The sequence below is a fragment of the Bizionia saleffrena genome, assembly GCF_008086175.1.
Classification (GTDB): Bacteria; Bacteroidota; Bacteroidia; order Flavobacteriales; family Flavobacteriaceae; genus Bizionia; species Bizionia saleffrena.
This window is the reverse complement of sequence record NZ_VSKM01000001.1, coordinates 1-57,671: the sequence shown is the minus strand read 5'-3', so window position 1 is coordinate 57,671 and position 57,671 is coordinate 1. Positions and strand designations below refer to the sequence as shown.

General features: G+C 34.4%; 56 protein-coding genes and 1 tRNA gene (1 of these 57 running past the window's edge). 23 read left to right on the top strand and 34 right to left on the bottom strand.

The features are described from left to right. From ES676_RS00285 to ES676_RS00275, 3 genes are all read left to right on the top strand, one after another. Positions 1-858, top strand: the final stretch of a protein-coding gene (locus ES676_RS00285) for a RecQ family ATP-dependent DNA helicase (RefSeq protein ID WP_148368035.1). 1,335 nt of this gene lie to the left of the window's left edge; 858 of the gene's 2,193 nt are visible here — the last part of the coding sequence; its start codon lies beyond the left edge, outside the window; its stop codon occupies positions 856-858. A gap of 130 nt (positions 859-988) precedes the next feature. Next, positions 989-1,921 carry a peptidylprolyl isomerase gene (locus ES676_RS00280; protein WP_148368034.1) on the top strand — a complete coding sequence of 311 codons (933 nt, stop codon included), beginning with the start codon at positions 989-991 and terminating at the stop codon, positions 1,919-1,921. A 112-nt stretch (positions 1,922-2,033) separates the two neighbouring features. Next, the gene (locus ES676_RS00275) at positions 2,034-2,723 is read left to right on the top strand and encodes a tetratricopeptide repeat protein (protein ID WP_148368033.1); all 690 of its coding nucleotides are present in this window, start codon (positions 2,034-2,036) and stop codon (positions 2,721-2,723) included. 38 nt (positions 2,724-2,761) lie between these two features. On the opposite strand, the gene arsB is transcribed toward ES676_RS00275, so the two are convergent. The 14 genes from arsB to ES676_RS00205 form a co-directional block, all read right to left on the bottom strand. After that, positions 2,762-3,811, bottom strand: coding sequence for an ACR3 family arsenite efflux transporter (gene arsB / locus ES676_RS00270; protein WP_148368032.1), 1,050 nt, complete (start codon positions 3,809-3,811; stop codon positions 2,762-2,764). Between the two features lie 3 nt (positions 3,812-3,814). Next, complete coding sequence (locus tag ES676_RS00265) at positions 3,815-4,435, bottom strand: arsenate-mycothiol transferase ArsC (RefSeq protein WP_148368031.1); 621 nt, start codon at positions 4,433-4,435, stop codon at positions 3,815-3,817. Positions 4,436-4,460: 25 nt separating this feature from the next. Continuing rightward, positions 4,461-4,928 (bottom strand): DUF6428 family protein, encoded by a 468-nt coding sequence (locus tag ES676_RS00260; RefSeq protein ID WP_148368030.1) that lies wholly within the window; start codon positions 4,926-4,928, stop codon positions 4,461-4,463. A gap of 42 nt (positions 4,929-4,970) precedes the next feature. Then, the gene (locus tag ES676_RS00255; RefSeq protein WP_148368029.1) at positions 4,971-5,303 is read right to left on the bottom strand and encodes an ArsR/SmtB family transcription factor; all 333 of its coding nucleotides are present in this window, start codon (positions 5,301-5,303) and stop codon (positions 4,971-4,973) included. Between the two features lie 505 nt (positions 5,304-5,808). Next, complete coding sequence (locus ES676_RS00250) at positions 5,809-6,849, bottom strand: transporter substrate-binding domain-containing protein (protein WP_215731624.1); 1,041 nt, start codon at positions 6,847-6,849, stop codon at positions 5,809-5,811. A gap of 320 nt (positions 6,850-7,169) precedes the next feature. After that, complete coding sequence (locus ES676_RS00245; protein WP_148368028.1) at positions 7,170-8,204, bottom strand: flavin monoamine oxidase family protein; 1,035 nt, start codon at positions 8,202-8,204, stop codon at positions 7,170-7,172. A gap of 227 nt (positions 8,205-8,431) precedes the next feature. After that, complete coding sequence (locus tag ES676_RS00240; protein WP_148368027.1) at positions 8,432-9,547, bottom strand: DUF2914 domain-containing protein; 1,116 nt, start codon at positions 9,545-9,547, stop codon at positions 8,432-8,434. 239 nt (positions 9,548-9,786) lie between these two features. Further along, the gene (locus ES676_RS00235; RefSeq protein WP_148368026.1) at positions 9,787-10,215 is read right to left on the bottom strand and encodes a hypothetical protein; all 429 of its coding nucleotides are present in this window, start codon (positions 10,213-10,215) and stop codon (positions 9,787-9,789) included. 304 nt (positions 10,216-10,519) lie between these two features. Next, a complete protein-coding gene (locus ES676_RS15155; protein WP_148368025.1) occupies positions 10,520-11,332 on the bottom strand; it encodes a M23 family metallopeptidase in 813 nt (270 codons plus the stop codon). Between the two features lie 140 nt (positions 11,333-11,472). Beyond that, the gene (locus ES676_RS00225; protein WP_148368024.1) at positions 11,473-11,853 is read right to left on the bottom strand and encodes a hypothetical protein; all 381 of its coding nucleotides are present in this window, start codon (positions 11,851-11,853) and stop codon (positions 11,473-11,475) included. Between the two features lie 109 nt (positions 11,854-11,962). Then, positions 11,963-12,586 carry an outer membrane beta-barrel protein gene (locus ES676_RS00220; RefSeq protein WP_148368023.1) on the bottom strand — a complete coding sequence of 208 codons (624 nt, stop codon included), beginning with the start codon at positions 12,584-12,586 and terminating at the stop codon, positions 11,963-11,965. 56 nt (positions 12,587-12,642) lie between these two features. Next, entirely contained in the window at positions 12,643-13,719 is a 1,077-nt protein-coding gene (locus ES676_RS00215) for a hypothetical protein (RefSeq protein WP_170234399.1), read from the bottom strand. 106 nt (positions 13,720-13,825) lie between these two features. Next, a complete protein-coding gene (locus ES676_RS00210) occupies positions 13,826-14,620 on the bottom strand; it encodes a hypothetical protein (RefSeq protein WP_148368021.1) in 795 nt (264 codons plus the stop codon). 410 nt (positions 14,621-15,030) lie between these two features. Beyond that, positions 15,031-15,357 (bottom strand): DMT family transporter, encoded by a 327-nt coding sequence (locus tag ES676_RS00205; protein WP_148368020.1) that lies wholly within the window; start codon positions 15,355-15,357, stop codon positions 15,031-15,033. Positions 15,358-15,525: 168 nt separating this feature from the next. On the opposite strand from ES676_RS00205, the gene ES676_RS00200 reads away from it, so the two are divergent. Beyond that, complete coding sequence (locus tag ES676_RS00200; RefSeq protein ID WP_148368019.1) at positions 15,526-15,861, top strand: tRNA-binding protein; 336 nt, start codon at positions 15,526-15,528, stop codon at positions 15,859-15,861. 78 nt (positions 15,862-15,939) lie between these two features. Here ES676_RS00200 and ES676_RS00195 read toward each other — a convergent pair whose 3' ends face one another. Beyond that, positions 15,940-16,347 (bottom strand): PUR family DNA/RNA-binding protein, encoded by a 408-nt coding sequence (locus ES676_RS00195; RefSeq protein WP_148368018.1) that lies wholly within the window; start codon positions 16,345-16,347, stop codon positions 15,940-15,942. 76 nt (positions 16,348-16,423) lie between these two features. Continuing rightward, complete coding sequence (locus ES676_RS00190; RefSeq protein WP_148368017.1) at positions 16,424-18,181, bottom strand: ABC transporter ATP-binding protein; 1,758 nt, start codon at positions 18,179-18,181, stop codon at positions 16,424-16,426. A 145-nt stretch (positions 18,182-18,326) separates the two neighbouring features. Between ES676_RS00190 and ES676_RS00185 the strand changes: the two genes are divergently transcribed. The 4 genes from ES676_RS00185 to yajC all read left to right on the top strand — a co-directional run bounded on the left by ES676_RS00185 (position 18,327) and on the right by yajC (position 21,312). After that, complete coding sequence (locus tag ES676_RS00185) at positions 18,327-19,433, top strand: Glu/Leu/Phe/Val family dehydrogenase (RefSeq protein ID WP_148368016.1); 1,107 nt, start codon at positions 18,327-18,329, stop codon at positions 19,431-19,433. Between the two features lie 98 nt (positions 19,434-19,531). Continuing rightward, positions 19,532-20,476: a transcription antitermination factor NusB gene (gene nusB, locus ES676_RS00180; RefSeq protein ID WP_246130261.1), complete on the top strand. Its 945-nt coding sequence runs from the start codon at positions 19,532-19,534 to the stop codon at positions 20,474-20,476. A 54-nt stretch (positions 20,477-20,530) separates the two neighbouring features. Further along, positions 20,531-21,028 carry a DUF1573 domain-containing protein gene (locus tag ES676_RS00175; RefSeq protein ID WP_148368014.1) on the top strand — a complete coding sequence of 166 codons (498 nt, stop codon included), beginning with the start codon at positions 20,531-20,533 and terminating at the stop codon, positions 21,026-21,028. Next, positions 21,028-21,312, top strand: a complete 285-nt coding sequence (gene yajC, locus ES676_RS00170; RefSeq protein ID WP_148368013.1) for a preprotein translocase subunit YajC — start codon at positions 21,028-21,030, stop codon at positions 21,310-21,312. Before ES676_RS00175 ends, yajC begins: the two co-directional genes overlap by 1 nt. A gap of 139 nt (positions 21,313-21,451) precedes the next feature. On the opposite strand, the gene ES676_RS00165 is transcribed toward yajC, so the two are convergent. Both ES676_RS00165 and pepT read right to left on the bottom strand, forming a co-directional pair. After that, a complete protein-coding gene (locus tag ES676_RS00165) occupies positions 21,452-21,661 on the bottom strand; it encodes a YdeI/OmpD-associated family protein (RefSeq protein ID WP_148368012.1) in 210 nt (69 codons plus the stop codon). Between the two features lie 435 nt (positions 21,662-22,096). Continuing rightward, positions 22,097-23,338 carry a peptidase T gene (gene pepT / locus ES676_RS00160; protein ID WP_148368290.1) on the bottom strand — a complete coding sequence of 414 codons (1,242 nt, stop codon included), beginning with the start codon at positions 23,336-23,338 and terminating at the stop codon, positions 22,097-22,099. 128 nt (positions 23,339-23,466) lie between these two features. Here pepT and ES676_RS00155 point away from each other — a divergent pair, with 128 nt between their 5' ends. From ES676_RS00155 to ES676_RS00125, 7 genes are all read left to right on the top strand, one after another. Next, positions 23,467-24,504 (top strand): quinone-dependent dihydroorotate dehydrogenase, encoded by a 1,038-nt coding sequence (locus ES676_RS00155; protein ID WP_148368011.1) that lies wholly within the window; start codon positions 23,467-23,469, stop codon positions 24,502-24,504. A 38-nt stretch (positions 24,505-24,542) separates the two neighbouring features. After that, the gene (locus ES676_RS00150; protein WP_148368010.1) at positions 24,543-25,160 is read left to right on the top strand and encodes a LysE family translocator; all 618 of its coding nucleotides are present in this window, start codon (positions 24,543-24,545) and stop codon (positions 25,158-25,160) included. A gap of 124 nt (positions 25,161-25,284) precedes the next feature. Next, the gene (locus tag ES676_RS00145) at positions 25,285-26,148 is read left to right on the top strand and encodes a hydroxymethylglutaryl-CoA lyase (RefSeq protein WP_148368009.1); all 864 of its coding nucleotides are present in this window, start codon (positions 25,285-25,287) and stop codon (positions 26,146-26,148) included. 159 nt (positions 26,149-26,307) lie between these two features. Continuing rightward, on the top strand, positions 26,308-27,522 hold the full coding sequence (locus ES676_RS00140; RefSeq protein ID WP_148368008.1) for a DUF4856 domain-containing protein: 1,215 nt from the start codon (positions 26,308-26,310) through the stop codon (positions 27,520-27,522). Positions 27,523-27,672: 150 nt separating this feature from the next. Beyond that, positions 27,673-28,788 carry an imelysin family protein gene (locus tag ES676_RS00135; protein WP_148368007.1) on the top strand — a complete coding sequence of 372 codons (1,116 nt, stop codon included), beginning with the start codon at positions 27,673-27,675 and terminating at the stop codon, positions 28,786-28,788. Positions 28,789-28,864: 76 nt separating this feature from the next. Next, positions 28,865-30,232, top strand: a complete 1,368-nt coding sequence (locus ES676_RS00130; RefSeq protein ID WP_148368006.1) for an HTTM domain-containing protein — start codon at positions 28,865-28,867, stop codon at positions 30,230-30,232. Next, a complete protein-coding gene (locus ES676_RS00125; protein ID WP_148368005.1) occupies positions 30,213-32,639 on the top strand; it encodes a TonB-dependent receptor domain-containing protein in 2,427 nt (808 codons plus the stop codon). Before ES676_RS00130 ends, ES676_RS00125 begins: the two co-directional genes overlap by 20 nt. Before the next feature lie 181 nt (positions 32,640-32,820). Here the strand turns inward: ES676_RS00125 and ES676_RS00120 are convergent, their stop codons facing one another. The 7 genes from ES676_RS00120 to ES676_RS00090 all read right to left on the bottom strand — a co-directional run bounded on the left by ES676_RS00120 (position 32,821) and on the right by ES676_RS00090 (position 37,672). Continuing rightward, positions 32,821-33,489: a haloacid dehalogenase type II gene (locus ES676_RS00120; protein WP_148368004.1), complete on the bottom strand. Its 669-nt coding sequence runs from the start codon at positions 33,487-33,489 to the stop codon at positions 32,821-32,823. 2 nt (positions 33,490-33,491) lie between these two features. After that, on the bottom strand, positions 33,492-34,574 hold the full coding sequence (locus ES676_RS00115) for an L-dopachrome tautomerase-related protein (RefSeq protein ID WP_148368003.1): 1,083 nt from the start codon (positions 34,572-34,574) through the stop codon (positions 33,492-33,494). 1 nt (position 34,575) lies between these two features. Continuing rightward, on the bottom strand, positions 34,576-35,220 hold the full coding sequence (locus tag ES676_RS00110) for a DsbA family oxidoreductase (RefSeq protein WP_148368002.1): 645 nt from the start codon (positions 35,218-35,220) through the stop codon (positions 34,576-34,578). A gap of 32 nt (positions 35,221-35,252) precedes the next feature. Next, complete coding sequence (locus tag ES676_RS00105) at positions 35,253-35,921, bottom strand: hypothetical protein (RefSeq protein ID WP_148368001.1); 669 nt, start codon at positions 35,919-35,921, stop codon at positions 35,253-35,255. Positions 35,922-36,078: 157 nt separating this feature from the next. Continuing rightward, positions 36,079-36,393, bottom strand: a complete 315-nt coding sequence (locus ES676_RS00100) for an EthD family reductase (RefSeq protein ID WP_148368000.1) — start codon at positions 36,391-36,393, stop codon at positions 36,079-36,081. A 97-nt stretch (positions 36,394-36,490) separates the two neighbouring features. After that, the gene (locus ES676_RS00095) at positions 36,491-37,042 is read right to left on the bottom strand and encodes a carboxymuconolactone decarboxylase family protein (protein ID WP_148367999.1); all 552 of its coding nucleotides are present in this window, start codon (positions 37,040-37,042) and stop codon (positions 36,491-36,493) included. 66 nt (positions 37,043-37,108) lie between these two features. Beyond that, the gene (locus tag ES676_RS00090; RefSeq protein ID WP_148367998.1) at positions 37,109-37,672 is read right to left on the bottom strand and encodes a TetR/AcrR family transcriptional regulator; all 564 of its coding nucleotides are present in this window, start codon (positions 37,670-37,672) and stop codon (positions 37,109-37,111) included. A gap of 234 nt (positions 37,673-37,906) precedes the next feature. Here ES676_RS00090 and guaB point away from each other — a divergent pair, with 234 nt between their 5' ends. Both guaB and ES676_RS00080 read left to right on the top strand, forming a co-directional pair. After that, on the top strand, positions 37,907-39,379 hold the full coding sequence (gene guaB / locus ES676_RS00085; protein WP_148367997.1) for an IMP dehydrogenase: 1,473 nt from the start codon (positions 37,907-37,909) through the stop codon (positions 39,377-39,379). Positions 39,380-39,643: 264 nt separating this feature from the next. After that, positions 39,644-41,164 carry a GH3 family domain-containing protein gene (locus ES676_RS00080; RefSeq protein ID WP_148367996.1) on the top strand — a complete coding sequence of 507 codons (1,521 nt, stop codon included), beginning with the start codon at positions 39,644-39,646 and terminating at the stop codon, positions 41,162-41,164. Here ES676_RS00080 and ES676_RS00075 read toward each other — a convergent pair. The 3 genes from ES676_RS00075 to ES676_RS00065 all read right to left on the bottom strand — a co-directional run bounded on the left by ES676_RS00075 (position 41,161) and on the right by ES676_RS00065 (position 42,593). Then, positions 41,161-41,778 (bottom strand): hypothetical protein, encoded by a 618-nt coding sequence (locus ES676_RS00075; protein ID WP_246124533.1) that lies wholly within the window; start codon positions 41,776-41,778, stop codon positions 41,161-41,163. The two genes, ES676_RS00080 and ES676_RS00075, sit on opposite strands and share 4 nt — an antisense overlap. A gap of 127 nt (positions 41,779-41,905) precedes the next feature. Continuing rightward, positions 41,906-42,145, bottom strand: coding sequence for a hypothetical protein (locus tag ES676_RS00070; protein WP_148367995.1), 240 nt, complete (start codon positions 42,143-42,145; stop codon positions 41,906-41,908). Then, positions 42,132-42,593, bottom strand: a complete 462-nt coding sequence (locus ES676_RS00065) for an SRPBCC family protein (RefSeq protein WP_148367994.1) — start codon at positions 42,591-42,593, stop codon at positions 42,132-42,134. Before ES676_RS00065 ends, ES676_RS00070 begins: the two co-directional genes overlap by 14 nt. Before the next feature lie 221 nt (positions 42,594-42,814). Here ES676_RS00065 and ES676_RS00060 point away from each other — a divergent pair, with 221 nt between their 5' ends. From ES676_RS00060 to ES676_RS00035, 6 genes are all read left to right on the top strand, one after another. Beyond that, positions 42,815-44,752 carry a peptidylprolyl isomerase gene (locus ES676_RS00060; protein WP_148367993.1) on the top strand — a complete coding sequence of 646 codons (1,938 nt, stop codon included), beginning with the start codon at positions 42,815-42,817 and terminating at the stop codon, positions 44,750-44,752. Between the two features lie 16 nt (positions 44,753-44,768). Next, positions 44,769-45,593: a peptidyl-prolyl cis-trans isomerase gene (locus tag ES676_RS00055; RefSeq protein ID WP_246124535.1), complete on the top strand. Its 825-nt coding sequence runs from the start codon at positions 44,769-44,771 to the stop codon at positions 45,591-45,593. Further along, positions 45,556-47,004 carry a peptidylprolyl isomerase gene (locus ES676_RS00050; RefSeq protein WP_148367991.1) on the top strand — a complete coding sequence of 483 codons (1,449 nt, stop codon included), beginning with the start codon at positions 45,556-45,558 and terminating at the stop codon, positions 47,002-47,004. The genes ES676_RS00055 and ES676_RS00050 overlap by 38 nt, the downstream gene beginning before the upstream one ends. Positions 47,005-47,017: 13 nt before the next feature. After that, positions 47,018-47,971 (top strand): AAA family ATPase, encoded by a 954-nt coding sequence (locus tag ES676_RS00045; protein ID WP_148367990.1) that lies wholly within the window; start codon positions 47,018-47,020, stop codon positions 47,969-47,971. Positions 47,972-48,320: 349 nt separating this feature from the next. Then, positions 48,321-50,585: an aconitate hydratase gene (locus tag ES676_RS00040; protein WP_148367989.1), complete on the top strand. Its 2,265-nt coding sequence runs from the start codon at positions 48,321-48,323 to the stop codon at positions 50,583-50,585. A gap of 128 nt (positions 50,586-50,713) precedes the next feature. After that, entirely contained in the window at positions 50,714-51,277 is a 564-nt protein-coding gene (locus ES676_RS00035; RefSeq protein WP_148367988.1) for a TlpA family protein disulfide reductase, read from the top strand. On the opposite strand, the gene ES676_RS00030 is transcribed toward ES676_RS00035, so the two are convergent. The 6 genes from ES676_RS00030 to ES676_RS00005 form a co-directional block, all read right to left on the bottom strand. Next, positions 51,272-52,414, bottom strand: a complete 1,143-nt coding sequence (locus ES676_RS00030) for a lycopene cyclase family protein (RefSeq protein ID WP_148367987.1) — start codon at positions 52,412-52,414, stop codon at positions 51,272-51,274. The genes ES676_RS00035 and ES676_RS00030 overlap by 6 nt on opposite strands. 14 nt (positions 52,415-52,428) lie before the next feature. After that, positions 52,429-52,878 carry a sterol desaturase family protein gene (locus ES676_RS00025; RefSeq protein WP_148367986.1) on the bottom strand — a complete coding sequence of 150 codons (450 nt, stop codon included), beginning with the start codon at positions 52,876-52,878 and terminating at the stop codon, positions 52,429-52,431. Then, complete coding sequence (locus tag ES676_RS00020; protein ID WP_148367985.1) at positions 52,878-53,717, bottom strand: phytoene/squalene synthase family protein; 840 nt, start codon at positions 53,715-53,717, stop codon at positions 52,878-52,880. The genes ES676_RS00025 and ES676_RS00020 overlap by 1 nt, the downstream gene beginning before the upstream one ends. Then, positions 53,717-55,183: a phytoene desaturase family protein gene (locus tag ES676_RS00015; RefSeq protein ID WP_148367984.1), complete on the bottom strand. Its 1,467-nt coding sequence runs from the start codon at positions 55,181-55,183 to the stop codon at positions 53,717-53,719. Before ES676_RS00015 ends, ES676_RS00020 begins: the two co-directional genes overlap by 1 nt. Before the next feature lie 13 nt (positions 55,184-55,196). Further along, entirely contained in the window at positions 55,197-56,111 is a 915-nt protein-coding gene (locus ES676_RS00010; protein ID WP_148367983.1) for a MerR family transcriptional regulator, read from the bottom strand. A 438-nt stretch (positions 56,112-56,549) separates the two neighbouring features. Beyond that, positions 56,550-56,622, bottom strand: a tRNA-Lys gene (locus ES676_RS00005). Positions 56,623-57,671 lie beyond the last annotated feature (1,049 nt).

Here is a 57,671-nt window from a genome sequence, read left to right as displayed (position 1 = left end):
TTAATAAAATCTCATAAAACCGAAACCAAGCCTTTTTTTGGAACCGGTAAACATAAAGAAAACACGTATTGGATGGCTTTAATACGCCAAATATTAGTGACGGGATATCTTAAAAAAGATATTGAAACCTACGGTGTTATAAAGATTAATAACGCCGGATTAGATTTTATAAAAAAACCGACCTCATTTTTGATGACGGAAGATCATTTATTTAACGCCGCACATGACGATAGTATTATTACGGCTTCCAAAGGGGGTGGAGCTGTTGTAGACCATCAATTAATGACGTTACTTAAGAGTCTTCGTAAAACCAATGCAAAAAAACGAGGGGTGCCACCATTTGTCATTTTTCAAGACCCGTCGTTAGAAGATATGGCGCTAAAATACCCGATTACTGTTGCCGAGTTAACTTATGTACACGGTGTAGGAGAAGGGAAGGCAAAAAAATACGGTAAAGACTTTGTGGCTCTAATTTCACAATATGTCGAAGACAATGATATTGTGAGACCAGACGATTTGGTAGTGAAATCTACCGGAACCAAATCGGGTCTTAAATTATACATTATTCAAAACGTAGACAGGAAATTACCGTTAACCGATATCTCGTCGGCAAAAGGTATGGAAATGTCTGATTTTATAAAAGAAATGGAAGCGATTGTGTTTTCTGGAACAAAACTGAATATCGATTACTGGATAGACGATATATTAGATGAAGACCAACAAGAAGAGCTTCACGATTATTTTATGGAATCTGAATCTGATAAAATAGATAACGCGATCGATGAGTTTGATGGCGATTACGACGATGAAGAATTGCGACTCTATCGCATCAAATTTATGAGTGAAGTCGCAAATTAAAAGACCATCAGCCTAAAATAATCATGTTTTGGGCTGATTTTTATTAAAAGGCCTTTTTAAAAAGATGTAAAATGATAAAACTTAATTCGTAAAACCTTACTATCTTTGCCATTCATAAAAAAACAAGACAATGCAAGACGGTTTATATGCAAAATTTAACACTAACAAAGGTGTTATATTAGTTAATTTAGAATTTGAAAAAGCACCTGGAACGGTAGGTAACTTTGTGGCTTTAGCAGAAGGGAATATGGAAAACACTGCAAAACCGCAGGGTACGCCTTATTACGACGGCTTAAAATTTCACAGAGTAATTACAGATTTTATGATCCAAGGTGGGTGTCCACAAGGAGCAGGAACTGGAAACCCAGGGTATAAATTCGACGATGAGTTTCATCCAGAATTAAAACACGATGGACCGGGCGTTTTGTCTATGGCCAATGCAGGACCTGGAACTAACGGGAGTCAGTTTTTTATCACACATATCGCTACCGATTGGTTAGATGGTAACCACACCGTTTTTGGGAAAGTTATAGAAGGACAAGATGTTGTAGATGCTATTGCAAAAAGCGATGTTATTGAAACTTTAGAAATTGTTAGAGTAGGAGACGCCGCTGAGAAATTTAATGCTATAGAAGCATTTAGAACCTTTGAAGGTTCTCGTGAAACACTTATCGCTGAAGAGCGCGCAGCAAAAGCAGCAGAATTAGAACAATATGCTACGGGTTTTGAAACGACAGAAAGTGGTTTACGTTACCAAATTATACAAAAAGGAAACGGAGCAAAAGCAGAAAAAGGAAAAACAGTTTCGGTACACTATAAAGGAACATTAACTGATGGAACGGTTTTCGATTCGTCTTACAAACGTAATTCTCCTATAGATTTCGCCTTAGGAATGGGACAAGTTATTGCAGGATGGGATGAAGGTGTTAGCCTTTTGCACGTTGGCGATAAAGCGCGTTTTGTTGTGCCTAGCGATTTAGGATACGGAGCTCGCGGTGCAGGAGGAGTTATTCCACCAGATGCAACTTTAATTTTCGATGTAGAATTAATGGCTGTTAAGTAGTCCGCACGTAACAAATACACTAATTAAACGTCTCATAGGTATGGGGCGTTTTTTTTGTGCTTCATTTTTTTCTATTTTATTTAGAAATCCAGCAATCAAAACTATAATTCTGATGAAACCATTTTCTTTGTGCTCCTTCTTTTTAATTGTTTTCGTATTAAGTTGTTCCGATCAGGATCAATTTACTGAAGCTTTTCAGCAACACACTGCTGGGCGTTATTTATTACATCCGGATGCCGTGATTGGTATTCATTATAATAACAATACCTTATTAGTAGATTGGTTGGGGGCTAAAGATATAAAGCCGTTGCTTTTAGACGACCATACATTTTATGTAAAAGAAATGAATAAAAAAATGCGATTGGTTTTAAATCCAGCCGATAGCCTTTACTATTTATCGGAAGTGATTGGGGATGCTGCTGTAACTTACGATTATAAAAAACTGCGCGATTCGCAACACGTGCCAAGCTATTATTTGCTAAATAAAGATTATGACAAGGCTTTGAAAGGTTATTTAAAGATTCAGGTTGAAGATTCGGCGAGTATTTTTATTGAAGAAAAAAAGTTCAATACTTATGGTTACGAAACGTTACGCAATGACGCGTTCGATGATGCGATAGCCATTTTTAAAATGAATGTGGCCTTGTATCCTGAAAGCGCAAATGTTTACGATAGTTTGGCAGACGCCTATTTAAAAAGCGGTGACAGCTTGGACGCTTTTATTAACTACTCAAAATCGTTAACATTAGATAGCGGAAACCCAAGCGCCAAACGGTATATTAAAGGGTATAACAAAGAGTAGTGCTTGTTACTTTTAGGCGCGTGAGCGTATTTTTATAATCAGTTTGTTATGTTTGTGAAGTACTTCTTCCTGAGCCAAAAGGACACGCGTACCAAAAGAATTAGTGCAGGGACTTCTACTAACGGTCCTATGACCCCAGCAAAAGCTTGATCTGATTGGAGTCCGAAAACGGCAATGGCAACAGCAATCGCTAATTCGAAATTGTTTCCTGCAGCAGTAAACGCCACGGCAGCTGTTTTGTCGTAGTTGGCACCACTAGCTTTAGTTACAAAAAAGCCAATTGCAAACATAATAATAAAGTATAAAACGAGTGGTATCGCAATAATCACAACATCGTAAGGAATCTGTACAATAAGTTCTCCTTTTAAAGAAAACATAATCACAATAGTAAATAATAGAGCGATTAAGGTTAGCGGTGATATTTTAGGGATAAACACGGTATTATACCATACTTCTCCTTTCTTTTTCACCAAAACATAACGGCTAACAATACCTAGTAAAAACGGAAGACCTAAATAAATGGCCACACTTTCGGCAATAGTCGCAATAGAGATATCTACGATAGCGCCTTCAAAACCAAAGTAGGGCGGAAGAACGGTAATAAATAACCAAGCATAAAAACTATAAGCAAATACTTGAAATACACTGTTTAGGGCGACCAGACCAGCGCCGTATTCGCTGCTGCCTTCGGCAAGATCGTTCCAAACGAGCACCATAGCAATACAGCGTGCTAAACCAATTAATATTAAACCGACCATATAGCCGGGGTGATCTTGGAGAAAAATAAGCGCTAAAACAAACATTAAAATCGGACCAATAACCCAGTTTAACAGTAGGGAGATCGATAATATTTTAGTGTTTTTAAACACTTTAGGAAGTAAGGCATAATTAACTTTTGCTAGTGGTGGATACATCATTACAATTAACCCAATAGCAATTGGAATATTTGTCGAGCCGCTACTTAAACTAGTAACAACTGCGGGAAATTTCGGAAAGAAAAATCCTATGCCAACCCCAAGGAGCATTGCAATGAGTATCCATACCGTTAAGTTGCGATCTAAGAGGTTTAGTTTTTTTGGTGTGCTCATTGTTTAGGCTTTAATTTTAGAGAATACGTAATATAGTTCGGTAGCAATTTGCAAACTTGTTTGATTATATTCGTCTGCTGCTTTTGGTGTGTTATCATAACGTTTTGGATCGCTATAGGTGAGCGAAAAACGACGTTCAGCTCCGGCTATGAAAGGGCATCCTTCATCGGCTTGAGAGCACGTCATTATTGCAATAAACGCCGTTTTAGGATTAAATGGGTGTTCTGTTGCTTTCGAGAACCCGATAATTGGGGGTGCGTTAGTGGCGTATTTTATACTATATACTGGATTTTCGGCTCCAGACAGTGTGGTGATTTGAAAGCCCGTTTGCTGCAATGTAGCAATAACCTTAGGGAATAACGCTGTGGCTTCTGTGCCTGCCGAATAACAGTGAACCTTATGGATATTGTAATAATATGCTAGAGTTTGTGCCCATATTTGTGCTAAATGACTGCGACGCGAGTTGTGAGTACAGATAAAATTTAGTCTTATCTCTTTATTTTGAGTTACCTTTTGCTGTATCTCTTCAATAATAGGATCCAATATGTTTTTTCGATGTGGTGTTATGGTTTCAACCGCTAAACTCCGTAACAGTTTTTTAATCTCAGGAAATATGGCATTCATAGCGTCGTTTTATTTCGTATTGCAATTAACAACAACCAGATCCCGGCGAACAAGAACTCCCTGTTTCATGATCTTTGAAATTTAATTGCTGTTTAGTTTCTGGAATACCACAGTGGTCTTTCGCCAAGCAGTCGGTCGCCGTTGTCGTTAATAGAAATTGAGAACCGTTGTAGTCAAGTCCATATTTTTCTATAGTTTGTCCTTGGTATTCCACTTCAATCGCTAAATCTTGAAGCTCTAAAAGGTTTTCTGATAGCGCGATAATATTTAAAAGCTTTTCAGGATGTAAACGGTGGTCGTAATCATCGGCGTTCCATAATTGAAAATTAATAACTTCTTCGTATCTCACCGTTCCGCCACAGTCTATAAAATGTTTCGTTATTTTCCCCACTTCGGTAACGTGAAAATGTTGTGGTACCAAAGTGCCATCGGGTAATTGAAAAGCGATGGTTTCAACTTCTTTCAATATGGCTTTAATTTGAGATAATGTCATAAGTTTTTTTTCTTCGTTAATTACGATGTAATAGTTTGTTTTCTAGCAGCACTGATCGGTTTCAGAATAGTCTTGATCTAAAAATGTAATCATAATAGTCTTCATATTTAACCAATTGTCTTTGTCAATACAATAGCACACGCTCGTGCCTTCAATCGTTCCTTTTATCAATCCTAAGTTTTTTAATTCTTTTAGATGCTGAGAAATGGTAGGTTGTGCTAATCCAATAATGCTGACTAAATCGCCACAAACACAGGTGTTTATTTTAAATAAATGCTGAAGGATAGCTACACGTGCTGGGTGCCCGAAAACTTTAGCAAATGTTGCTATTTCGTTTTGCTGAAGGGTAAATATTTCGGATTTAGTAATTCCCATAGTGATTTGTTTATTGCAATATTACGATTAATAGAATTAAAACGGTATTGTTTGTTTGATAAATTTTGAGAATGTATGGGTTTCTTGTTTTAGTATACAGATTTTGAAGCTGCTTGTTTAGATTTAATAGTATCTTTCTATTTAGTTTTTCGACGGCGATTGACCAGACAATAGGTGGCCTAAATTTGTGTTTCTATAAGAGATCCCGATTTAAGTTTGTGTTACAGTTTCGTCGAAAAGTTCTGCCACATAATACTAATTTGAAATAAAACTGCTCCCTCTATCGCAGTCGAGAGGTAATTTATAAATTCACAAACAACAAACCACTAGATAATTTCTAGGTTCCGATTTTAGTTTTTCTCGGGTGCAATGATTTAACTAGACAATCGTTTTCAATTAATAAAAATAATACGCAGTACGTCTCGTTTCTTGTCTCTAGAATTTAAGATCATTCATATAGTAAACAAAATCTTTTTAAGGCGCTAAAAACACTATCACGCTAAAATCATTCATCTTTTTGAATATAATCGTGGATGATACCTTCGGTTTCTTGGTTTTCGGCGAGCTCCAATAAAGTTCTGTTAACGCTATATACCAATTCTGAATTTAACGGGAACGCAAAGCCATAGCCCTGTTTATAGTATTCGGCTTTACTTATGCTTAGTGTTTCGTTATCACTTTCATTATTTTTTAAGAAGTATAATAATTGCGGCCGGTCGTATACCACAGCCTCTACTTCTTGATTTTCTAATTTCTCCATTGCGATATCTAAACTAGCAACACCAATAGATTTTATTTTAGATTTGGTCAAAAACTGAGCCGCTGGAGACCCGGAAATCGTAGCGGCTTCGCGACCGGAAAGTTGTTCTAAATTTGTAATGGTAGTCGACCCAATAGATGTTAACGTTAGTGTGCTCGCTATTCCTGCTACCATAGAGGTGGCAAAAATTATGGAGATAATCATCCAAGAGCCTGCAATTATGCGGCCCGCTAAAGTTATGGGTGCTTTATCGCCGTAACCCGTGGTACTCATCGTTACAATAGCCAACCACATACCTGTACCAATACCTTTTACAGGATCGTGAGGAAACTGTTCTGGGGATTCTTTGCGTTCGGCCAACCAAAACAGCGAACCAACACCGGCCAAGATAATTAGAAAGATACCAACAGCTATTATTAATTTAAAACTAAATAGTGGTTTTATTTTTTGCCAAAACGTCTGATTCCCAATTCGTGATATTATCGATATACTCGAATTATAAAAGGGTTGCGAGAATCGCATACTTTCTACGCGCTTTGACGTAATACTTATGGGGCCAACCACCAGATCTAGCTCCTTTTTCTCTAAAGCGTTTAGTGCATCTTCAACATTTGTAAACGGAATGTATTTAAAATTCCAGTCCTTCTTTTCAGCTATTCTATCCCATATCTCTACAGCTATGCCGTTATCACTTTCACTAAAAACAAAGGGTTCACTTCCCGAAACCCCAACGCGCAACGTACTTTTAATAGTATCTGTTGCTTTCGTTTGTGCATGAACTTGCATTGAAAGGGTACAAGATATTTGAAAAATAAATAATAATAAGTGTTTTGATAAATTGTAAAGCATCGTGCGTTGTGTGTTCAATTGTTCTAAAAGCTATTATAAAGAGTGAATTCAAACTAGAATGAAAGGACTAACCAACCGTTGCAAATGTGTTTGTAGTCTACTTTTTTACTAAAATAAATAAAAGGAAGTAAACATCGTCGTTTATTAGTTGAATTCAAGAGTTTTGTTAAAACCGCTAACTTTCTTCTCAAAAAAGTTAAACAATCGTGTTTGCTTTTTTACACCTCTCTATTGGAGATAATTAATCAGTAGAATTGTTATCTTTCCTTTATTTTTTTAGCTATTGCATTCGCTGAGCGTATTGCACCTTCCATATATCCAGGAAATTCTGATGCCGCTTCAGAACTTGAAATAAAGACTTTACCATCAAAAAAGGCGTCTCTAAAAATGGGGTTTCCGTTATTCTGATGAGGATACACTTCGGAGGGTTCAAAAGTATTTACGTCATTACTCCATACACATTCTTCATAGGTAATAAAATCTTTTGCTTTCAAACCAAACACCGCTGTAATCTGTTCAATCACAAGTGATTTTCTTTGGGAAGCTGTTAGCGTTTTTAAAGCTGAATTCATAAAACCACAGAGAGCATACTTAGATCTTTTGTGGTTGCAGTGATCATAAAATTCTGTAATGGGACCGGACTGACTAAATAAAGTGCCCGGTTTGTTATTCTCTTGCCAAAAAGGCGTGGTATAACTTAACGCTACCTTTATGGAGTCCTCCATCCAGGTATGTGTTTGCTTTGCAATTTCTGAAAGATTGATTGGGAGCTCTGGTTTAAATGTAATTCTGTTTGCCCATAATTTAGGAGGGATTGCTAATACTACCGCAGTACCTTCAATAACTTCTTCTGCAATAACCTGAACAGAATTGTCTTTAAATTTAAGGTGCTTTACCGTCTGATTTAACAGGATGTCGTTTTTATCCAATTTTTTGACTAGAGTGTCTATGAGATGCGCTGTTCCTCCAGAAATTCTAAAACTCGGGGCTTGCGGAGGGATTTCTATAGTTTGAGTTTTTGAAGTAGAACCTGCTTGAAAGAAAACGGTGCGGTCCATAAACTGTTCAAAGTATTCTATTTCCAATTCATTTAAAAGCGATAGTAGCTGCTTGTGCTGGTGGGTAAACCAAGTGGCTCCCATCTCAATAGGTGGGTAGTTTGGTCCATAAATAGTATTTATGCGGCCACCAACGCGATCTCTCGCTTCTAGTATTTTAAACGGAATGTCTTGTTTTTTTAAGTGGTAACCTATTAAAAGACCCGATAAACCTGCTCCAATTATTAGTATCATACTGCAAAAATACTGAAGTTGCTCTTAATTTATCTCACTTTCAAGGGTGAAAAAACACCTATTTAAGACTATTTTAATAGTTCAACTTACATAATTGTTAGTTTTATTGTTTGTTTTTTTTAATCGGTTAACGCCCTAATTAAGAGTAGAAACCATTTTACATACCTTCTAATCTTTATAGAATATAAGGTAGTGAATCCCCTTAGTGTCTGTCTACTTTCAAATTGTTAAAACCGTCGCTGAATACGTTTTTTAGGTTTCAAGTTCGTGTCTATAATAATTTCAAAATCAATGACGCCTAAAATTAAGCCTTCCTTGGTGGTAACGTCGACTTTCCAAAGCCCCGGTTTCACGTTGTTTTTATATGTGTAACCGCGAAAACCAGCATCACGACCGCCCGTTATTTTATAACTAATATTGTCTACAAGTTCCCAATTATTAGTGTTTTTATTAAACCATTTCCAACGGTGAAAAATTGATTTCTTAATTTCGGTCGGTGCAAAAATAGAGGTGAAAATATAAACCCTTTCACCGGGTTCATATATAAACTCTAGTCTATGATCTCGCCAAAATATATACCATTCATCTCGCTCGTAAGTCACTAAATAACTATTGTTTTGTTTTTGAACGTTGTGTGCAACCATCCCAGCATCTAAAGCCAATGGCACTGGCGGAATAAGGTTTGTAAAATAAAATGTGTTTATGGTAACGTATATTACTAAAATAATACTGAATAGTTTAACAATTCTTATTTCTGCACGAGTGCTAGGGCTTTTTCTATAAATAAAAGTTATTAATAAAAGCGTTACGGCTAAACTGACCAAACCGGAATAAATAAAAACAGGGGTATTCATTTTCTTTATAAAAACCGGTATCATAAAGGCGAAGAACGTGAAGCTAAGAAAAAAATAGACGCTAAATTGTAAATACTTGTTGGAAATTCGCTTTTTTAGTAATTCATTTGCCAGCAGCAATGCTAGCAGAATAATAAAAAAGGTAATGGTTTTGGATAATGAAACACTTCTGGAGAAATAAATAACGTAAGCGCTAGACAACCCACCAAAGAAAAACTGAATGGCTAGAGAAAAATAAATCTGATAACGTTCTAAAAAGGTGTTTTTCCATTTACCATCATCCATTAAATTATAGAGGTACAGCGTTACGGTTAAAGAAGTCATGTGTAAACACAGAACCACTAAATCGTAAATACGATCGATACGACCAAGAGTTAAGGAATCGAAAATAAAGCCACCAACAAAAAAGCATATCAGTAAATATTTTTGATATTTTTGAATGGCATTGCGAAATCGACTATTTTTAAACCTTTCTATTGCGCTGTTCATATTTCCTTTAAAAGAGTTTAAAAATATGAAAAATAACAGTGAGTTTTAATCCTTGGACTGTAAAAATAATAATAGATTTTTATAGCTTGCTTATTAGGCAATAATTATTCTTTTTTGTTTGAAAATTTTAATTACCATCTCTTAATCTACTAAAAAGTGCATTGCTAGTCTTTGGAATAAAGCAGAATATATTACCATTATAGGCTATAGTAATAGAGCTGATATTTAGCATTCTGTTCTTAATTTTGCGATTGAGTTTTAGATTGTTTTTCAAAATAGTCATAGTATTCTAAAGCCATTTCTTTATTTACTTCACCACTTAAGGAAACTATTTTAAGGTTATAAATAAACCTAATCACATCTTTTTCATTCGTTATACTTTCAGTCTCAAAATCCCAAGTTTTATTTAAATCTACAAACGTGACTGTTGGCAACAGTACATATTCATTTTTATAAGTATTAAATCTTTTGTTGGTTTTAACTACAATATTTTTTTCGTTAGTTTTTAAGCTACTAATACTATATTCATCGCTTTTTTTCTTATTTATAGAAACGTACTCTTTACCATTAACCAAGGCAATATTGTTATGTATTGAAATGTCTTGAGAAAATAAGTTTAAGGTTATTAAAGCGGTTATTGCGAATAACAGTTGTTTAGTTTTTTTCATTTTATGATATAATAGGAGTCTTAGGATTTTAGGTATTATTATTCATTGTACGATAAAAAAGAAATGTAAAAATAGAAGTCCTTATTCTATACGTTTTTTTAAGGTTTCAATATTTGCAGCTTACTTTTAGGCTTTATATGAATTAAATACATTGTGATTATATTAACTCCTGATTTTTAATAAATTACTGTTATGTTTTAACTCTTTAAATTGAAAGTGAAACGGTCTTAATTCTTTTGTTGGACAATAATGATTTTTTAAGAGTATTACAGATTTTATTATTAAATAAGTTAGAAGTTAATTTCTAATAATTGCGAAAATATTCTTCCTTTTCTGTGAGGTATTCTAATTTTTCACCATTACCAGTTTTAAATTTAGTTTTTATAGTTTCTCTTTTCATTAATTTTTGAAGATAAACAACTAAATGTAAATGCGGGCCAGTACTCCAGCCAACATTTCCGCTATATCCAATTAACTCTCCTTGTTTTACTTTATCTCCAATTTTTACGATGGAGCCACTTCGTTTTAGATGAGTATATTCTGCAAAGGTCCCATCTGGGTGATAGATTATAATAAAATTATTATACTTTTTACATTCTTCTTTTCCACAGTTTTTGCTGTTACTTTCAACAACATTAATTACAACGCCTTCTCTTATCGCTGTTATTTTCGTTCCTATTGGCATTGTAAAGTCAAGCGCATTTTCTTTTTGATGAGAGAAATCACCATTATAACCTTGGTACACTTTAAAGGTATTGGAACTTGGAAAAGGGAGGCTGTATGCAAAATCGGTATTATAGTTATCACTATTATGATTTCCGTAATTTGACCAGTATTTATAAGAGAATTTGTAAGCTTTTCCCTTTTTAGAGACCGTTAACTTTGTTAATAACTGTCTTTTTTTTATCGGATCGATAATATAAATATTATTGTTACCACCATCTATATTGAGATTCTTAGTAGTGAAATCGATTTTTATACTCATTGGGCAGAGCTCTTGGTTATCTGCATAAATAATATAGCCATTTTCAATTTGTTCATAGTATATTTTTACTGCGGGCTCTGCGCTACAGATAGTTGTGATAAAGATTAGAATAAGTAATGTGTAAAATTTCATTGCGTTTCGTTTTTGGGGTAGATTAGAGGGCTTATTTCATTGCATTTAAGCATTTCGCTTATCGTGTGGGTGATTTATTAATGAGTATACCGGTAAATTATAGGCGTAATTTGTATTTATAGTAGTTAATTTTTCTGTTTTTATTGGTGTAATTTTTTTAATCCCAGTTTTAAAAAATCACCATCTGCCGTAAAGGATAGAATGAGTTTCTGATTGTTTATTAGTTCTATTTTTTGATTGATATAGTTTTCTTCTTCAGACAACCTAATTGTTCTGTCGTCTTTAGTATAGACCCATTTTCCGAAATGAATCTCTCCTAGAGACATTACTTCGTGTTTTCCGTTTTTATGAAATATCATCCAATTCTCATCAACATCTCCAGGGATTGGAATTTGTTGCTCGGAAGATTCCACATATTCCATAGACCACTTGCCAAAGCAGATTAATTCTAAGTCACTATTTTTTTTGGCAGTGGCAGAAATCAGAATAAAAAATGTTAGTAGGAGTAAGAGTTTTTTCATTTTATGATATAATAGGAGTATTAAGATCTTAAATTTAGATATAATCACCAAATTTTTCTATAATCGATTGATGTCTTTTAGGCATTAACCTCATTTTTATCAGAAAACGTTACAATTTAAGTGTTGCAAATATCCCCATAGAGGTTAAGTTCTTATGCTTTTGTTCGTTTTTAAAGGTTGCGTTATTGCTGGTTTCAAAACTACTAAAATCAGATTGTGAATTAAAATTAATTCCAAAACCAAGGCGCTCGTCAAATCTATAGCCTATTCCTAAACCTAATTGCATTCCGAAATTAAATCCTTCATAAACGTCTTTTTCAATACTATCTATATACTGAAATTCATCTTCAACTATGGTTTGTCCATAAAAACCAAAATTTCCTGTCATAATTAAATGTTCAGTAATGTCTTTATTTAAAGTCAATAACAGCGGTATTTTAATAACCGTACGCTCTTGATAAAAATTACCATTGGTGTTAAACCCGTTACCACTTAATTCTGAATACCCTAAACCCGTTGCTATACCAATGGTATTCCAAGCATTGTAACTAAGTAATAAATCGCCTGTATTTACATTTAAATCGTAGTTTGGCGCATCATCATTTATAACTTTTGTGTAACCGATACCGCCATAAGCAACGATATTAAATTTCGCTGGGTTCGTTTCTTGTGCTTGAAGAACTACAATATTAAGGATGAATCCTAGTGTTAAAAGTAAGGTTGAAGTTTTCATTGGTTTTGTTCTATTTATGTTAATATATATTCGTGTTTTTTTATTAAAGAAAAGTTCTAATACCTATAGTTAGAATTCTTGTAAACAATTAAATAATCAAGGTTCGATGCTAAATTGCTTAACACTTTGTGTTCGTAAGGATATAATCTCACCACTTCCTTATCTTTAAATAATGTTTTAATGTAATTACGCTCTTCCGTATTCATTATGTAGCTATAATCTACAGGTTTTTGATAATCGGACAAACGCAAGTTGTGTTGTAATGCAATTATACCCACTCTAAATATTTTATCATTAAAATCTGTGGTCATGAATTTAGACATCGATTTATGGTTCGTGGTATCTACCTTGTGGTCTATTTTAAAAAATTCACTAAGTTTAGAAAAGTCTGGTTTGTTTATTACGTGCGCTAAGCCAAAAGTGCCAAATACCATAGCATCGGTTGGATCATAATACTTTTTAAAGCGGTCATACAAAAAACGGTCGCGTTTTCTACAAATAGTACAGTCAATTAAAAGAGAAACCTGTAAAGTTTTTAAAACTTCTAATTCGTGAGGATCGGTTGAAATTAATGCTAACTCATTAACATAGTTTAAGAGCGTGGTTCTAATTTCCGAACTCTTTGGAATATGCTCTTTCTGTATTAAGCTATCCATTTTGCTGTTTAACTTCGTTTTAAAAGATGATAAAATAAAAGCGGTTCTTCTAAACTCTAATTCTACATCTATACATTTTAGTTCTAATTGGATGTCCTTTTTTTCTGCGTATTCCAGTAACGATAAAATAAACGCTCTATAATCGGTCCAGAAAAAGGAGGGTTTCATTTCTTTTGCTTTGTAAACATGGTTAAACCACTCCTTAAATAGTGTGGTGTCCTGGTCTTCTTTAATTCTACTTATGGCATAATTTAAACTAGAGGGGAGTTCGAAAAAGATAGTAACCTTTTCTTTTGATGCCACGTTTTCTAACTTTTCGAAAATAAACGCTTTCATTTCGTCGTATTTTTCTTTAACAAAATGGGCCTCACCAAACAAGATTATTTTGCCCTTTTCGTTTTTGGGGGCTACAGTGTTTTCTGTCTGACTGTAGGACATTGAAATAAATAAGAGTGAAAAAAGGAGGTGTTTTAGCATTGTTTTCATTTTTAGGTATTAACAAATAGGAAAATAATTAATTAAGTAAAAAGTATAACCACGACGTCGTGGTTATACTTTTTTAATGTAATGTTAAGAATCAATTTTAGTATCCTAGTACGAAATACATTAAAGATATTAGACCTGAGAGTACAGAGACATCTGCTCCATCCTGAGCAGGAGAGATAGGCGAATTTAATAGCCAATGTTCTGCACTTGCATCTGCTAAATCAGCGCCTGGACCTGCTAATTTATTAGTCTCAACCTCCCAGTAATAAGTGCTATAACGGTATATTGCAAAGGTTCTTTGAATCCTTCCTTTTTCAGTATTAGTTAAAACTTGTGAATTTTTGGTGTATTCCTCAGAAGCTTTTAGTAATTGAATTCTCTGATTCAAATCATTATTATTATATACATTTTCTATGGTTGTATTAACTATTGAATATTCATTTTCACTTATTTTATCAGTACTCAACAATTCGTCTAGTAAATCTGCTTTATAATTACCTAAATCATCAAATGTTTTAGATGTACCATTATTAATTACATTCAATATTTCTTGACAATTTAATGTTATTCTAGTATCAAACTCTCTGCTTGCTTCTGTTAGAGAATTGCATATGGTAGATTCGGTCAGCTCAAGAGAATTGAGGTAACTAAGTACTTCATTATGTTTAACTCCAACAGAATCAAAAGGGTTGCTTTCATTAGCTAATTGAACATTAAGCTTAAAAGATGCATTATCACTCTCAATATTACCAAAAATACTATTTAACTCTTCGACTATATTAGATGTTATTTTTTTTTCACCACTGCTAATGTTGTTATCATCCCCTTTTTCACAAGAATAAATAAACATTCCCATTGCAAGTGCCATTGCACCATAAATTAATTTTTTCATATTATAAGTTTTAGTTTTGCCTTACTTCTTTTTAAGGAGTGTTCAGGTCGTTTTTTTCTCCTAATTATATTTGGTTAGTGTTTCATCAGTACATTTTAAATTATTATAAGAGTTATTATGGCTGTTCTATTATTTAAAATTAAGTTTCCTAAATTTAATATTGGTGGGAACTTAGCTATGTGATAATAATAAACTTTTTAATCAAATACCAAAACCATAATTAAGAGTGTGACATATGTTTAATTCAAAGCCAACGCAATGTAAAAATAATTTTTTTAAATTTATTGTAAAAAATCGTAAATACTGAAATTTATGACTACTATACAACATAAGGATGTACATAAAAGACCTAAAACATGTAGAAAAAATGAAAAAAGATCAGTTTTATTTTAAATATGTTAGCATGCGTTTTATTGCGAGACAAATTTTAAACCAACTAGAGATGCAATAAGCGTGGTTAAAAAGAGTAAGCGCCAAAAGTGTGCGGCTTCATTAAAAACAAAAATACCAATAAGTACTGTGCCCACGGCGCCAATACCAGTCCAAACCGCATAAGCCGTCCCAATAGGGAGCTCTCGGGTTACTTTTACCAATAACGACATACTTATAATTAAACACACTAAAAAGCCTGTGTACCAGAATAGGGCTGCGTTTCCTGTTGCTGTTTTTGCTTTGCCTAAGCAGGTCGCAAAAGCAACTTCGAATAGGCCAGCAATAATAAGTAAAATCCAGTTCATTAGTAATAAAATTAAGAGAGCGCTTAAATAGAGTTAATGCGGTAAAAATACTATTTAATTTAGAATTACGTAGCTACAATTTTAAAAGCGTTGCCGTGCCTAAAGGTTAGGTTGCTTTTAGGGTTTGCAAATGTGCAATCCTTTTAAAAATAATAATATATTTACGGTATGAGTACGACCATTACATTCGAAGAGTTTACAACTATAGATTTACGTGTAGGCACTATTATTGCTGTCGAAGACTTCCCCGAAGCGCGACAACCGGCCTACAAACTCACCATAGATTTTGGTGTTTTGGGAATTAAAAAAACATCGGCGCAGATAACCGTGTTATATTCTAAGCATGAATTACAACACCGACAAATTGTTGCGGTAGTTAATTTTAAACGTAAGCAAATAGGGAAGTTTATGAGCGAATGCCTGGTTATTGGCGCTGTAAACGCAAAAGAAGTGCTATTACTACACCCTGAAAGTAAGGTGCCAAATGGAAGTATAGTGAGTTAGACGTTACTAGTAAAACCAAAAAAAACCGTTAGTCTTAAAAAGAGTAACGGTTTTTTCTGTTGTAATAGGTCTTCGCAATTAAATATCGTCGAAATCGATATCTGTAAAACGACTTTCAATTGTAGCTGTAGATTCATCTTCTACGTCTTCAGTTGTTTTTTCTTCTGCTTTAGGTGCGTCGTATTCTTTTTTGAAATCTTTTTGATGGCGTTCGCTAATAACTTCATCTCCTTTTTCAGTAATGACGTAATCGGTCATCTCTTTTAAAATCGAATTAAACTCTGTAAAATCTTCTTTATATAAATATATTTTATGCTTTTTATAATGAAAGGAACCATCGTCGTTAGTAAATTTTTTGCTTTCGGTAATTGTTAAATAATAATCTCCTGCCTTTGTAGATCTTACATCAAAGAAATACGTTCTCCTCCCTGCTCTTAAAACTTTCGAATAAATCTCTTCCTTCTCCATCATTTCGTTATTATGCATCCTTTATATTATTTAAGTTATTGTTTTACGTTCTTATCTTTCAAAAATCTAAAAAAAAATGAAATCACACAACTAATTACTGCATTTCTTTTTGGTTAAGTTGTTTTAAGTACAGCGATTTGTAGTAACCGTCGGTGGCAATCAGTTCATTATGCGTCCCTTTTTGTTCCACTTTACCGTTATCTAACACAATTATATGGTTGGCATTTTTAGCGGAAGAAATACGGTGACTTACAATAATTGTTGTTTTTCCTTTGGACAGAGTCTTCAAATTATTTAATATTTTTTCTTCGGTTTCTGTATCTACCGCCGACAGACAATCGTCAAACAACAGTATTTTAGGATCTTTAATAATGGCTCTCGCAATAGCCACCCTTTGTTTTTGTCCGCCAGACAACGTTACCCCACGTTCTCCTAAAACCGTATCGTATTTATTGGTGAACTCGTTAATGTTTTTATGTACTTGAGCGTTTTTAGCGGCTTCAATAACTTCATCGTTTGTGGCATCTTCTTTACCAAACTTAATGTTGTTATTTATAGTGTCGCTAAATAAAAAGGCTTCCTGTGGTACGTAACCAATAGCGTTTCGTAAACTGTTTAAATTAAGTGAAGACACTTCTTTACCATCTATAAGTATTTCACCGGAATCAGCATCGTAGAGACGACTAATTAAGTCTAAAATAGTTGATTTTCCAGACCCGGTATTACCTATAATAGCTAGGGTTTCTCCAGTGTTTATTTTAAAGCTTAAACCTTGTAAGGCTTTAATATTCGTATCGTCGTAAGTAAAATGAACATTCTTAAATTCAATTGTTCCTTTTATATCCGAAGGCAACGTCGCATTATTTCTAATCTCCGGTTCTAGTTTTAAAAACTCGTTAATACGTTTTTGCGAGGCTTCGGCTTCTTGCACGATTGAAGTTACCCAACCAACCGTTGCCACTGGCCACGTTAACATATTAACATAAATAATAAATTCTGAAACGGTTCCTAAACTAATTAGGCCATCGATATATTGTTTCCCACCAATATAAATAACGATTAGGTTACTAATACCAATGAGCAGTACCATTATTGGGAAGAAAAAGGCTTGAATACGCACCAAACTTAAATGCTTTTCTTTACTAGCGATAGACAGTTCGTTAAAATTTTTAAAGGTTTCAGATTCTAATCCGTACGCTTTTATTACAGAAATACCGCTAAATGATTCCTGAGTAAACGCCGATAATTTTGACAAATATTGTTGCACCACGGTACTTCGCTTATTAATTTCTTTACTAATCAAATAAATTAGCACCGATAAAACAGGTAAAGGCATAATGGTATAAACGGTTAATAAAGGCGCTTGCTGGTACATGAAAAAGATAGCTACCAAAAATAGGGTGATGGTATTTATACTATACATTATAGCGGGACCGGCGTACATACGTACTCGGCCAACATCTTCACTAATGCGGTTCATTAAATCACCGGTTTTATTCTTTTTGTAAAAATTAAGTGATAATTTTTGATACTGTTGGTACACTTCATTTTTTAAATCGAATTCAATAAATCGGGACACATTAATAATGGTTTGGCGCATTAAAAAGGTTAAAATACCCGCAACAACAGCAGTACCAACTATTAATAAAATATTGTGAAGGAGTTCTTTTTTAAAGACGGTTAAATCGGCCTCTGGATTTTGCGTTTGCTCATTTACAATATCTATTGTCGACCCAATTAATTGCGGTACAAAAACAATAAATATTTTAGACACAATAGTAATGATAATACCTATAATGATTTGGTATTTATATTTTAAAAAGTACTTGTTAAGGTGTTGTAATTCTTTCATTTGATAAACCAAAAGGTTAATGTATTTTTAAATAATTCTTTTTTTAAGGTCTAATTTTTGTTATACCATTAATATTAAACTATTTTTGCACGTTTATTTCACACAATTAATAATAGCACCTTTATTAACTTAAATTACAATTATAATGACAGCTGAAGTTGTAAACACGAACGAACTACACAAAATAGACCCAGTTTTTGGCCAATTATCTTTCGATAATCACGAGCAAATTGTTTTTTGCAACGACAAAGATACGGGTTTAAAAGCAATAATAGGTATTCACAATACAGTATTAGGTCCTGCTTTAGGAGGAACCAGAATGTGGAATTATGCTAACGAATGGGAAGCATTAAACGATGTTTTACGTCTGTCTCGTGGTATGAGTTTTAAATCGGCCATTACAGGATTAAACCTTGGTGGTGGTAAAGCCGTAATTATTGGTGATGCTAAAACACAAAAAACTCCAGAATTAATGAGAAGTTTTGGCGCTTATGTGCACTCATTAAGCGGAAAATATATAACTGCGGAAGACGTAGGAATGGAAACGGCGGATATGGATATTGTACGCGACGTTACACCTTATGTAACCGGAATATCTGAAGAAAGAGGCGGAGCAGGAAACCCTTCTCCAATTACAGCTTACGGTGTTTTTATGGGAATGAAAGCGGCGGCTAAATATAAATTTGGTTCAGACGTTTTAGAAGATAAAAAAGTACTTGTTCAAGGTATTGGTCACGTTGGTGAAACCTTAGTAGAGTATTTATCTAACGAAGGCGCTAAAGTTATTATTTCAGATATTAACGAAGAACGTTTAGAAGCGGTAAGTAAAAAATATGGTGCTACTATTTATAGAGGATCAGATTTGTATAGCGAAGATGTAGATATCTATGCTCCGTGTGCTTTAGGCGCAACTTTAAACGATGATACTGTAAAGAAAATAAGAGCTAAAGTTATTGCAGGTGCTGCAAACAACCAGTTGGCAAATGAAGTTATCCACGGACAAGCATTAAAAGATAGAGGTATTGTTTACGCTCCAGATTTTTTAATTAATGCAGGTGGTATTATCAACGTTTACGCAGAATTAGAAAATTATGGTAAAGCCGAAATAATGCGTAAAACGGAAAATATTTACAATACCACTTTAGAAATTTTATCGAATGCTGAATCTCACGATATTACGACTTATCAAGCAGCATTAAATATAGCTCAAGGTAGAATTGATGCTAGAAAAAAAGAAAATATGAATAAGTAATATTCATAAAAACACTATTTTTGCAAGGCGAAAGTTAAATTAACTTTTCGCCTTTTTTTAATCCCGTTCAAAATAATAAGATAAAGTTCTTTGTAATTATGCTAAGTAGAAGACACATAAGAGTAAAAGTAATGCAAGGTTTATATGCATTTAATGGTACAGAAAGTGACGATTTTGGAAAAGACAAAAGGTTTTTATTGACCAGTATCGATAATATGTATAACCTGTATTTATTAAATATCTCTTTATTAATAGAGGTGCAGAAAAAAGCAGAAGATTATCTTATAAAATCTCAAAACAAACACTTAGCAACCAAAGAAGAAAAAAATCCGAATAGAAAGTTTGTTAATAACGAAGTGCTTAAAATGCTTGTCGAAAATGAGCAATTACAAGCAAAGTTTGAAGAATTTAATATTTCTAACTGGGAACTTGACGGGGAATATGTCGATTTAATTTTTAAAGCGATATTAAAGAGCGATTTATACAAAGACTATACAGAAACGCGTACATCTTCTTTTAAAGAAGACAAAGCCTTTATAGAAGATGTCTTTAAAGATATTATAGCACCAAACGATAAACTTTACGATTACCTAGAAGACAAAAAATTAACGTGGTTAGACGACTTGCCAACGGTAAATACAACGGTTTTAAAATTATTACGCAAAGTAAAACCAGACTCTAGCCCTTTTCATTTTATCCCTAAATTATATAAAGATATAGAGGATAAAGAATTTGCAATTAAGTTAATCACCAAAACTCTACTAAATCAGAGTGCCTTAACCACAGAAATTAACAATAAAACTACCAATTGGGATTCTGAGCGTATTGCACAAATAGATTTATTATTACTGAAAATGGGCGTTTGCGAGATTCAAAATTTCCCCTCTATTCCTACTAAAGTAACTATTAACGAATACTTAGAAATTTCTAAAGAATACTCGACACCAAAAAGTCGCATTTTTATAAACGGAATTTTAGACAAGCTCGTTAAAGAATACGAAAGTGAAGGAAAATTAAATAAAATAGGAAGAGGGTTGATGTAGTCTAAAATAATTGTTACTTTTACAAATCTTTAAATTAAAAATAATAAATTAGTTATGAAAAAAGTAGTATTAGCATTTAGTGCAATGTGCTTAATAGCATTTACATCTTGTAAAGAAGATGCAACAAAAAAAATTGATGATAATAACGTAGCTGCAGCTGCAGAGAGAGATGCAGAATCTTCTAAATTTCCTGTTTTATCCTTTGATAAGAGCGAGCACGATTTTGGAGAAATTGTTTCTGGTACTAACGTAGAAACAGTTTTTAATTACACAAATACAGGAGTTGCTCCTTTAGTAATTACAGATATTAAAAGTACCTGTGGATGTACTGTGCCAAAAGATTGGAGTAAAGCACCATTAGCTCCAGGAGCAACAGGAAGCTTCACAGTTAAATTTAACGGTAAAGGAACAAACAAAGTGTCTAAAGCTGTAACAGTAACAGCAAACACAGAAAAAGGTAGAGAAGTAGTTAAAATATCTGCATTTGTTAAACCAGATCCTAACGCTCCAAAAAGAGCAGGTTCTGCAGCAATTGTACCCGTAGCTAAGTAATGGGAGATATTACAAGTTTTTTACCAATTTTAGCAATGTTCGCTGTTGTGTATTTCTTTATGATTGCACCGCAGATGAAACGTTCTAAACAAGAAAAAAAGTTCGCTGCTGAATTGAAAAAAGGTGACAAAATAGTTACCAAAAGTGGACTACACGGAAAAATATTAGAGCTTAACGATAAAGATCGTAGCTGTATTATTGAAACGATGTCAGGAAAATTAAAATTCGATCGTTCTTCAATTTCTATGGAATTGAGTAAGGTAGTTAACGCTCCCGAAAAGTAAATAGAGCAGAACGCTCAGACTATATAAAAAGCTTCAAGTATCGACTTGGAGCTTTTTTTTTGTTTATATTTTAAATAATTTTAACCCGTAACAGTTTTATATTTATCATATAATTCTGCGTCTTTAAGTATAAGTACTGTTATTTTTCCAAGCGTGACTGTTTTGTAGCCTCGCGTTTAACGGTTTCAATATGCACGCCTATCCTAGGGTGTTTTCTTAGAGATACTTCTTTAAAGGTTATTAAAAAGGATTTTTTTTCGTTCAAAGCAGTTTGTAATGCTTTAGGAATAGTTACGGATTTTGTACAGCGTTGCGGCTGCCAATCTTTTTTGGAGTTTATTATTTTCAATAGCTCTCAATTTAGAGCGCCTTTCTTCACAGTGGGATCTATTTTTAGAGACGCTTTATCTGATTTTACTTTTTGATAAGTGTTATGTAGTGGGGACTAATCCACTATTATTCATAGCGCTTTTTGTCTTTTAATTCAGTTATTCTCAATCTAAGATTCAAAATGCAATTTGTAACCAAAATATCGAAACAGTAGCCTTTGCAAATACCTTCATTAAAACCACACAAAAAGAAACCGCAGCGAATGAAAATAGTAAGGTCTAATCAAAAAAACGTATAGCGGCGAAATACATCAAGAAATGTCGCTGGTGTTTTAACCTATAGTTTTTAGGTGCTGAGTAAAATTACGCAAGGAATTAGGCTAAATACAAAAGCCACTCTAAAAAGGTAGAGTGGCTTTTTTTATGATCTCATTTTACTGCACTACAGTAAATGTTTATTTACTTTTTTGAGCCGTAAGTTCTGCAATTTTACAGATCACTTCCGTAGCTCTAATCATACTTTCTACAGGCACGTATTCGTAACGTCCGTGAAAATTATGACCTCCAGCAAAAATATTCGGACAAGGTAATCCCATATAACTTAACTGCGACCCATCTGTACCACCACGAATAGCTTTAATAAGCGGTTTAATACCTAATTGTTTCATTGCTTCTTCAGCAAGATCTACAATATGCATTACCGGCTCTATTTTTTCTTTCATATTGAAGTATTGGTCTTCAATTTCAATAGTTACGACCTCACGTCCGTACTGCGAGTTAATTTCTGCCGTTAACTTCGCCATTACTTCTTTTCTAGCCTCAAAATGCTCTTTATCGTGATCACGGATAATATATTGTAAAACCGTGTCTTCCACTTCTCCATTTATAGAATAAAGGTGGAAAAAACCTTCGTAACCTTCTGTGTGTTCTGGAGTTTCTAAACGCGGTAGTGAGTTAATAAACTCTGTCGCGATGTACATAGAGTTTATTAATTTTCCTTTCGCATAACCTGGGTGTACAATTTTCCCTTTAAAACGTACTTTTGCACCCGCAGCGTTAAAGTTTTCGTATTCTAATTCTCCAATTTGGCTACCATCCATTGTATAGGCCCAATCAGCACCAAATTTTTTAACGTCAAATTTATGAGCACCACGACCAATTTCTTCATCTGGTGTAAACCCAACTTTAATGGTTCCGTGCTTAATTTCTGGATGTTGAATTAAATACTCCATGGCCGAAATAATTTCAGTAATTCCAGCTTTATCATCGGCACCTAAAAGTGTCGTTCCATCTGTTGTAATTAATGTTTGACCTTTATATTGCAATAAATCTTCAAAATAATCTGGAGATAAAATAATGTCTTCAGCGGCATTTAAAACGATGTCTTTACCATCGTATTTGTCAATGATTTGAGGATTTATATTGGCACCCGTAAAATCTGGAGAGGTATCGAAGTGAGAGATAAAACCAATAGTTGGCACCTCGTGGTCGACATTACTTGGTAAAGTCGCCATAATATAGGCGTTATCGTCTATGGTTACCTCGTGCATACCAATAGCCTTCAGCTCAATGACTAAGGCATTGGCTAAATTCCATTGTTTTTCAGTACTTGGTGTCGTCTTACTTTCTGGATCAGACTCTGTATCTACAGTGACGTAACTTACAAAGCGTTTAATAATATCTTCTTTAGAAATCATTTTTAATGACAATTTTAAGGTGTATAATTTGTGCTCAATATGATTTGCTAAAGTACGATTATTAATTTTTTTGACTTTTGAATTGTTCATCTTTTTTTTTAGGCTTATTTTTGTCCAAACACCCACCAATGTATAAAGTTTTACTGCGCCCATTATTTTTCCTTTTCGATCCTGAGAAAATTCATCATGTCACTTTTTCTTTAATAAAAATAAGCTCTAAAATCCCTGGTTTTCCAGCATTATTTAGAAGTTTATATACGATTGAAGACAAGAAACTAGAACGTAATGTTTTAGGATTAACCTTTAAAAATCCGGTAGGATTAGCCGCAGGATTCGATAAAAATGCAGTGTTGTATAATGAGCTTGCCAATTTCGGTTTTGGCTTTATAGAAATAGGTACGGTAACACCAAAAGCACAAGTTGGGAATCCGACAAAAAGACTCTTCAGGCTGCAAGCCGATAAAGGAATTATTAACCGAATGGGTTTTAATAACGACGGATTAGAATCGGCCATTTCTCAGCTCAAGAAAAATAAAGGGAAACTAATAATTGGGGGGAATATTGGTAAGAATACAGATACTGCACCAGAACATTATACACAAGATTACGTTACGTGTTTTACTGCGTTGCACCCCTATGTAGATTATTTTGTATTGAATGTGAGTTGCCCTAATGTAGGAAGTCACGCCAAGCTTAACGATCGCGATTATTTGGAAGAATTAATTGGTGCTGTACAACACGTTAATAATACCTTCGCTGTGCAGAAACCTATAGTGCTAAAAATAGCACCAGATTTAAATACGGTGCAACTAGATGAAATTATAGATTTGGTAATTACCACCAAATTAGATGGTGTTATTGCCAGTAATACGTCGGTAGATCGTTCTGGTTTACAAACACCGGAGGCTGAATTAGAAGCGATTGGAAATGGAGGTTTAAGCGGACAACCAATTAAAGAGAAATCGACACAGATTATTAAATACTTAGCCGATAAAAGTAATAAGGCGTTTACTATAATTGGGGTTGGCGGCATCCACTCGGCAGACGATGCTTTAGAAAAAATTGATGCTGGTGCCGACTTGGTACAAGTCTACACTGGTTTTATTTATGAAGGACCAAGCTTAATAAAAAAAATTAACAAAGTTATTTTAGAATCTGGACGGTAGTAGGTAACGCTCCATTTAACCGAACTTAAAACACATTCGTGCACTACGATATTCTTTTGGCATTTATAATCGCGACGTCGGCTTTGGCATTCTCTCCGGGGCCGGACAATATCTATGTATTATTACAAAGTATTACGCACGGTACTAAATATGGCATTGCCACGGTGTGTGGTTTAATTTCTGGCTGTCTATTGCACACGACGTTAGTGGCTTTTGGGGTCTCTGCTATTTTAAAAGCAAATGAAAATCTGTTTTTTATTATTAAGCTTTTTGGCGCTGGTTACTTATTATACTTAGCCTATAAGGTCTATACGGCTCCAGATAAAATTGCGTTGTCTAAGGGGGCAGTTCCTAAAAAAACCTACGGGCAATTGTTTAAACAAGGGGTTATTATGAATGTTCTCAATCCCAAAGTATCTATCTTCTTTTTAGCGTTTTTTCCTGGTTTTTTATTCGACGACAGTCTTAGTACCGTTACTCAATTTTACATTTTGGGTCTGCTTTTTATGCTAACCTCCTTTATTATTTTCTCGGGCATCGCTATTTTAGCAGGCTTGATTTCCTCGGCTATAAAAACCCATCAGCACATTGGTGTCGTTTTAAAATGGGTACAAATTGTAGTGTTTGTCGCAATTGCTATTTTAATCTTATTATAATTAGGCAGTTAAAATTTGGGGGGTCTGTTTTATATTGGTCGTTGAAGGTTATCTATTCCATCTAAAAAAAATACCATTGTAAAACGTTTTAGATACTACTAATCTTTTTTATCTTTGACACCCTATGAAAACACCAGTAAAAGTTATCGAATGTCCGCGTGATGCTATGCAAGGTATAAAGCAATTTATTCCTACGGCGCAAAAAGTTCAATACATCCAATCGTTATTGCGCGTGGGTTTCGATACCATAGACTTTGGTAGTTTTGTATCACCAAAAGCCATTCCACAAATGGTAGATACAGCAGAGGTTTTATCGCAATTAGATTTAAGTAAAACGACCAGTAAATTATTAGCTATTATTGCTAATGTTCGCGGTGCGGAAGATGCTTGTAAACATCCAGAAATTGATTATTTAGGGTATCCGTTTTCTATTTCAGAGAATTTCCAAATGCGAAATACACACAAAACTATTGCACAATCGGTGGTGGCACTTCAAGAGATTTTAGATATTGCTAATAAACACAATAAAGAAGTAGTGGTGTATATTTCAATGGGCTTCGGGAATCCTTATGGCGACCCCTGGAATGTAAATATTGTAGGGGAGTGGACGGAAAGGTTATCGAAAATGGGCGTTAAAATCGTATCGTTAAGTGATACGGTAGGGACATCGAACCCAGAGAATATTAACTATTTGTTTTCTCACTTAATTACTGAATATAGCGACATAGAATTTGGGGCACATTTACATACAACACCAACGACTTGGCACGAAAAAATTGACGCCGCATACAAAGCAGGTTGCCGCAGATATGACGGTGCTATCCAAGGTTTTGGAGGGTGCCCAATGGCAAAAGATGATCTTACCGGAAATATGCCTACCGAGAAATTACTTTCCTATTTAACCACTAAAAACGACTCGCAACTAAACGCATTGTCCTTTGAAAGTGCTTATAACGAAGCAACAAAAATCTTTAAAAATCACCATTAATTTCCTATTGCTATCTATCCAAATTAATACTGTGACTATAAGGTTTAAAAAAACTATTTAAAATAATTCTAAATAAACTTGCATAGTACGTCTATCCCTTTTACTTTTGTGGACTCAAAATATAATTATTTATAACAAGTCTAAATAAAAATAGTAAAAATGAAACGAGTAGTTTTAGGAGTAACAATAGTAACAGCAGCATTAGCCTTTACAGCCTGTAATAGTGATAATGATAACGTTTTATCAGTAAGTCAGGAACCAGGAGTAGTACAGCCTACGTCTTACGAATTTTCACGTAACGGTGAGTCGACGGTAAGTTTTGGCGGACAAACAACACGAATAGCAATGACTACCGAGTTGGTTTCCGCTTTGAAAATAAACACAACTACCGAAACGGAATTGAACAATATGTTTGCACACGTTGAAGGTAATGCAGATTTTTCAGAGGCTGACCTTAATGCATCAGGAAAAAGCATTCGGAGTAAAGTAGCGGCGTCTAGAGATTACTTCTCGGCAAATACAACAGGTGCTAACGCTATTAAAGCAGAATTTGATACTTGGATTACAGAGCAAGCAACAATAGTGTTTCCTAACTGGAGCGTAGAAGCAACATCGGGAACAGCAGGATTTAAGCAAGAAGCAGGTGGTGGTTCTATTCGCTATGTAAATGGTAAAGGATTAGAATTAAATCAAGCAGTGGCTAAAGGGTTAATTGGAGGGTTAATGACCGATCAAATATTAAATAATTACTTAAGTGATGCTGTTTTAGACGAAGGTGCTAACAGAGCAAATAATACGAACAAAGTTGTGGAAAGTGGAAAAATGTACACGACTATGGAGCATAAATGGGATGAAGCTTTTGGTTACCTATATGGGGCTGAAGCGAACCCTGCTTTTCCAACTTTAGATGGCGATTCATTTCTAAATAATTATTTAGGAAAAGTGAATGAAGATGGTGATTTTGCCGGAATTGCAAACACAGTATTTAAGGCTTTTGCTTTAGGTAGAGCAGCAATTATTGCTAACGATTACGATTTAAGAGATGAGCAAATTACTATCCTTAGAGAAAATATTTCTAAAGTAACTGCAGTACGCGCCGTGCATTATTTACAAGGTGGTAAAAATGCATTAGCTACTGGTGATATGGCAAAAACATTCCACCAATTATCAGAAGGCTTCGGTTTTATCTATAGTTTACAATTTACAAGAGAACCAAACGCAGATACGCCTTATGTGTTCGCTACAGAGGTTAATGATTTTACGGCGCAACTAATGGAAGGTAACGGTTTTTGGGAGGTTACTCCTGCAACTTTAAACGCGATGTCTGAAACTATAGCAACGCGATTTGGGTTTACGGTTCAAGCGGCCTTATAAGAATACAATCTAGAAAAGCAGAGATTTTAATATGCCTCTGCGTCTTCGATATTCAGTAATAAAAAAGAATAAGCTTATTAAGCTTTAATAAATGAGATACTTAGGTATTTAGTATCTTTGCAAAGCTTTTTAAAAACAAATATAAAAAGGATGATTAAAAAGGGTATTTCAATACTAGTATTAGCATTGGTTATCGTGGGGTGTAGTACTTCAGACGATAGCAATACTAATGGAGGAGCTTCTGATAATTTTGATAGACAAGCAATGCTTACCCATTGGGGAGATAATTTTATCATTCCAGTTTTAGAGGATGTTAATATAGAGTTAGAGGCGCTGGTACAAGCAAAGAACACGTTTGTAACAACTCCTAATCAAGCTAATTTAGTTAGTCTAAGAACGGCTTGGTTATCGGCTTACAAAGTATGGCAATATGCCGAAATGTTTAATATTGGTAAAGCGGATGAGTTAGCATATTTCAAGCAAATGAATATCTATCCGAGTAATGTAACTCTAATCGAGAGTAATATTTCAAATGGATCTTACGATTTAGGCAATAGTGGTAATAATGCTGCCGTTGGTTTCCCTGCTTTAGATTATTTATTATTTGGAGTAGCGACAACAGATACTGATATTGTTGCTATATATTCTACGAGTGTAAATGCAAGTAATTATACTGCGTATCTGTCGGATGTTGTAGAAAAAATGAAAACGTTAACGCAAACAGTGGTAACAAGTTGGAATTCTGGTTATAGAAATGATTATATAAGTAGATCGGGTAACTCAGCAACAAGTGGTGTTAACGAAACGGTAAACGACTATATTAATTATTACGAACGCGGTTTACGATCTCTGAAGTTTGGAATTCCAGCTGGAGTGTTTGCAAATAGCCCTTTGCCAGAAAAGGTAGAAGGGTATTACTCTAAAATATATTCTAAAGAATTAGCAGCTGAAGCGTTAAATGCGGTTCAAGAATTTTTTATTGGAGAGGCTTACAATTCTACAGTTACTGGCCCGAGTTTAAAGGCGTATTTGGGCTACTTAAACAAAACAGATATTTCATCGTCTATTGTAACGCAGTACGACCAAGCGCGAACGCGAATGCAAGTGCTTAACCCTAATTTTAATCAGCAAATACAAGACGATAGTAGCAAAATGACGCAAGTTTACGACGCGTTGCAAGTAGGTGTTGTTTTATTAAAAGTTGATATGATTCAGGCGATGCAAATTAGTTTAGATCAAGGGTATGTAGATAATGATGGCGATTAATACTTTATAAAACATAATACTAAAGGATTCTCTAAACTGTTTTTGGAGGATCTTTTTTTTGTACAAATTTGGCCAAATGACAGCAACACTTAAAACATACTTTCAATCGCAAACTAATGCAGCACCTTTAGCTGTATTTAGAATGCTCTTTGGTATTATGATGTTGTATAGTATTGTTAGGTTTTGGTATCACGGGTGGATAGACACGCTCTACATCGCCCCAAAATTTCACTTTTCTTATTATGGTTTGGAGTGGATTCAGCCAGTGGGTATATACACCTATCTTCTTTTTATTAGTGCAGGAATCTCTGCGTTGTTTGTCGCCTTAGGCTATAAATACAGGCTTGCTATCTGTGTGTTCTTTTTAAGTTTTACTTATATCGAGTTTATGGATAAAACCACGTATTTAAATCACTACTATTTTATAAGCGTATTAAGCTTTTTAATGATTTTTTTGCCTGCCAATGTTTCATTCTCTTTAGATGCATACACTAAAAAAATGTCGTTTACAATGGTGCCAAAATGGACTATCGATTGTTTGAAACTGTTATTGGGAATGGTTTATTTTTATGCGGGTTTGGCTAAAATAAACTCCGATTGGTTGTTTAAAGCAATGCCTTTAAAAATATGGCTACCGTCTAATTACGATATGCCTTTTTTAGGCACAAATATTATGCAACAAGAGTGGTTTCATTTTACAATGAGCTGGAGCGGTATGTTGTACGATTTATGTATTCCGTTTTTGTTGTTGTACAAAAGAACACGCGGTTTTGCTTTCTTAATAGTCGTGGTTTTTCACGTATTTACACGCGTGTTATTCCCAATCGGAATGTTTCCTTTTATTATGATTGTGGCGACTTTAATTTTCTTCGATGCGTCACTTCATCTTAAAATAATAGACCTTTTAAAACGTGTATTTAAACGTTTCGGGTTTTCAAAAGAAGTATCTGTAAGTGCACACTATAATTACCCGAAATCTAAACGATTTATTTTGCCTGTATTGGCTTTATTTTTCGCTATTCAATTATTTTTGCCGTTTCGCTATGCGTTGTATCCCGGCGAATTGTTTTGGACGGAAGAAGGCTACCGGTTTTCGTGGCGTGTCATGCTTATGGAAAAATCTGGCTATACCACCTTTAAAATAGTAGACCGAGAAAGCGGAGACGCTTTTATAGTAAATAACTCCGATTTCCTTTCTTCATTTCAAGAAAAAGAAATGAGTGCTCAGCCCGATTTTATATTGGAGTATGCGCATTATTTGGGTGATCATTTTAGAAGTCAAGGGCATAAAAATGTACAAGTATTTGCAGAGAGCTATGTGGCTTTAAACGGAAGAAGAAGTCGGCCATTTATAAACAAAATGGTCGATTTATATCAAGAAAAAGAATCATTTAAACATAAAACGTGGATTTTACCATTTAACGATGAGATTAAAGGACTTTAAATTATTAGCGATTACCCTATTATTAAGTAGTTATGCTTTGGCGCAACATACTATTTCTGGAACGGTTACTCATTCTGATACGGGAGAAGGTATTGCAGATGTTCAGATTTATAATAAAGCAAAAGGGCAGCTAACAGAAACTAATGCCGACGGGTCTTACACGTTTCAAACCGACAGACCGCAATTGCAATTAGTGTTTTTTTCTTACGATTTTCAAGTTGAAGAGCGTCTTGTTTCAGTAGATAATGATGTGCAAATAAACATCAGTTTAAAACCTTTGGGCGTGACACTTTCTGAAGTTGAAATCTCAGCGCGAAAAGAAAAGGTGTTCGAATTATCGCGATTAAAAGACGTGGAAGGCACCTCTATTTTTGCAGGTAAAAAAACCGAAGTGGTTTTAGTAGAACAGTCTATGGCTAATTTGGCAAGCAATAACGCGAGACAGATTTTTAGTCAGGTGGTGGGCTTAAATATTTACCAAAACGATGACGCTGGATTACAGTTAAATATTGGAGGTCGCGGTTTAGATCCTAACAGAACGGCCAATTTTAACACACGCCAAAATGGGTACGATATTAGTGCCGACGTTTTAGGATATCCAGAAAGTTATTACACGCCAGCCAGCGAAGGAATTAAAGAAATACAAGTGGTGCGTGGTGCGGCATCGTTGCAGTACGGGACACAATTTGGAGGGTTAATTAATTTTAAAATGAAAACCCCAAATCCCAATAAGCCTTTCGAGCTCATTACTAGAAATACGGTAGGTAGTAATGGACTGTACACTAACTTTACAAGTGTAAGTGGCACAAAGAAAAAGTGGAGTTATTACAGTTACTTTAATTACAAAAAAGGAGACGGTTTTAGACCACATTCAGAGTTCGAATCTAAAAATGTGTTTGCGCATTTAGGCTATCAATTTAATGAGAACACGTCTTTAACCGGGGAAGTAACCTATATGCGGTATTTAGCGCAACAGGGGGGAGGCTTATCGGATACTATGTTTTATACCAATCCTAATCAAAGTAACAGAGAAAGAAACTGGTTTCAGGTGGATTGGTTGTTATATAATTTAAAATTTGCGCATCAATTTACAGAAAACACCAATTTCACGTTTAACTTTTTCGGATTGAATGCCTCGCGATATGCTTTAGGGTATAGAAGTAATCGCGTAGATCAAGCCGATCCTTTAAACGAACGTGATTTAATAAAAGGAGATTTTAAAAATTATGGTTTTGAAACACGACTGTTAAGTAAGTATAAAGTGTTAGACAAAGATGCCACTTTCTTAATTGGTGCTAAAGTGTATAATGCAGATAATAAACAACAACAGGGTGCAGGAAGTGATGGTTACGGTGCAGATTTTAGTTTTTATAATAACGCGTTTTCAAGTTATAAGAATCAATCGCAATTTGATTTACCAAACTTTAACGTCTCTGTATTTGGAGAAAATATATTCTATTTAAACGATAAGGTTTCGATAACGCCAGGAGTCCGTTTTGAATATATACGAACGCAAAGTAATGGGGTCTATAAAAACATTAATTTAGATGGCGCAGATAATGTTATTTTTGAAGAAACGATAACTGATAATCAAGATTTTGAGCGTTCGTTTATACTCTTTGGTGTTGGGCTAAGCTATAAGCCAAGTTCGGCATTAGAACTCTATGCTAATTGGTCTCAAAACTACCGCTCGGTAACTTTTTCTGATATTAATATTTCTAACCCAGCATTTCAGATTAGTCCAGATATTACAGACGAGGATGGTTTTACTGCCGATTTAGGAATTAGAGGTGCCTTAAATACTATTGTGTCTTACGATATAGGAGCTTTTGCTTTGTTTTACAACGGAAGGATTGGTTTTATCCAAAAGAAGTTAGACGATAACCGTGTGGTTAGTGAACGCGGTAATGTAGGAGATGCGAGAACGTTTGGTTTAGAATCTTTAGTCGATTTTAATTTGAAAAAGATTTTACAGTTAAACTCTAATTTTAGCTTCAATTATTTTGTAAATGCCTCCTTTATAAATTCAGAGTATACTGCTTCAAAAGTTTCCGGAGTTAAAGGAAATAAAGTCGAATTTGTACCGGATTACAATATTAAAACAGGAATGAAATTCGGGTATAAAAATCTTTTAGCTAATGTTCAATATTCTTATTTATCAGAGCAGTTTACAGACGCAACAAACTCTAAGGCCGCAGGAATTAGTGGCGTTATTGGGGAAATCCCTACCTACGATATTTTAGATGTCTCTTTGTCGTATAGTTATAAGCGTTTCAAATTAGAAACAGGTATTAATAACGTCTTAGATAACGCTTATTTTACAAGACGTGCCACCGGTTATCCAGGCCCGGGAATTATTCCTTCATCGCCAAGAAATTATTACGCGACGCTACAAGTTAAGTTTTAGAACGTGTTTTATTGAAATACTTTTATAAACGCGCTGACAAGAACAGTGGTGGTATCAATAATATAATGATTCTTAATTTTAGGATATTGTAAGCAGTCTAATTATCAATGCCGCTTACCGTATTTTAATGGTGCTAAAATCGTGAAGAATAGGGGGTGTAAATGAATTCTGAATGCAAAAATTATAAGTTTTTAGCTAAATCTGTTAGTTTATGTATTACAGTGGTTGGTTCTACTCCCCAAGGATCAAAAATTGAATCTGGTGTGCGTTGCACCCAAGCAGAATGCATACCAAACATTTTAGCACCAATAACATCAAAATTGTTACTAGAAATTAACCAACTTTCAGATTTTTTTGCCTTAGCAGTTTTTAAAAAATAGTCATAAACAATCGGACTAGGTTTAAACATTTTTACATTTTCTACACTAACAACATCCTCAAAATAATGTAAAATATTAGCCGTTGTAAGTAGTTTCGTTACCGCTTCTTTACTTCCGTTAGAAAAAGCAAATAACAGGTGACCAGCATTTTTAAGAGCCTCTAAACCTTGTGCAACATCATTAAAAGCAGGTAACACTTTATAGTCGTTTAAAAGCGCTGCTTTTTGTTCGGAACTTAAATCAACGTCGAATTTTTTACACGCATAATTGAGTGCATTGTCTGTACATACAGAAAAATCTATGTACTTGTCCATTAATCCGCGTCTAAACGAATACTCTAATTGCTTGTCCCGCCACGTGTCCATAAAAGGTTTAGCAAGAGTATTACCGACTCGTTCTTTTAAAGAAGTTAGTACGGCATCGGTATTTATTAATGTGCCGTAAACATCGAAAGCTAAAGTGTATTTCATAATTAATTATTTGGTAAAGCTACTTTATTAAGCGTAAATTTCATAGCAGAGATGCCTGCTGTTACTTCATTAATCCTAGAATTAGTATAGTATAAATGGTTATCGTAGATACTAAACGAATCTGCCCATCTCACTTTTTCTCCTACAATAAAAGTATGAGTGCTACCATCTGGTTTGCGGTACATAATTTTATTGTGTTCTAAATCGGCATAGAATAAGTTGCCATTGTCGTCAAAAATCATTCCGTCTGGGGCCGATGTTTTGGCTTCAAAAGTGACGGCGTTTGCAATTTCCATAGCATTATCTAAAACCAAAGCAGCTGTAGATATACTATATAAACTGTAACCTGTAAGTGTGTGATAGTATAATTTATCATTTTTGGTATCTAAAGCAATACCATCAGAATGGACGGTGTTTGTCCATTTTGTCTCACCAAATCTTAGATACTCTAGTTCTGCCTTTGTGGATTTATGATTGTCTAAAACTCTTGTAAACTGTTCCGTTTCTAAATCTAAAATTACAAGTCCAGAATTGCCAGAATCTGTAAAGTAAATTTTATTGTTCTTTTTATCGACTCGTAAATCGTTAATATAGGAGTTGGGGTGATAGCTATTGTTGTTTAAAATATGTGTATTTACTAGAGCGTTGGTGTTTAAGTTGAAAACAAACACTCTGGGCGCCTCTAGTACGTCTTGAAACAGCGCACTTCTAGTGTCTAAAACATATAATAGATCCTCGAAAGCAATGACCGATTGTACGCCGACAAATTTATTAGCTTCAACTTTATCTCCAACCTCCCACGAATTCCACTCTTTATTCGGAAACGGAGAATGTGTCTCTGTATTTAAAAGTTCTACAACAGAATTAGTAACCCCTGTTCTCCATCTCGGGAAATTTACAAAAACACGTCCTTCATTAGTAACGGAAACACCAGTTACTTGCTGGCCTTTAAAAGAGGCAACCTCTATAACCTCTGGTGCCTCTATTGGTCTTGTAGAAGCAGTCGTTTCTAACGTGTTCACCGGTTTATCCTTACAAGAGAAAAGTAGCATTGAAAGGAGTAAAATGTAGCTAAAATTTTTCATATTAAGATTCTAATAATTCGGTCAATATTTGCTTGTAAACAGCTACAGGCTGCGCGCCGTTAACAGCACTTTTTCTATTAAAAACAACGGTGGGTACAGAGCTCACTCCTAAATTTTGCCAGTAACTTTCTACAGATTTTACATTAGCACGCATTTCTTCATTATCTAATCTTATTAAAGCCTCTTCAGCGTTTAGACCCACATCTAATAGTGCTTGTTTTAACACGTCTTTATCTGAAACGTCTTTGCGTTCTCCAAAGAATGAATTCATTAAACGCATTTTAAGTTCTGTTTGCTTGCCTTTTTCTTTGGCATATTCTAATAATACGTGGGCATCAAAAGTATTTGCCATACGCATCCCTTTAAAATAATCGAATTTAAAACCGAGTTCGGCTCCTAAACCAGTCATCTGTTCTTGCGACTCTTTTTGCTGTGCTGGCGTAGAACCATATTTTTCTATAATATGCTCCTCTACATCTTGCCCTTCAGCAGGCATATTAGGATTCAACTCAAACGGTTGCCATTCTAATTCTATTTTATCTTGAATACCCATTTCTGTAATGGCTTGTTCTAACCGTTTGTAACCAATGGCGCACCACGGACAAACAACATCTGAAACGACATCTATTTTAATTTTAGTCTTCATAATTTCTGTTTTAGTATATTTTTTTTGAAAAGCTATTTGCTTATTGCATTAGTGTTCAAAAATTCAGCTTCATTAGGTTCGTTTTTATTGACTTCGCCTTTTGGTAACATATTAATAATCATAGAGTTTACTATCCTGCTCTTATTTAAATCGGGTGTCATAATTATTACTTTATGGAAAACCCCTAGCATTTCTGAATGTGACTTTGGGTTGCTATTGTTAATCAAAACAATACTATAAGAATCTCTATAAAAAGGGTTTACTTTGGTGGTATAAGAAGCAAGTAATGATTCATCGTCTTTAAATATTGGAGTAATTTCTTTAATATACTCTTTTGGAACTGCCTTGCTATCTTTGGCATATTTAAAAAAATCGGCTAGGTATAGCTCACTTTTTATTTCACTGGGCTCGTATCCTAGCATCAAGAGTGATTGCTCTTCAGCATTATCTAAATGGAACGGTGTATTTACTTGCTGGTCAAAGCGTACTAGCCAATGATAGGTTAATCTACTATTGAATCTTTGAGTAGTGAAATTTGATAGTTCTTCTTTTAAAGCAACCATAATAGACCTAAGTTTATAGGAGGTGAGATTATTGCCAAAGTCAAGATGAACAAATCCCGGCTTGTCGGTATCTGTTCTAAGCACATTTGTAATACAATACTGCGCAATCTTTTTTATGTTGATCTTTTTTATTTCCATACTAACTTAAGTAATCTCTTGTTTTTTTGAAATCCTTTTATCCTTTAAAACTTCATTACAGTATTTTATGATTTTGATAAAGTTAAAAGCGTTTATTTATATCAAAGAAAAAACTTCAGGTATTTGTTTTTATTAATTCACTCTTATTTTTTCTTTTTTAAAATGGTACTAAGTCACTAATTTGAAGCTCTCCTTGTACATTACTGTAATTTTTAACATCTGCAGCAAAGGTTTCTGCGTGCGGACCAAACGCGGTTTGAAAAGCAGTTACATCATCAAATTTTAAATGGGCGATAGCCACATAAGGCGGCAACTCTCCTGGAATTCTACTCGCTACTCCTAAATCTAATTCTATTCCTTTTAAAGCCGCTCCCAGCGCTTCAATAAGCATTGGTAAATGACTGTTTTTATAATAATCTGCATCAAACTGTACCTCTTTACTGTTCGGATACATAACGGATACTTTAATCATAATTTTTATATTTTATATAATTATTGGTAAATCTAAAACTGACAAATAGCGCCATTCAAATTTACCAATAGTTATACTGTGTTTATAATTTTAGAGTTTATTTTTTAGACCAAGCAAATTTTTGGAATGCGGCGTCTACTGGCGTATTTGCAATGTGATTAGTATAGTTACTAATTACTTTTTGAGAGACCCCTAAAATTATTTCTAAGACCTGTTGTTCGCCGAATCCAGCAGCGTAAAAAGTGTTTAAATCGTCTGGAGTAACGTGGCCTCGGTTGCGAACAATAGTTAAAGTCATAGTACGTAACGCCTCTAACTTAGAGTCTTCAAGAGGGGTTTCGCTACGTAAAGCTTCTGTAATTGCATCATCAACTTTCATCATTTGTGCAATACCTGTATGTGCTGGCACACAATAATGGCAAGCGTGCTCTACATTAATGGTTTGCCAAACGACGGTTAACTCTTCTTCGTTAAATGATGAGTTTACAAATAATTCGTGTAACGTTTGGTACGCTTCTAAAGCTTTTGGAGCTCCTGCTAAAACCCCGTGTAATCCAGGAATCATACCGTAAGATTTTTGAGAGATTTCTATTAATGGTTTACTAGTTTCTGGAGCAGTTTCAAGGTTGTGAACTTTTAAAGTTGTCATAATTTCTTTTATTAATTTTATTCTAATTATAACTAAGCAATCGCTTAGTTAGGCTGTAAAAAAAAGTTACAAATTTGTGAATGTAACTTCTATTATATTTTCTAACTGATTTTTATTAAATACTTTTGATGCGATAGAGAGTCCAAGAATAGAATTCATTAAAAAATCGGCTTGCTTTTCTATTTCGATAGTTGCTCTTTGGTCGTCTTGTTCTAAATTGCTTACAAACAAATCTCTAATTTCTGAAGCAAATTGTTTCAAGACAATCATAACTTCAAGATCTGCAGCGTCTTTTATTTCATTAACAGAATTGGTTACTAAACAGCCTTTACATAAAGTGCCTTCTGTAGAGAAGTCTAAAAAATTATAAAAATACTGTTTAATACCAGTGATACCGTTATTGGAGCGTCTCAGCGTGTCTTTAATACTATTTATTTCCTTTTTGTAATATTTAATGCTTTCTAAAAAAACTCCTTGTTTGTTTTTAAAACTAGAGTAGATAGAGAATTGGTTTATGCCCATTTCTTTTTCAAGCATACGTACAGAGGTAGCCTCGTAACCATTACGCCAAAAAAGATGCATTGCTTTTTCGATAACCTCTTCTTCTATATATTGTTTTTTACGTGCCATTGTTTTTATTACTTAGCAAAACTAAGCACTTGCTTTGAAATAGAAAAACATTTTATAAAATTTTAACAATAAGGTGAAAAACGAGCAACAAACTAAAAGGTGTTTCATTTACAAGACGTTAATAATAATGCTCAAAATGAAGAGTTAAATGAATAGCATTTCATATTAATTTAATTTGATAGAGACATAATAAAATAAATAGTTTAAATTTGCACGCAATTAATTCCAATTGCAATGACAGCACACGAAAATAAAATAGTTGGTGAAGGATTAACGTATGACGACGTCCTTTTAGTTCCTGCTTTTTCCGAAGTACTTCCAAGAGAAGTCAACATTCAAACAAAATTTACTAGAAATATTACAATTAACGTTCCTATCGTTTCTGCAGCGATGGATACCGTTACCGAGAGTGCTTTAGCTATTGCTATGGCTCGCGAGGGCGGGATAGGTGTGTTACATAAAAATATGACTATTAAGCAGCAAGCTCAAGAAGTCAGGAGAGTTAAACGTGCCGAAAGCGGTATGATTCTAGATCCTGTAACTTTACCACTAACTGCGGTTGTCGAGGATGCCAATAAAGCGATGAAAGAACATAACATTGGTGGTATTCCTATTGTAGATGAGAAGGGGATTTTAAAAGGTATCGTTACAAATAGAGATTTACGTTTCGAACACAAAAAAGAGCGCCCAATTACCGAAGTGATGACTAAAGAAAGGTTAGTAACTGCAGCGGTTGGTACCTCATTAAGTGATGCAGAATTAATTCTTCAAGAATATAAAATTGAAAAGTTATTAATCGTAAACGACGATTATAAACTGGAAGGCTTAATCACCTTTAGAGATATTACTAAAGTCACACAAAAGCCTATTGCAAATAAAGATACTTTTGGACGTTTGCGCGTAGCCGCTGCTATTGGGGTAACTGGAGATGCCGTAGAGCGCGCAGAAGCGTTAGTAAATGCTGGTGTAGATGCTATTATTATCGATACCGCTCACGGTCATACAAAAGGAGTGGTGACCGTATTAAAAGAAATTAAAAGTAAATTCCCAAAACTAGACGTTATAGTCGGTAATATTGCAACTGCCGAAGCGGCTAAATATTTAGTAGACGCTGGAGCCGATGCGGTTAAAGTAGGAATAGGCCCCGGTTCTATTTGTACAACTCGTGTGGTGGCAGGCGTTGGTTTTCCTCAGTTTTCTGCTGTACTAGAAGTAGCGGCGGCAATTAAAGGTAGCGGCGTTCCTGTTATCGCCGATGGTGGTATTCGCTATACAGGAGATATTCCAAAAGCTATTGCTGCAGGAGCCGACTGTGTCATGTTAGGATCGCTTTTAGCGGGCACAAAAGAATCTCCAGGAGAAACTATTATTTTTGAAGGTAGAAAATACAAATCGTATCGCGGAATGGGATCTGTGGAAGCTATGAAAAAAGGGAGTAAAGACCGTTATTTTCAAGATGTTGAAGACGATATTAAAAAATTAGTACCAGAAGGTATTGTTGGTCGTGTGGCCTATAAAGGTGAGTTGAATGAAAGTATTCATCAATTTATTGGCGGGTTACGCGCTGGTATGGGCTATTGCGGTGCTAAAGATGTCGAGACCTTAAAAGAAACCGGGCGTTTTGTAAAAATTACAGCCTCTGGAATCAACGAGAGTCACCCGCACGATGTTACTATTACAAAAGAAGCGCCTAATTATTCACGATAATTCAAGTGGTAGTTTATAGATTAAAGCTTCAACTAATAGTTGCGGCTTTTTTTTGGTCTAAGCGGAAGGGTTTACAATGAGTATTATGTTAAAATGTAGACATAGCACTTTATTACAACCAAATTTTCTTACTAATCCTTAATTGAAGGGCAACACGTACAATAATGAGCGGAATCTATTTTTCTGTTAAGATTACATTAAAGTAAGTAGAAATGTTGGGCGATATTTCTATATTTAATCAAACGAATCGAAAACAAATCTGCAATGGAAATTTTAGGTAATTTAATTAAAGGAGCAATAAATTTAAAAGATAAATTAACTCCCGAAGTAAATCCTATTGAAGCGCAAGAACAGGTTTTAAAACACTTGCTAGAAACAGCAAAAGACACGCAGTTTGGTAAAGCCTATAAATTTAAGAGCCTTTTAGAAAGTGATACGATTGCTGAAGCGTTTGCAGCTACTATTCCGTATTTTGATTACAACGAGATATCTGAGCAGTGGTGGCGTAAATTGCACAATGGTGAAGAGAATGTGACGTGGCCAGGAACACCGTCGTACTATGCATTAAGCTCTGGAACGACAGGAAATTCAAGTAAACGAATTCCGGTTACCGATGCAATGGTCGATGCTATTCGTCATGCCGGAATACAACAAGTTACCGCTTTAAATAATTTCGATTTGCCTGCCGATTTTTTTAGTAAAGAAGTGATGATGTTAGGGAGTTCTACGAAGCTAGCTGAAAAAGACAATCATTTAGAAGGAGAAATTAGTGGTATTAGCGCGAGTAATATTCCGTTTTGGTTTAAAGGGTATTACAAACCAGGAGAAGATATTGCTAAAATTGACGACTGGGAAACACGGGTTGAAACCATTGCAAAGCGTGCAAAAAGTTGGGATATAGGTGCACTGAGTGGCATTCCATCGTGGATTGAACTAATGATGAAAGAAGTCATTAAGTACCATAAGGTAAAAAATATTCATGAGGTTTGGCCTAATCTACAAGTGTTCACTTCGGGAGGCGTGGCTTTTGGGCCTTATGAAAAGAGTTTTAATGCGCTTTTGGAAAAACCAATTACGGTTATCGATACCTATTTGGCTTCCGAAGGATTTATTGCTTTTCAAAGCCGACCAGAAACAGAGGCGATGCAGTTAGTAACTAATAATGGGGTGTATTTCGAATTTGTTCCGTTCCATCCGGATTATATTAAACCAGACGGATCTATTGTAGAAAACGCACCGAGCGTTACCTTGAAAGACGTTAAATTGGATCAAGACTACGTATTAATAATTAGTACAGTGAGTGGTGCCTGGCGTTATTTAATAGGGGATACCATTGCGTTTACAGATGTAGAACGGGCGGAAATTAAAATTACAGGCCGTACCAAATTCTTTTTAAATACGGTCGGTTCGCAATTATCGGTTAATAAATTAGATGATGCAATCCAGTTTTTAGAAGCAGAGTTCTCGACTACCATTCCAGAATATACCCTATGTGCCAAACGTTTTAATGACGGTTTTTACCATACGTGGTACATAGGCTCTAACGATTTGAAAGCAGATGCGTCCGTTATTGCGAGCGCTTTAGATGCCTTTCTAAAATCGACTAATAAAAATTATAAAGTAGCTAGAGGGAAAGCTTTAGAGGGGGTTAAAGTGACTGTGATATCGCCCGACGTTTTTCTCAACTGGAGTGGTGCCAATAAAAAGAAAGGCGGTCAAGTAAAAATGGAACGTGTAATGGGTGAAGATAAATTTAAAGACTGGGAAGATTTTGTCGCTCCCTAAAGTGGCTTCTTTGCTGCCTCAGTTTTGTCCTTTTTTTCAATAAGATGCATTATTTCTTCAGGCGACAAATAATATTTAACGATACGTTTTTTATAGTCGTCGTTAATACTAGAGTTATTTAAAATAAAATCTTTTGTTTGCAAAATATAATCGGCCATCCCAGATTGTACGGCGAAGGTGTCGGCTGTGCGTTCGGCTTCAACAATATGTTTATCTAAAAACAAGTATTTAATACCAAACCATAGTAGGTTGAGGTTACTTCGTGTTCTATAGTCCATCACGTGCCCCAATTCGTGACCGATCCACCCAATTAAAATTGGACTGGGTATATCTTTAGTGAAAAAGGTAGCGTCTGAAATTTTAATTGTTTCACTAATTAAAATAACATAACTTCGTTTTTTTTTATTCCTAAAAAAGCTACCTAAGGTAGGCTGTGCCTGCATTGTAGATTTCTTGATATTCTTTTTAAACTTAAATTCTATTCGTGTATTTTCTAGCTCTGGATAATAGGTGAGAGCAGTTTCAATCTCTTCGGCTATAACTTTAGGAATACTACGTTGAGCGTGTATTGGCATATAAATTATGATTGCTGTAAATATTAGTATATATTTCATTTTATGTATTATAATATAAAAGATATCCTTAAATTCAGAAAATATTTAACGTAAATCGCTAACTATTTTAACGTTATAAACACTGCTAAGCACTAGCCATTGGCAAAACCAATACACTACGCTTTCGTTAGTCTTCGGTGTATAATTGCCCACGATGTGGTTTAAGAGCATCGCGAACGGGACGCATTTCGTCATCATTTACCACCATAAAAGCGATGCTATGCCCCTCATTTATCGCATCAAAACCCGTTATATTTAAGCTTAGCTTTTCAAGCGCGATATACTCTTTAAGATGAATTTCATGATGTTCGGCAGTTTTTAGACCATCAGGTCCTTTAAAGTCCCAAATTAGTTTAAGTTTTCTCATTGTTTACAGATAAGCCTTTTTCGGCATAGTTTTTAAAATCGTTGAGGTAAATGGCGGTTTGTTTTTTAAATACTCTAGGCATAAAAACGGTAAGCATTCGCGTGTATAGCGACGTTGGAATGCACTGTGTTTTACACACCCATTTTATTTGGTTTTCTGAAAGCTGGCTAAAATGATTTTTTTGGCGATTGCACATACCTTCCGTATCATAATTTACGAAAATTTCGTACGGTAAATTACTATGCGTAACAGTTTGTATTACAGATATACTATCTTTTCCAAAATTATAATTTTGTTTAATTTTACCCCCTACACGACTAAAATCGCCCGAGAGATGTTCGAAGCTAATAAAACCACGTTGCCAATATTTTAAGGCGTTGTAGTCTGTTAGTACTTTAACAAATTCAGGTAACGAAATGTTAATGATAATGGTGTGTGTATACTTCATAAAATGAGATATAAACGGCTAATATATGTGTTTTTTTACAACTGTCGATAAAGTCTCGATTAAGACGTGTTTTAATCGATAAAAGCTACTTTTAATTCTAAATTAGTAACTATCTTGTTACGCTAATTATAATAAGAAAGAAAGTTTAGAGTCCGTTGTAAATCTGTTTGCTTACTAGTCTAATATTCTTATTTTTGCAATTATTAAAACCTAAAGATATAATGAGATTAAAAAACGCCCTTTGCTTTATTTGTTTGTTTTTAGGCTTCGCCTTTAATGGGTTTTCTCAAGATAACGAGAAAGTATTGTTTACCGTAAACGGAACACCTGCTTTTGCTTCAGAATTTGTTAGAGTTTATAATAAAAATCTAGATTTAGTTCAAGACGAATCTCAAAAAAATGTTGCTGTTTATTTAAAGCTCTTCATTCAATATAAGTTAAAATTAGCGGAAGCTAGAAAGTTAAAGTTGGACGAAGCAGCAGACTATGTTAAAGAACTTGACGGTTATAAAAAACAATTAGCTAAAAACTTTATTTTCGACACCGAGGTTACTGAAGAATTGGTAAACGAGGCCTATTTCCGATTAAAGAATGAGGTTGCCGCGAACCACATTTTAATAATGCTAGACGCGTCGGCTACGCCACAAGATACGCTGACAGCTTATAACACGTTATTAAACATACGTAACGATATTAAAACGTATGGTTTTAATGCGGTTAAGCAAAAAGTGCATAATGGCAAAACCGTATTTGCCGAAGACTTAGGGTATTTTACAGCTCTAAAAATGGTTTACGAATTTGAGAATATAGCCTATACAACGCCGGTAGGAGAGGTGTCTATGCCTTTTAAAACACGTTTTGGTTATCATATTGTAAACGTTTTGGATAAAAGAAAAACTAAAGGAGAGATTACTGTGGGGCACATTATGATTAAAAATGATGCGTCTAAAGTAAGAGAAATATATAAACGTATCCAGCAAGGCGAAGAATTTGAGTCGTTAGCTAAGCAGTTTTCAGAAGATCCGAGTTCTTCGGATAACGGCGGTAAATTAAAACCGTTTTCTAGCGGCGCGTTGAGTTCTTCTCAGTTTGAAGATGCCGCTTTCAATATAAAAACGGTTGGAGATATTACAGAGCCTATTAAAAGTGAATACGGTTGGCATATTATAAAATTATACGAAAAGAAAGGCATACCGCCGTTAAGTGACTTAAAAAATGAATTGATTAGTAAAATTAAACGCGATTCGCGTTCCCAACTTATTAATGCATCGCGGTTAGAAGGTTTAAAAGCGCGTTACACCATTAATGAAGAAACTGCCGATTTAAGTTATTTCGTGTCGATCCTAACGCCGGATTTTCTAAAAAGAAAATGGGTCCTACCTTCAGATTTTAAAGCAGAAAAAATGTTTTTAAAAATCGAAGACAAACAGTTTAAAAACAGTGATTTTGGTACGTTTTTAGTCGGTTATCAATATAGAAATCTAACCGAAAAAGACGGACGCAAATGGGTAGAACAAGCTTATAAAACATTCCTTGAATTAGCGCTTTTTAAATACCAAGAAGATCATCTAATTAACGAAAATAAAGAATATGCTAATATTATAGGAGAATATAGAGATGGTATTTTATTGTTCAACTTAATGCAAACTGAAATTTGGAATGCCGCTAAAAACGATAGCCTTGGTCTTAAAAATTATTACGATACGCACAAAAACAAGTATGTAACGCTTAAAACGGCTAACGCAATAGTGGCGTCTTCAGCTGAAAAGCGCACTATTAAATCGGTAGCGAAAGCCTTAAAAAAAGAGACGTCCGTTACAGCGATTAAAAAAGAGTTAAATACTAAAAACATTATCGCTGTAAGCTTTACAATAGGCGATTTAGAAATCGATCATCAGGCGTTCCCTAAGAAATTAAAAATTGCTCAAGGCGTTTCTAAGGTCTACAAACATAACGATGCTTATGTTGTGGTAAAAATAGAGGGCATTACAGAGGCTAAGCAAAAAAATTATAAAGAGTCTAAAGGACAGGTTATTAGCGATTATCAAGCTCAAAAAGAAAAAGAATGGCTTGTAAACTTAGCCAATTCTTATACAATAAAAATAAACGATGACGTTTTAAAGGACGTAAATACACTACTAAAACCCGCAAACAATTAAAAATATAATCTACATATTGCTCGCTACCCTAGTGTCTTCTTGTGCGTATTTTAAACCCAAAGAAGACGATGCTGTGGCAAGGGCTAACGATTCCTATTTATATAGAAGTGATTTGGAAGACGTTTTACCAGAAAATTATAGCAAAGAAGATAGTATTGTTTTGGTTAATAATTACATTAATCAATGGGCAACTCGTAAGTTATTGGTTGGAGGTGCCGAGCTTAACTTAAAAGAAGAAAAGCAAGAAGAATTTGACGAATTAGTCGCACAATACAAAACCGATTTGTACAGTAAAGCCTATCTAGAGGCTTTAGTTTATAAGAGTTTAGACACCGTAGTTAGCACTAAAGAAGCTGCCGCTTATTACGAAGAAAATAAAAGTGTTTTTAAATTAAACGAAGAGTTAATTAAATTTAGATATATAAAGTTAGATCCTAATCGGTTAGATTTAAACAGTGTAGAAACTAAGTTTAAACGCTTTAATAAAAAAGACCGACGCGAACTAGATTCTATTTCTATTCAGCTTAGATCCTTTTCTTTGAACGACTCTGTATGGATTCGTTTAAGTCAAGTGGTTAATAAAATACCGGTGTTAAATCTGGAAAACAAAGACAAACTGTTAAAAAAATCTAATTTTATACAACTCGACGACTCATTAGGATTATATTTGATGCAAATTAACGACGTCCTTTTAAGAAATGATACAGCGCCATTAGAGTATGTAAAACCTACAATACGCCAGATAGTGGTAAATAGAAGGAAATTAGAACTGATAAAACAATTAGAAAAAGACATCACAAAAGATGCTATTAAAAATAAACAATTTGAAATCTACAATTAATTTGAAACATATTATTGCGTTAAGCATCTCTCTTTTTGCTGCAACAGGACTTTTTGCACAAGAAATAATAGAAGATACACCAGAAGAAACGATAGTAAAAGATAGTGTACAGCCATTTAAAGAATCTAAAATAGATGGTGTTGCCGCGGTAGTTGGCGAGTTTATCGTCTTAGATTCTGATATTGATAAAACCGAATTGCAAATTAAAGCACAGGGCGGTGACCCTTCAAACTTTACTAGATGCGAACTCTTTGGGAAGCTTTTAGAAGATAAATTATACGCACATCATGCTATTCAAGATAGTATTGTGGTGAGCGATGCCGAAATAAGATCTGTAGTAAGCCAGCAAGTTGAGCAGTTTAAGATTCAGTTTAAGGGAGATTTATCAGAAGTCTTAGATTTTTATAAAAAGGATACAGAAAAAGCGTTGAAAGATGAAATGTTCGAAATTAATAAGGCGAACAAGTTAGCTTCAGAAATGCAAAAGAAAATTATTAATGAAGTTGAAATAACGCCCGAAGAAGTGCGCGTATTTTTCAACAATATACCCGTCGATGAGCGCCCTGTATTTGGTACAGAACTTAAAGTGGCACAAATCGTCGTAGAGCCTGTAGTCGCGCCAGAAAGTGTACAACGAGCTATCGATCGTCTTAAAGAATTTAAAACAGACGTTGAAGAAAATGGAGCTAACTTCAGATCTAAAGTTGTTTTATATACAGACGATTTAGCATCCAAAGCAAAAGGAGGATTGTACACGTTAAACCGTAACAAGCCACAAATGGTAAAGGAATTTAGAGAAGTAGCATTTTCGTTACAAGAAGGACAAATTTCAGACCCTTTCAAATCGGAGTTTGGTTACCACATTGTTTTATTAGAAAAAATTAGAGGTCAGGAGTACGATGTACGCCATATTTTATTAATTCCAGAAGTGTCCTCGGAAGCAGTAAAAGCAGCAAAAGATAAGCTTGAAAATATTCGTGAAAACATTATTAATGGAAATATTACCTTCGCCGACGCCGCTAAAGACTCTAGTGACGAAATTAAGACAAAGTTTCAAGGCGGACAGTTAATTAATCCGCAAACGCAAGATTATAATTTCGAATTAACGAAAATGGATCCTGAATTGTATGGCCAACTTCAAGCGTTAGAAAATAACGAGATATCTAAAGTAATTACCGATCAAGACAGAACTGGAGATGTAAAGTTTAAGATAATTACGGTAACCGATAGAATAGACGAACACGAAGCGAATTACGCTCGCGATTACTTGAAAATTAAAGAACTAGCGTTAAACGAAAAACGCTTAAACGTTATCGATAAATGGCAGCAAGAAAAAATAATGGACACTTATATTAAAATAAGTGATAGTCATAAAGATTGCGAATTTAATAGTAACTGGTTAAAAAAATAGTAGAGTTTAAAGTATGTCAGACGTAGCAGCAATTAATCAACTAGTAAAAAAATATACCGATTTAAAGCAGGAAATTGCCAAAGTTATTGTTGGGCAAGATGCTGTAGTCGATCAAATATTAATCTCTATTTTCTCTGGAGGTCACGCGTTATTAATTGGAGTGCCCGGTTTGGCAAAAACGTTAATGGTAAACACGATTGCCAAAGCTCTAGGGTTAGATTTTAAACGCATACAGTTCACACCCGATTTAATGCCTAGTGATATATTAGGGAGTGAAATTTTGGACGAAAATAGAACCTTTAAATTCTTAAAAGGACCAATATTTTCTAACATTATCCTTGCTGATGAAATTAACCGTACACCTCCCAAAACACAAGCAGCTTTATTAGAGGCAATGCAAGAGCGTTCGGTAACAGTTGCTGGACATCATTATAAATTAGATTTACCTTATTTTGTGTTGGCAACGCAAAACCCAATCGAACAAGAAGGCACCTACCCGTTACCAGAAGCACAATTGGACCGTTTTATGTTTGCCATACATTTAGATTACCCGTCGTTTCAAGAAGAAGTAGATGTGGTAAAAGCGACAACTTCTAATCTGAAATCAAGCGTTAATGCGCTGTTTACTGCTCAAGAAATTGTAGATTTTCAAGACCTTATCCGAAGAATACCAGTAGCAGATAATGTTATCGAATATGCCGTTTCTATGGTGGCTAAAACGCGACCTAATAAAGATACGGCTGGCGAATTAGTAAAAAAATATATCGATTGGGGAGCAGGACCAAGAGCTTCTCAAAACTTAATACTAGCTGCGAAAACGCACGCGGTGATACAAGGGAAATTTTCTCCAGATATAGAAAACGTGCAAGCCGTAGCCTTTAGTGTTTTAAGACATCGAATTATAAAAAACTACAAAGCTGAGGCTGAAGGAGTCACTGAAGAACAGATTATTACGAGTTTGTTTTAAGGAACTATCTTACGATACAGAATCTCTCTCTGAAGTGTTATTCTTAATTTTTTCGCTTCCACATAAAAAATGAGGAGTAGAAATAACAGAAATTAAAGTATTAAAACAGAGCCTAGTTTAAAATGATTCTGCATAAAAAACAGAGGTTTTACACAAGGTAATTTGTTAAATTATAATTATTTTGATCATTATCTTGTTTTTTTGCTAATTAAAAGTAGTAGATTGGTGGAAATATTGAATTATGTTTAAGCTTTCCTCGTTTTTATTAAATACTTTCTAAATACTTTTAATTTTCGTAAATTTGCGAGACTTAAAATGATTATTAAATATAACTATAAAATTATACTCTATGGCATTCGATATTGATATGATAAAAGAGGTTTACAACCAAATGGCTGAGCGTGTAGATGCTGCGCGTGACGTTGTTGGTAAACCATTAACACTTTCTGAGAAAATATTATACAACCACCTTTGGGATGGTAAAGCGACAAAAGCGTTTACTCGAGGTAAAGATTATGTAAATTTTGCTCCAGATCGTATTGCATGTCAAGATGCAACTGCACAAATGGCTTTATTGCAATTTATGCAAGCTGGTAAAACGCAAGTAGCAGTGCCAACAACGGTACATTGTGATCACTTAATTCAAGCAAAACAAGGCGCTGAAATAGATTTAAAACGTGCTAACGATGTAAGTAGCGAAGTGTTTGATTTCTTAGCTTCAGTATCTAATAAATACGGTATTGGTTTCTGGAAACCAGGAGCAGGAATTATTCACCAAGTAGTTTTAGAAAACTATGCCTTCCCAGGAGGAATGATGATTGGTACTGATTCTCACACTGTAAATGCAGGTGGTTTAGGAATGGTCGCTATTGGAGTGGGAGGAGCAGATGCTGTAGATGTTATGGCTGGTATGGCTTGGGAGCTTAAATTCCCAAAACTTATTGGTGTTAAATTAACAGGAAAATTAAACGGATGGACCTCGTCGAAAGATGTTATCCTTAAAGTAGCGGGTATCCTTACTGTAAAAGGTGGTACTGGTGCTATAGTGGAATATTTTGGCGAAGGTGCTAACAACTTATCGTGTACAGGAAAAGGAACGATTTGTAATATGGGTGCCGAAATTGGAGCAACAACTTCAACGTTTGGTTACGACGATTCTATGGAGCGTTATTTACGTGCTACCGATAGAAGCGATATTGCAGATGAAGCTAATAAAATTAGAGAATACTTGACAGGGGATCCTGAAGTATATGCAAATCCAGAAAAACATTTTGATCAAGTTATCGAAATCAATTTAGATACTTTGCGTCCGCATTTAAACGGACCATTTACTCCAGATTTAGCTACACCTGTAGGAGAATTAGGACCTAAAGCCAAAGAAAACGGATGGCCACTAAAAGTAGATTGGGGATTAATTGGTTCTTGTACAAACTCGTCTTACGAAGATTTAACACGTGCTGCCTCTATCGCTAAGCAAGCTGTAGATAAAAACATTAAAGCAAAATCAGATTTTGGAATTAATCCAGGATCAGAACAAATACGTTTTACTGCAGAAAGAGATGGTATCTTAAAAGTATTTGAAGACTTAGATGCAACTATATTCACTAATGCTTGCGGCCCTTGTATTGGACAATGGGATAGAAGTGATAAAAAAGGTGATGAGAAAAATACAATTGTACACTCTTTTAATAGAAACTTCTCTAAGCGTGCGGACGGAAACCCCAACACACATGCCTTTGTAGGATCTCCAGAAATGGTTGCTGCTATCGCCATTTCAGGTCGTTTAGATTTCGACCCAATGAACGATACATTAATCAACGAAAATGGTGAAGAAGTGAAATTAGATGAGCCTAAAGGTATAGAATTACCGCCATTAGGATTTGATGTTATAGAAACGGGTTACGTAGAGCCTCTTAAAGATGGAAGTGGAGTAAATATTGTGGTAAGTCCTACATCAGAGCGTTTACAATTATTAACACCATTCGAGCCTATCGGTACCGAAATTAAAGGTGCTAAACTATTAATTAAAGCTTTCGGAAAATGTACTACCGACCATATCTCTATGGCTGGACCTTGGTTGCGTTATAGAGGGCATTTAGATAATATTTCTAACAACTGTTTAATTGGAGCGGTTAATGCGTTTGGTAAGAAAACAAACTTCATTAAAAACCAATTAACAGGAGAATTTGGTGGGGTACCTGATGTTGCTCGCGAATACAAAGCCGCAGGAATTAAAACATTAGTAGTAGGAGATCATAACTACGGTGAAGGTTCTTCTAGAGAACACGCAGCAATGGAGCCAAGACACCTGGGTGTTGCCGCTGTAATTGTAAAGTCTTTTGCTAGAATTCACGAAACAAACCTTAAAAAGCAAGGTATGCTAGGTTTAACTTTTGTTAATGAAGCAGATTATGATTTAATCTTAGAGGACGACACCTTTAACTTCTTAGATTTAAACGAATTTGCACCAGACAAGACGTTAACTATTGAGTTAGTGCACGCAGATGGTAGTAAAGACACTATTAAAGTAAATCATACATATAACCAAGCACAAATAGACTGGTATAAAGAAGGTTCGGCTTTAAACTTAATCAAAAAGCAAAACGTTTCTTAATTAGTTAAGAACGTCACATTATAAAAACTCCTGAATATGCTTCAGGAGTTTTTTTTATCTCATTTTTAAATTCATTAATTTTATCACACAAAAGGATCTAGAACAGATTCATTTTTTATCTTTAGAATATGAAAAAAAGCACATTTTCGATTAAAAATATTATTTACCTAGTTATTATTGTAGCGCTTATCGTTCCGCAATCGCGTAAACAGATACAGATTGTTTTAAATAAAGGGAAAACGTTATTTGGACCGAGTATTATGGCGACTGAAGATACTGAACAAATAAGTAGTTATAACTGGGATTTGCAACGCTTAGATGGAGAAACCTTCGATTTTAAGACAACAAAAAACAAAGTAGTTTTAGTGAATTTGTGGGCAACGTGGTGCCCTCCTTGTATTGCCGAAATGCCTTCAATTCAAGAATTACATGACGATTACAGAGATAAAATAGATTTTGTCTTAGTCTCCAATGAAAACAAGGACATAATCTCTAAGTTTTTAAATAATAATGCGTTTACATTTCCTGTGTATTCCGCGATTAGCAAAAGTCCTGAAACATTTAGCGGTCGTAGTATTCCACGTACATTTTTAATAGATAGGCAAGGTAATATTATTATTGATGAGACTGGCGCCGCGAATTGGAATAGCGATAAAGTCCGCGCAAAAATAGACGAATTATTAGTGTTATAGTGTTTTAAAAAAGGCTTTAATGAAAGCGATTGAAAACAATGATTTCATAACTTTAAACTCCTCTTTAAAAGACGATTCTTCATCTAAAAACTGAAACATTGTTTGCACGGGATTTTTAGCGTAGAATTGTTCGAAAATCCATTCACCCATTTCGTTGTTATCTTGAAGTACTTTTAGAAAAACTTTGTCGTAAAAACCATATTTTTCCTGAAACAAGTGTGCCGAAGGTAAACGGTTTGCTTTTAGATTTTCAATAATCTGGTGTACTTTCTTCTCTGTGTGCTTAAAGGAATATCCTGTCGACCCTTTTACCCATCCGCCAGCGGTACCAATTTTCGTAACGTTTGAGGTAGAGTAGGACTTAAATGGGAAATTCGTCATAGGTATAATGCCTTTTTCAACTTCGGTGACTGTATAGTTATTAATATTTAAAATTTCAGAAATGTATCTTTTTAAAAAAATATCGTAGACATTATCGGCAACAAGTTCTGGAGTGAAATAGGTAAACTCTATTAGTGCTTTCTTTGGTGTAATGGGCAGAACATAGGTAAAGGTTGTTTGGTTGTTATGTTTTATTCTATAATCCATCATCGTAAACGCTTTGGTATCGAAAACAGCCGTTTCTGTTTCTATCGTCCACCCTTTAAAATGCTGAGCAATGGATATATAGCTGTCTTTCTGCGCTTTAAAATCTGTTGTAATTCTACTATCGAAAACGTGTGTTGCGGTGTAATTAGCTTCAGAAGTTATTACTGTAATTTTAGACTGCTCTTCAACAGAAATCACTGCTTCCAAAATACTGTGAATATTTTCGTTTTTAGAGAGAACGCGTCGTGCATCATTATAAAAATGAATGGACTCTAGCATTTTATAGGTGTATGGTTCTAAGTGTAATTTTAAGGCTTTATTAGAGGAAAAAAAATGAGCAGTTTTCCATGATTTGGTAATTAGATGGTCCCATTTACCAACACCTTTTTCCCAATAACACCACGTTTTGTCGTTCGTTGTTTTAGGATTTTTATCGATTATGGCGATCTGTTTGTTTTTAAAATACGGATCGTTAGAAAGTGCTAAAGCAAGTTGGAAACCGGCTAAACCATTGCCGACAATAATATAATCGAAGTGGTTAGTAACCATAATATGAACTATAATTAGCGTTTAAAGTACTTGAAGGGTACGATAAGCATTCCGAAGCATTCGCCCTCTTCTTTTCCAATATGTTTGTGATGCATTTTATGAGCACGTCGTACGCCTTTAGCGTACCAGTTGTTAGCGTTTCTAAAAATTTTAAACCGTTGATGAATAAAGATGTCATGAACTAAAAAATAAGCAGCGCCGTAAGACATAATGCCTAAGCCTACAGGTAAGCCATACCATACACCTTCATAACTCCATAAATAAAAGCAGGTCATACTTACTACGGCATAAAAGATAAAGAAAACGTCGTTGCGCTCGAACCAGCTGCCGTGGTCTTTTCTATGGTGGTCTCTGTGTAAATTCCATAAAAAACCGTGCATAATATATTTATGCGTAAACCACGCATTAAACTCCATTATACCAAAAGTTCCTAAAAATATAAGTATCCAATATAGTGTTTGCATTACAATAATTTAAGTTGATATTTTACATAGCTTCGGGTAAGAAGCTCAAATTTTTTATAGTTGGGTACACGAATTCGTGTGTTTTTAATCTCTAAAGCAGGTGTCTTCTTTAATTTTTTAAGCAATTGATTATAATATCTATAGGCCATAAAAACACCAAATTTGGCTTCAATCGGTAATAACTTAATTCCGGCTAGGCCTAATTCGAAGTCTTTTTCAATGTCTTTAATAATAATTTGTTTGGCTTCTTCATCTAGATTATTTAAATCTGTATTTGGAAAATATGAGCGTTCTAAATCATGGAAATCGGCTTTTAAATCTCTTAAAAAGTTTACTTTCTGAAACGCAGAGCCCAAAGACATAGCGCCACTTTTTAAGGCGTTATATTTATCGTCATCCCCTTTTACAAATACTTTAAGACACATTAGACCCACAACATCAGCCGAGCCGTAAATATAGTTCTTAAATTCGTTTACGGTTAAGTATTCTGATTTATATAAGTCTAACCGCATACTTTCCATAAAGGAATTTACCATATGCTTTTCAATATTATATTTATGATACGTATGCTGAAAAGCATTGAGAATAGGATTTAAACTTATTTTATGAGTTAAAGCGTATTCGAGTTCTTTTTCAAAATTCGTAAATAGCTCTTTTTTATCGTAATCATGAAAAGAATCTACAATTTCGTCTGCGAAACGTACAAAACCATAAATATTGTAAATATCCTGACGTATCGTGTGCGATAGCATTTTTGTGGCCATAGAAAACGAAGTGCTGTAAGATTGCGTAACTATTTTACTACAATTATAGGAAACCGAATCAAATAAAGTTTTCATTAATTTTTATGGTGTTTGTTAATTAAATCTGCTACCAATTTTCCCGAAATAAGTGCCGGAGGTACTCCCGGTCCAGGCACGGTTAATTGTCCTGTAAAATAAAGATTACTTAGTTTTTTACTTTTTAGATTTGGTCTTAAAAAAGCAGTTTGCAATAACGTATTTGCCATTCCATAAGCGTTTCCTTTGTAAGAATTGTAATCTTTTATAAAATCATTAACACAAAAGGACTCTTTAAAGATAATTGATTTTCTTACATCTTGCGAGGTTAAATTTTCAAATCTTGTCATTATTTTATCAAAATAAGTAGCTCTTAAGGCTTCAGTGTCTTCCAGACCCGGTGCTAATGGTATTAAAAAGAACCCCGCTTCTTTGCCTGCAGGTGCGGCGCTATCATCGGTAATACTGGGGAAATTCGCATAAAATAAAGGGTTGTCTGGCCATTTAGGTTCATCGTAAATATCTTTTGCATGCGCTTCGAAATCAACATCAAAAAATAGAGTATGGTGATTTACATTTTTAATTTTTTTATCAAAACCAATATAAAATAGCAATGAGGAGGGCGCAAATGTTTTACCTTCCCAATACGACTCTGAGTATTGACGATACTGTGGTTCTAATAGTGTTTCCGTATGATGATAATCAGCGCCACTCAAAACAATATCTGATGGGTATGTCATTCCTTTTGAAACAATAGCTTCAGTTTTACCGTTACTAACTATAATTTTATCGATAGGTTTTTCGGTTTCTATAATTACACCTAAGGATTTTGCTAAGGATTCCATAGCTAAAATAACTTGATACATTCCCTTTTTAGGATGAAAGGTGCCAATTCCGAAGTCGGCATAATTCATAAAACTATAAAACGAAGGGGTATTGCCAGGTTTGGCACCCAAAAATAGAACAGGAAATTCTAAAATCATCGCTAAACGATTGTTTTTAAACTCTTTTCTTACATCCTTTTTTATTGTGCCAAAAAATTGATTGATTTTTTTGATAGTTACTGGTGTTACCAATTCTAAAGGAGACAATCCAGGTCTATATACCAAATCTTTAATAGCAACATTATAGTTGTCTTGTGCATTCGCAATAAACTTTACTAACTTTTTTGAGCTGCCAGGCTCTTCAGCTTCAAAAGCTTTGTATATTTTCTCTAAGGTGTCTTCTATCGTAATAAAATCGTCCTTGCCAAAGTAAACACTGTAAGCTGGGTTTAACTTTTCTAGTGAATAATAGGCTTCTGGGGTTGTGTTAAAATCGGCGAAAAAGCGCTCGAAAACATCTGGCATCCAATACCAACTGGGTCCAATATCGAAAGTAAAACCCTCTCTTTTAAATTGTCTAGCCCGCCCTCCAATAGTTTCGTTTTTTTCAAAAATGGTAACATTATGTCCGCTTTTTGCAAGATAGCAAGCCGCAGATAAGGCAGCAAAACCAGAACCTATTATAGAAATTTTTTTAGTCATAATTAGTAAATGTTTACACTTGTGGCGTTAATACGTTAACAACGTCTTTTGTAGAGTTGTGCAATGATATTTGATCGTTTAATGTATCAATTTCCACATATTGGGTAAGAAACCCGAAAGCTATTAGCTTATTGTTTGTATTGTTTAAAAGGGATTGGTAAAAGTTTTTAAGGTAATCATTAATTTTAAATTTATCCGGACTAACGGTAAATGATGAAATAAATGTAATATTATTAAAGTGTGTTAAAAGATGCTCTAAACTTGCAATGGGAACACTTTGACCTAAATAGACGCTGTGGCAGCCTTTTTCAGCGAGTTTATAATTGATAAAAAGCAAACCTAATTCGTGAACTTCGTTTTCTGGTAAAAATAAAACGTATGTAGTTTTACTTTCTTTAGCCAGCGAATGATTTATTCTTTTATCTGTGTTTAAAAGAATTTTCTGTTTGATTAATTCTACGATAAAATGTTCGTGCGCAGGTGTTATAGAATCGGTTTGCCAAAGGAAACCAATGTCGCTAAGCAAGGGGGTAAAGACCTCCAAAAAGATAAAGTCTAAATTATGCTCTTTGATTAACTCGTTATAGGTAGACGCAAATAAATGGTGGTCGAAATTTAACATAGACATTTTAAATTTATCTACACTGTAACGATTACGATCTTTTTTTAAAGCTATTTCTTTTACGAGATTGGAAATTTCTGCGGTGTTTAAATCTGCTATTTTAGATACTTTATAGCCGTTTCTGTTTAAATATGAGATATTTAGAACCTTTTGAAGACTTTTTAGGTCGTAATATCTGATATTTGTTTCAGTACGCTTTGGCTCAAATAAGGCGTATCTTTTTTCCCATATTCTAATGGTATGCGCTTTAATGCCTGATAGATTTTCTAAATCTTTTATGCTAAATTGAGTCTTAATATTGTTCATTGTTTAGCAAAAATAGTTAAACAAAATTAAATAAGCGCTATTTTTTAATTTTAAAAACTAAATAGGGGAGAAGTATTAGATCATTTTTAAAAATTGTTTGTAGATGTTGACTTGGTCTGCATTTTAAACAGTCAAAATAGAATATTTAATTATTGTCTTTACCACCGATTTAAATCTTCGTTAGTCCCGAGCATAAACTAAAACTATCAATTAGTAGAATTAGTAATTATTTACTGTTTCATTCTTATAAGTCATCTCTAGACTGCGCTCGCGGGGATCAATTTAATACTTTTTAAATCTGTATAGAATTTTGCGCTTTAATTTAACACAAAGTTCAACACATAGAGGAGGCTAAACACAGTATTTAGGAATGATCCATAAAACGTTACGTCGAGTATAAAGAAAAAAAAAAGTTAAGCGATGCTTAACTTTTTTTAGTGACCTGGCTGGGGCTCGAACCCAGGACCCTCTCCTTAAAAGGGAGATGCTCTACCAACTGAGCTACCAGGTCATTTTGTTTTCATCAATAATAACCTGTGTTATTGAGGGTGCAAAGATAGTATCTTTTATTAATATATAGCACCTATAATTTAATAAATATTCAAAAAAAACACAACTTACATCATAACAACTATTTACAAATAATAATAAAATAGGGTTAACCAATTTGAGGATATTAATTTAGCTTAAAATTGTGTTTTCGGGAAATTGATTAACCTTAATTGGAAACAAAAGCGATTAAAATACAAGTCGATGTATAAAAGCAGAAGCTAAAATGTTACGGTGTTTAAGTACTTCTATATTTTATTATAGAATAAATGATCATACGATTTTGTTTTAGTGTACGCATTAGTATTTTGGCAATCTATTACACGCCACTTTTAAAGGATGCTTCTTTATAAGGAAATTTAGGGTAATTTATAAAGTTTACGGTTACAGAAGGTTCTTTATTATATAAATATTCGATATTGCATAAAGTTACTTTCGCACTTAAAAAATAGGCTTTAGTTTCTTTCAGTATTAGTTGCGCATGCGTTGCTATGCTTTTTAGCTCATTTAAGCTCCAGCGCCTACTAAAATACCTTTTATTTAATACTATTGTTAACTCTGCATTTAAGGTTGGCAAAACGACTTAGTTTAATTCCATTTTGGTGATTATTTTTTAATTTTGGAAGGTGTGAAAAATGTAATTTTTACAATCTCTTGGTTTTGTTTAGTAGTAACAGTTCTTATTGAGTGAAAGCTTTTATATTTTTAAGGTATAATGGTATATTTTTGTCCGCTAATGAGTCCTGAATATTTAATATCTGGGATAAAATCGTAATTATCTATTCCTTTTTTTGAAGTTTATGAAAAGAAGGTGTTTCTTGGATCATTCTCAAAAGTTATGTGTGAATTGAAATAAAACTCCGTTTTTTGTAAAAAAAAACGAGGACAATTATCTTGAATTACTCAAACTTATTCTTCCTGAATTTTTAATTAATCATTTCGATCTAATAAAAAATACTAAAAATGGTGATGTAATGCATCTTTATTTTGAAGAGCGCAATGTGGTTCCTA

Excerpts from the sequence above, each read along its gene's own strand:
- ES676_RS00280 (WP_148368034.1), top strand. The coding sequence starts at position 989 with ATGCAAGACGGTTTATATGCAAAATTTAACACTAACAAAGGTGTTATA.
- ES676_RS00275 (WP_148368033.1), top strand. The coding sequence starts at position 2,034 with ATGAAACCATTTTCTTTGTGCTCCTTCTTTTTAATTGTTTTCGTATTA.
- arsB (WP_148368032.1), bottom strand. The coding sequence starts at position 3,811 with ATGAGCACACCAAAAAAACTAAACCTCTTAGATCGCAACTTAACGGTA.
- ES676_RS00265 (WP_148368031.1), bottom strand. The coding sequence starts at position 4,435 with ATGAATGCCATATTTCCTGAGATTAAAAAACTGTTACGGAGTTTAGCG.
- ES676_RS00260 (WP_148368030.1), bottom strand. The coding sequence starts at position 4,928 with ATGACATTATCTCAAATTAAAGCCATATTGAAAGAAGTTGAAACCATC.
- ES676_RS00255 (WP_148368029.1), bottom strand. The coding sequence starts at position 5,303 with ATGGGAATTACTAAATCCGAAATATTTACCCTTCAGCAAAACGAAATA.
- ES676_RS00250 (WP_215731624.1), bottom strand. The coding sequence starts at position 6,849 with ATGCAAGTTCATGCACAAACGAAAGCAACAGATACTATTAAAAGTACG.
- ES676_RS00245 (WP_148368028.1), bottom strand. The coding sequence starts at position 8,204 with ATGATACTAATAATTGGAGCAGGTTTATCGGGTCTTTTAATAGGTTAC.
- ES676_RS00240 (WP_148368027.1), bottom strand. The coding sequence starts at position 9,547 with ATGAACAGCGCAATAGAAAGGTTTAAAAATAGTCGATTTCGCAATGCC.
- ES676_RS00235 (WP_148368026.1), bottom strand. The coding sequence starts at position 10,215 with ATGAAAAAAACTAAACAACTGTTATTCGCAATAACCGCTTTAATAACC.
- ES676_RS15155 (WP_148368025.1), bottom strand. The coding sequence starts at position 11,332 with ATGAAATTTTACACATTACTTATTCTAATCTTTATCACAACTATCTGT.
- ES676_RS00225 (WP_148368024.1), bottom strand. The coding sequence starts at position 11,853 with ATGAAAAAACTCTTACTCCTACTAACATTTTTTATTCTGATTTCTGCC.
- ES676_RS00220 (WP_148368023.1), bottom strand. The coding sequence starts at position 12,586 with ATGAAAACTTCAACCTTACTTTTAACACTAGGATTCATCCTTAATATT.
- ES676_RS00215 (WP_170234399.1), bottom strand. The coding sequence starts at position 13,719 with ATGCTAAAACACCTCCTTTTTTCACTCTTATTTATTTCAATGTCCTAC.
- ES676_RS00210 (WP_148368021.1), bottom strand. The coding sequence starts at position 14,620 with ATGAAAAAATTAATTTATGGTGCAATGGCACTTGCAATGGGAATGTTT.
- ES676_RS00205 (WP_148368020.1), bottom strand. The coding sequence starts at position 15,357 with ATGAACTGGATTTTACTTATTATTGCTGGCCTATTCGAAGTTGCTTTT.
- ES676_RS00200 (WP_148368019.1), top strand. The coding sequence starts at position 15,526 with ATGAGTACGACCATTACATTCGAAGAGTTTACAACTATAGATTTACGT.
- ES676_RS00195 (WP_148368018.1), bottom strand. The coding sequence starts at position 16,347 with ATGCATAATAACGAAATGATGGAGAAGGAAGAGATTTATTCGAAAGTT.
- ES676_RS00190 (WP_148368017.1), bottom strand. The coding sequence starts at position 18,181 with ATGAAAGAATTACAACACCTTAACAAGTACTTTTTAAAATATAAATAC.
- ES676_RS00185 (WP_148368016.1), top strand. The coding sequence starts at position 18,327 with ATGACAGCTGAAGTTGTAAACACGAACGAACTACACAAAATAGACCCA.
- nusB (WP_246130261.1), top strand. The coding sequence starts at position 19,532 with ATGCTAAGTAGAAGACACATAAGAGTAAAAGTAATGCAAGGTTTATAT.
- ES676_RS00175 (WP_148368014.1), top strand. The coding sequence starts at position 20,531 with ATGAAAAAAGTAGTATTAGCATTTAGTGCAATGTGCTTAATAGCATTT.
- yajC (WP_148368013.1), top strand. The coding sequence starts at position 21,028 with ATGGGAGATATTACAAGTTTTTTACCAATTTTAGCAATGTTCGCTGTT.
- pepT (WP_148368290.1), bottom strand. The coding sequence starts at position 23,338 with ATGATTTCTAAAGAAGATATTATTAAACGCTTTGTAAGTTACGTCACT.
- ES676_RS00155 (WP_148368011.1), top strand. The coding sequence starts at position 23,467 with ATGTATAAAGTTTTACTGCGCCCATTATTTTTCCTTTTCGATCCTGAG.
- ES676_RS00145 (WP_148368009.1), top strand. The coding sequence starts at position 25,285 with ATGAAAACACCAGTAAAAGTTATCGAATGTCCGCGTGATGCTATGCAA.
- ES676_RS00140 (WP_148368008.1), top strand. The coding sequence starts at position 26,308 with ATGAAACGAGTAGTTTTAGGAGTAACAATAGTAACAGCAGCATTAGCC.
- ES676_RS00135 (WP_148368007.1), top strand. The coding sequence starts at position 27,673 with ATGATTAAAAAGGGTATTTCAATACTAGTATTAGCATTGGTTATCGTG.
- ES676_RS00130 (WP_148368006.1), top strand. The coding sequence starts at position 28,865 with ATGACAGCAACACTTAAAACATACTTTCAATCGCAAACTAATGCAGCA.
- ES676_RS00125 (WP_148368005.1), top strand. The coding sequence starts at position 30,213 with ATGAGATTAAAGGACTTTAAATTATTAGCGATTACCCTATTATTAAGT.
- ES676_RS00120 (WP_148368004.1), bottom strand. The coding sequence starts at position 33,489 with ATGAAATACACTTTAGCTTTCGATGTTTACGGCACATTAATAAATACC.
- ES676_RS00115 (WP_148368003.1), bottom strand. The coding sequence starts at position 34,574 with ATGAAAAATTTTAGCTACATTTTACTCCTTTCAATGCTACTTTTCTCT.
- ES676_RS00110 (WP_148368002.1), bottom strand. The coding sequence starts at position 35,220 with ATGAAGACTAAAATTAAAATAGATGTCGTTTCAGATGTTGTTTGTCCG.
- ES676_RS00105 (WP_148368001.1), bottom strand. The coding sequence starts at position 35,921 with ATGGAAATAAAAAAGATCAACATAAAAAAGATTGCGCAGTATTGTATT.
- ES676_RS00100 (WP_148368000.1), bottom strand. The coding sequence starts at position 36,393 with ATGATTAAAGTATCCGTTATGTATCCGAACAGTAAAGAGGTACAGTTT.
- ES676_RS00095 (WP_148367999.1), bottom strand. The coding sequence starts at position 37,042 with ATGACAACTTTAAAAGTTCACAACCTTGAAACTGCTCCAGAAACTAGT.
- ES676_RS00090 (WP_148367998.1), bottom strand. The coding sequence starts at position 37,672 with ATGGCACGTAAAAAACAATATATAGAAGAAGAGGTTATCGAAAAAGCA.
- guaB (WP_148367997.1), top strand. The coding sequence starts at position 37,907 with ATGACAGCACACGAAAATAAAATAGTTGGTGAAGGATTAACGTATGAC.
- ES676_RS00080 (WP_148367996.1), top strand. The coding sequence starts at position 39,644 with ATGGAAATTTTAGGTAATTTAATTAAAGGAGCAATAAATTTAAAAGAT.
- ES676_RS00075 (WP_246124533.1), bottom strand. The coding sequence starts at position 41,778 with ATGAAATATATACTAATATTTACAGCAATCATAATTTATATGCCAATA.
- ES676_RS00070 (WP_148367995.1), bottom strand. The coding sequence starts at position 42,145 with ATGAGAAAACTTAAACTAATTTGGGACTTTAAAGGACCTGATGGTCTA.
- ES676_RS00065 (WP_148367994.1), bottom strand. The coding sequence starts at position 42,593 with ATGAAGTATACACACACCATTATCATTAACATTTCGTTACCTGAATTT.
- ES676_RS00060 (WP_148367993.1), top strand. The coding sequence starts at position 42,815 with ATGAGATTAAAAAACGCCCTTTGCTTTATTTGTTTGTTTTTAGGCTTC.
- ES676_RS00050 (WP_148367991.1), top strand. The coding sequence starts at position 45,556 with ATGCTATTAAAAATAAACAATTTGAAATCTACAATTAATTTGAAACAT.
- ES676_RS00045 (WP_148367990.1), top strand. The coding sequence starts at position 47,018 with ATGTCAGACGTAGCAGCAATTAATCAACTAGTAAAAAAATATACCGAT.
- ES676_RS00040 (WP_148367989.1), top strand. The coding sequence starts at position 48,321 with ATGGCATTCGATATTGATATGATAAAAGAGGTTTACAACCAAATGGCT.
- ES676_RS00035 (WP_148367988.1), top strand. The coding sequence starts at position 50,714 with ATGAAAAAAAGCACATTTTCGATTAAAAATATTATTTACCTAGTTATT.
- ES676_RS00030 (WP_148367987.1), bottom strand. The coding sequence starts at position 52,414 with ATGGTTACTAACCACTTCGATTATATTATTGTCGGCAATGGTTTAGCC.
- ES676_RS00025 (WP_148367986.1), bottom strand. The coding sequence starts at position 52,878 with ATGCAAACACTATATTGGATACTTATATTTTTAGGAACTTTTGGTATA.
- ES676_RS00020 (WP_148367985.1), bottom strand. The coding sequence starts at position 53,717 with ATGAAAACTTTATTTGATTCGGTTTCCTATAATTGTAGTAAAATAGTT.
- ES676_RS00015 (WP_148367984.1), bottom strand. The coding sequence starts at position 55,183 with ATGACTAAAAAAATTTCTATAATAGGTTCTGGTTTTGCTGCCTTATCT.
- ES676_RS00010 (WP_148367983.1), bottom strand. The coding sequence starts at position 56,111 with ATGAACAATATTAAGACTCAATTTAGCATAAAAGATTTAGAAAATCTA.